This window comes from Viridibacillus sp. NPDC093762 (genome assembly GCF_050279675.1).
In the GTDB taxonomy this organism is placed as follows: Bacteria; Bacillota; Bacilli; order Bacillales_A; family Planococcaceae; genus Viridibacillus.
The window spans coordinates 1-49,754 of sequence record NZ_JBNNUK010000023.1 but is presented as its reverse complement, the minus strand read 5'-3'; the positions used below and the strand labels follow the sequence as shown (position 1 = coordinate 49,754).

Sequence of the window (49,754 nt, the reverse complement as noted above, 5' to 3'; positions counted from 1 at the left end):
ATGTATTAGGCACGCCGCCAGCGTTCGTCCTGAGCCAGGATCAAACTCTCCATAAAAGTAGTTTGAAAGCTCATTAGCTTTGCTAGCGTATCATCTGAAGATGATATCTATTTTTTTGTTTTGTTCCACCAACAGAGTTGATGTTCAAAAACATTTATTGATTAACGTCTTGCATGTTCAGTTTTCAAGGTTCATTTTGTTGTTGTCGTTGTTTGTTGCAGCGACTTTAATATCTTAACATCTTTCATTTTCGATGTCAATAACTTTTTTAAAAAAGTTTTTCGAGTGAAAGTTTTAAGTTTTAACAACACGTCTTAGCGACAATTAATATAATACAATAGCGTCGATACTCATGTCAACACTTTTTCCAAAAAAAATTGAGACGTTTTAAACGCCTCAATTAATATACAACTAATCAACGATTTCTTCAACCTTATAATCTCTATGATATATGTTATTTCCCTTAGTCTCTACACGCTCGACAGAGATGTAACCTTTATCTATTAAGTATTCGATGAAAACTTCAAGGTTAACTGAATAGTTCTTCAGCTCCTCTTGTTCATGCAATTCTTGAATTGTCCAAAAGTCTTTTTGAGACATTACTTCTATTACATGCGTTGCACCCTCTGCAGTACGAGAATGAATAAAGAATTCACTTGCTAAAAATAATAACTCTAAACGTTTATCTAATGATTCTTCGCTTGTAATAAGTTCTTCATATAATTTGTAAATGGCTGGATCAATTTGTTTTACTTGCGACCATACTGTAACCTCGGGGTACAGTCCTTTATCCATTACAGCAAGACGAGCTAAATGATGCAATGATTCAACAACATGATTATAGGCATCTAAGTAATTTCTCTCTTCGAAGCATACTTTACCTTCTAAGTATCTTCGTATTAACTTTGCAAACTCAATACCCATTTTGATTTTCCGACCATAAAAAGGGAACTCTTTCAGTTCCTTCTTTAAATTAGAGAGATACTCATTACGATCGAATAATACTTTTCCAAAGAATAGCCAGTCGACTATCTTCTTATTAGTTCCTACTAATAACCATTTGTTTAACTGCTTCTCCGTAATGATGTGCATAGCAGCTTTTTTATCTTTAAATGTATAATGTTTTGTAAAGACTGGTCGGTCACTTTGTTTTGTTATAATAAGAAGTATCGTATCAAATGTATCTGTGATCGGGCTTACTTCTTCCCTTTTTTCTATTAAGATTACACCTAGTGTATTCGGGTGACTTGCTCGTTCTTGGTATATGGGTCGTAGTAGCTGCTCCATAATGATCCTCCTATAGTCAATAGTCAATTTACTCTGTCTTAAACTTTCGACAAAAATAATAAGATTCCTGCATAAAATTTTCACTTCATATTACGATATCATTTTGTGTTATAGTATGTTGTAGATTAGGAGGCTTACAAATGAAACCATATAAAAACAAGATAAATAAAATCCGTTCATTTGCTTTATCTCTCATATTTATTGGCTTTATCATTATGTACGGTGCCATTTTCTTCAGAGAACATCAATGGTTAGTTATTATCTTCATGACACTAGGTGTCCTCTGTATTCTTGGAAGTACTTTTGTATATGGTTGGATTGGATTCCTTTCAACCCGTGCAGTATTAGTTGAATGTCCGGGTTGCCATAAACACACGAAAGTGCTTGGACGTGTAGACATGTGTATGTATTGCAATGAACCGCTTACTTTAGATCCTTCATTAGAAGGACAAGAGTTTGATCAATCACTAAACAATCGCACAAATCGTAAAAATTAATGCCTTCGCCTCGTTACTAAATTGTAACGAGGTTTTTTTATCAAAAAAGCATTATATAGTTTACCATAAAAAGAAGCTACCTATGTGTCATTCTTGACATTTAAGTAGCTCCCTTACTTATTGAACTTTCGTAGCTTGCTCAGAACACGTTGGACAAGTTCCATAAATCTCCATACGGTGTGAATTGATTTTGAAGCCAGTGACATGAGCGGCGAAATGTTCAACCTCATCAAGTCCTGGGTAATGGAAGTCTACAATCTTCCCACAGCCTTCACAAATAATGTGATAGTGCTTATTTGTAACAAAATCAAAACGACTCGCGCTATCACCATATGTTAATTCTTTCACTAAACCTGATTCTCGGAATACACGAAGATTATTATAAACCGTTGCTACACTCATATTAGGGAATTTCCCTTCAAGTGCTTTGTATATTTCATCAGCTGTTGGATGTGACATTGTTTCGATTAAGTACTCTAAAATAGCATGACGTTGGGGGGTGATCCTTACGCCTGTTGTCTTTAGCGTGTCTAGAGCGCTTTTCAATTGCACTTCAGTCATCGCCATGCACCTCAATTCATAAAAATTATTAGTTTATAATTGTTATAATTAGTTTACTTAAAAACTAGGGCAAATGTCAACATATCCATCTACGAGTCACCTTTTTGTTCGCGTTTTTAATCTATTATTATTTATTAACTATCAAAAATTAGCTCTAATCATCAAAAACATATCATTTTATCCCTTATATCATTCTCAATTGCTCCTGATTAATGATACTTTCTCCTACAACGATAAAAGTTCCCTACTAATAGCCTCTAGTAATATCCATTTTGTTAATAAGTTCTGTATCTCCCTCTATCCACTTTTTTAAGTTAGGTTTAAAAATTTCTAAACTACGCTCCAAATACCGAGAAGAATAACTTGAGACATGAGGCGAAACAGTAACAGTACTCATCTGCCAAAAAGGATGATCTTCTGGTAGTGGTTCTTCTTCATATACATCTAATACTGCATGTGCGATTTCTCCTGCATTCAATGCGTTTATCAATACATCTGTTGACACTAAATCTCCGCGGCCGAAGTTCATAAATAACGCACTGCCTTTCATCGCTTCGAAATGTTCACTCTTTAATAAATGTTGTGTATCTGCAGTACTTGGTAAAACTGAGATAACTATATCAGCGCTTGGTAATGCCTTTTGCAATGCACTAAAAGAAATCATATCATCCATATAATCTGCTTTACTTCCTGAGCGATTACATCCTATTGTATGTACGCCAAAAGCTTGCAACAATCGGCCAATCTCGGAACCAATTGCACCAGGCCCTAAAATAAGCGCGGTAGAACCGTGAAGCTCCGTTGCTTTAGACTTACGTTTCCATTCAGCTTTTTTCTCTTGTTCATAAATCCATGCAAGCCCTCGTTTATATGATAGAACATGAGCTAGTACAGATTCTGCCATTGGAATTTTATGAATGCCACGTACATTAGAAACAACAATACCACGTTCAGCAATTTCCTTTTGAGGCATTTTCTCTATCCCTGCAGAAGCAACCATTATCCATTTTAGCTTCTCCGCTAACCTGATTTGCTTGGCCTCAATATCTTCACCATAAGTAACTACAACTTCTGCCTCTTTTAACACAGTATGGTCTATATTGTTATGAAAGATAAATTCAATAGTAGGAAAATCTTGTATTAGTCCCTCTTTTAAATCTGGTCTTGGATCAAAAGTAAAATACACTATCATAATTATTCCCCCTTCTCTCGTATATACGTTAGCACCTCTTCAATATGTCCTTTCACCCGTACTTTCCGCCATTCTTTAATAACTACCCCATTTTCATCTATTATAAAAGTAGTGCGTTCGATACCCATATATTCACGGCCGTACATTTTCTTCAATTTCCAAACGCCATATTTTTCCGCAACCGCATGTTCCTCATCTACTAATAGCGAGAATGGTAAACCATGCTTTTCTATAAATTTCACATGTCTTTTTCCATCATCAGGACTTACTCCTAAAATAACGGTATTTAGATCAGAGAAATCATTATAGAAGTCTCTAAAATCACATGCCTCTGTAGTGCAACCAGGTGTCATATCTTTTGGGTAAAAATATAGCACTACCGATTTCTTTCCATTGTAATCTGCAAGTGATACCAGTTCACCCTGTTCATTTTTTAAAGAAAAATTTGGTGCTTGTTGTCCTTCTAGTACTGTCATTTTTAATCCCCCTATTCACTTTTACAATAATTGTATCAATTTTTTGAAAAAACGTCGTTTTTTTGTCTACACTATAGGTTACCGACATAAGTTAATTAAGTTCATGAATAATCCGTTGTTGACCATCTTGAGGTAATCGGTTAAAGTAGCGGAATACTAGTATACAGAAAGAGAGGTTACCCATTTCAAATGAAATTAGGTGCCCGTATTTTAAAAACAGGTTTAGCTATTGTATTTGCACTATATATTGCAAATTTGCTTAACTTACCATCACCGGTCTTTGCCGGCATTGCTGCTATTTTCGCAATCCAACCATCTATTTATCGCTCTTATTTAACAATTTTAGAACAAGTACAATCGAATTTAATCGGCGCTGCAATAGCTGTTTCATTTGGTTTACTATTCGGCCATCAATATGTAGCCGTCGGATTAGCTGCTATCATAACTATTTCTATCGTTATTCGACTTGGTTTGGAAAATTGTATTTCCTTATCTCTTGTAACCGTCATCGCGATTTTAGAAGTCCAAGGTGATGATTTTCTTACTTTCGGTTTGATTCGATTTGTTACAGTGCTCATCGGGGTACTTGCCGCGTTCGTCGTCAACCTTGTCTTTTTACCGCCTCGTTATGAAACAAAATTATTTCAATCCATCAATCTGTTGCAGGATGAAATTATTCGCTGGACGCGACTTGCAGTTCGTCAAGCATCTGAACATACATCAACAAAACAATCTTTGCGAAAATTAAAAGAGCATCATTTAAAGCTCAATCAGTTATATTTATTTTATAAGGAAGAACGTAGATATATAAAAAATGAAAAGCATGTAAAAGCAAGAAAGCTTGTTGTTTATAGACAGATGATTACCACATCGAAAAAAAGTTTAGAAGTTTTACAAAGACTACATTTGCATGAAAACGAGTTATCAAAACTTCCTGAGCAGTTTCATATTATGATTCAAGAACGTTTAGATTTCCTCCTTACTTATCACGAACAACTCTTTTTGAAGTATTCTGGGAAACTAAAGCCTGATCATAAGGCTTGGATTGGTCAAGAGGAATATTTACAAAGAAACGAAGTTATGGATATTTTCGCAGAACAAATTGCCATTTCACGCGAAAATGATGAGGACGAAGAATTTTCAAGCTATCATTTACTGCATATACTCTCTCGTATTTTAGATTATGAAGAAAACTTAGAGCATTTAGATACGCTTATTATGTCGTATCAAAATCACCATGGTGATGAAATTAAACTTGAAATTGAAGACAGCATATTCTAAAAAAGCATCCAATGTATCGATTTACTCGACACATTGGATGCTTTTATCGTTTAGTTTTTCATTTTAGGATCAAGTGCATCTCTTAAACCATCACCCATTAAGTTAAACCCTAGAACAGTTAACATAATCGCTAAACCTGGGAAAATCATAGTCCAAGGAGCATTGATTAAATAGATACGTGCATCAGCTAACATTTTACCCCACTCTGGTGTAGGTGCTTCTGCTCCAAGTCCAAGAAAGCCAAGTGCAGCCGCTTCAATAATTGCAGATGCGATGGCAAGTGTTCCTTGCACAATAACCGGCGTCATCGAATTCGGTAAAATATGTGAAAAAAGAATCCGTGCATCCTTCATACCAATCGCTTTTGCAGAAGTAATATACTCTTCCTGCTTAATGCTCAATACCTTTGAACGAATGAGTCTTCCAAAGTTCGGAACATTAATAATTGCAATAGCAATTAAAGCGTTTTGCAAAGATGGACCAAGTATTGATACAACTGCTATGGCAAGTAATATACTTGGGAACGCTAACATGATATCGAAAATTCGTGAGATGATGGTATCCATCCATCGGCCGTAATAGCCAGCAATAATCCCCAACATACTTCCTACTACAACTGAACCAATAACCGAGAAAAAACCAACCCAAAGTGATATTCTAGCGCCGTGCACGACTCGTGAAAAAATGTCTCGGCCAAAATCATCTGTACCAAACCAATGCTCAGCAGATGGTGGTTGTAAACGATCCTTTAACACTTGTTCATTAATTCCTTCTGGAACAAACAATGGACCAACTATAGCTAGTAGGATGAAGAACACAACAATTACTGCCCCTACAAGCGCAGCTTTACTTTTCTTAAAGCTACGCCACGCTTCTTTCCATGGACCAACCGATTGATCTTGTTTAATCACTACATCTATAGTTGCATTCGGTGCCATTTCAGACATATCGGACTCCCCCCTCCTTAGTCATATTTAATCCTCGGATCTATAAAACTATACAAAATATCTACGATTAAATTGATCATTACAAAAACAAAAGCTATCACTAAAATACCAGATTGTATAACCGGATAATCGCGGTATCCAATAGCATCGTAAATGTAGCGACCAATACCTGGCCAACTAAAGATAGTCTCTGTTAAGATAGCCCCACCTAATAGTAATCCCATTTGCAAACCAATTACTGTTAATACAGGAATGATGGCATTTTTGAGAGCATGTTTATAGACAACCCAAAACATATTTTGCCCTTTAGCTCGTGCTGTTCGAACATAATCAGAACGCATCACTTCAAGCATACTTGAACGAGTCATTCTCGCAATAATTGCCATTGGGATAGTCGCTAATGCAACTGCAGGTAATATTAAATGTTTTAATACATCCCAAAGCTGATCAAATCGACCATGAATTATTGTATCTACAACATACAAGTATGTAATAGAATCGACAGGATTCCTGGCATCCTCTCTACCTGATGTAGGAAGTATATCTAGTTGAATACCAAATACCCACTGCCCCATTAAACCTAACCAGAAGATAGGCATAGATACACCGATAAGTGCTAAAATCATTGCAAAATAATCAAACCAAGAATTTTGGAACCATGCAGAAACAATTCCTGCATTCACTCCAATGATTACTGCTAAAATCATTGCAAAAAGAGCCAATTCAAATGTAGCGGCTAAATAAGGCCACAACTCGCTTGATACTGTTGCTTTCGTACGCATCGACTCGCCCAAATCACCTGTCAATAGATCACCTAAATAATTAAAGTACTGAATATACCAAGGGTTATCTAATCCTAGGCTTGCTCGCAACGCCGCTCTCGCTTCTTTTGTAGCATGCTGTCCTAAAATTACTTGAGCAGGATCCCCTGGAATTGCACGTATTATTAAAAATACAATAAAGGTCATTCCGAGCAAAACCGGGATTAACTGTAATAGTCTTTTTCCAATATAGTGAAGCATTCTCTTCACCTCTCCATCTCATCATGTTGAATAACTCTTATTTGAAAAAACTCGCCTTCCGCCAAATAAGCGAAAGGCGTAGTTTAGTTGTCTAGCTTATTTAAAATCTACTTTTTCTAATCTGTCAGAACCAGTTGGGTGTGGTAATAAGTTAATGACATCTGATTTACTAGCTAATAGTGGTGTAGAGTGAGCTAGTGGAACCCAAGGTGCTTCTTCTTTAAAGATTTCTTGAACTTCTTTGTATAGCGCATTACGCTTCTCTTCATCTACTTCTGTTTGAGCTTCAATTAATAATTTGTGAGTTTTAGAATTTTTGTAGTAAGTGTAGTTGTTACTACCTATGCTATCCTCATCAAGAAGAGCATATAAGAAGTTATCCGCATCTCCGTTATCGCCAGTCCAGCCAAGTAAGAATGCATCTGCTTCCCCTTTTTCAGCTTTATCTAAATATACGCCCCATTCATATGAAACAATTTTACTCTTCATACCAACGTCAGCTAGGTTCTTTTGAATTGCTTCAGCAATTTTTTTACCATCTGGCATATACGGGCGTGGTACAGGCATCGCCCATAACTCGATTTGTTTACCATCATAGCCTGCTTCTTTTAATAAAGCCTTAGCTTTTTCTGGATCATACTCATAACCTTTAACATCGTCATTGTAGCCACTAATTACTGGTGGCATTTGGTTTTTCGCAACTTCAGCTTGACCTTCGAAGAAAGCATCAACAATCGCTTGCTTATCGATTGCATAGTTCATCGCTTGACGAACTTTTACATTATCAAAAGGTGGTCGCGTTACAGTTAAACCAAGATAACCAATGTTCATAGATGGACGTTTAAGTAATTGTAAATCAGCATTACTTTCAATCGATGCTGCATCCGACGGACTAATACCATCTGCTAAATCAATTGCACCAGAAATTAAATCGTTTAATCGGGTTGAGTTATCTGGAATAGAGCGGAATACTACTTTATCTAGTTTCGGTAAGCCTTCTCGCCAATAATTTGGATTCTTTTCGATTGTAATTGAGTCATTACGTTTCCAAGAGACAAATTTGAATGGTCCAGTACCTACTGGATTATCACCAAACTTATCACCAAACTTTTCAAATGCCGTCGGGCTCGCAATAGCGAATGGACTCATTGCAAGGTTTTTCAAGAATGGAGCTTGAGGTTGTTTTAAAGTGATAACTACTTTTAAATCACCGTCAGCTTTCACAGATTTGATGACTAGACCCTTTTCATCTTTGAATCCACCAAATACTGATTTAAAGTAAGGGAATTTTTCTGCATCGCCGTTCATCCAACGCTCAAAGTTTTTCACTACTGCATCAGCGTTAAAATCAGTGCCATCATGGAATTTCACGCCTTCTTGTAAGTCAAATGTGTAGCTTAAACCATCTTCAGCAGCTTCCCAAGACTTAGCTAACCCTGGGTTTAAGGTTGTATCTTGTTCACCAAAATTGATTAGTTTTTCATATAAGTTCTCTGTTACTTTGTAAGTTTCTCCCTCTGTTGTAGCAATAGGATCAAGTGATACAGAATCTCCCCCACGACCAAAGACTAACGTTTTTTCTTTTTTCACTCCGTCGCCTTTATCATCACCCTTAACATCATCCTTTTCATCGGATGAACATGCTGCTAATGCTGTAGACAATACTAGCAATAACATCAAGCCTAAAGCTAACCATCTCTTTTTCCTCATATACATAACCCCTCCACACTTTGCTCTATTATCATTGTTGACCTTGCTCATTATATAAATGGCAAGCAACAGAATGACCTTTCTCAACTTCCTTTAATACAGGCACTGTTTTTGAACATATATCCATTTTAAATGGACATCTTGTATGGAATGTACATCCCGTAGGAGGATTTGAAGGACTTGGAATATCCCCTGTTATTAATACTTGCTCCCGTGTAAAGTTCGGATCCGGTACAGGAACAGCTGATAATAAAGCCTTTGAATAAGGATGTAATGGTTTGCTATATAAAGACTCACTATCCGCTAACTCAACCATCTTCCCTAAATACATGACCCCTACACGGTCACTAATGTGACGAACAACCCCTAAATCATGCGCTATAAATATATAAGTAAGCTTTAAATCTTTTTGCAAATCTTGCATTAAATTTAAAACTTGAGCTTGAATCGAAACGTCTAGAGCTGAAACAGGTTCATCTGCAATAATCAATTTCGGATTTGTCATTAACGCTCTTGCTATACCAATACGTTGTCTTTGTCCCCCACTAAATTGATGTGGGTATCGTCTGGCATGGTAGCTACTGAGACCAACAATTTCTAGGAACTCATTGACCTTTTTCTTACGTTCTTTGGCATCTCCAATACCATGAACAACTAGAGGCTCCTCAAGAATTTTGCCTATTGAATGCCGAGGATTTAGTGAGGCATAGGGATCTTGGAAAACCATTTGAATCTCACGGCGAGCTTTGCGCATTTCCTCATTAGATAAATCGGATAGCAGTTTACCATCAAATTCAATGCTTCCTTCTGTTGGCTCTAGCAATCTCATAAGCATACGTCCCGTAGTAGATTTACCACAGCCGGATTCGCCTACAATTCCAAGCGTTTCGCCTTCATTCACATAAAAGGAAACATCATCAACCGCTTTGACCTGACCGGATACTTTTCCAAGCATCCCTTGGCGAATCGGAAAGTATTTCTTTAACCCTTTAACTTTCAACAACGGCTCTGTCAACTGCAGACATCTCCTTTCTTTCATGCAAGAAGCATCTCGTCTTATGCTCTGGGCTTGTTTGATATAAATTTGGATTTTCTACACGGCATTGCTCAAATGCAAATTCACACCGAGCAGCAAAACGGCAACCAGTATTAACGGATCCCGGTTTTGGCACGTTTCCAGGTATAGAATATAACCGTTGTTTTTTAAAGCGCATATCCGGCACAGATTGAATAAGTCCTTTTGTATATGGATGTTGTGGATCGTTGAATATTAATTTGACAGGACCCTCTTCTACTACTTGCCCTCCATACATAACGACAACTCGTTCACACGTTTCTGCAACAACACCTAAATCATGCGTAATCATAATAACGGCCGTATTCAATCTCTCATTTAGGTCCTTCATTAATTGTAAAATTTGTGCTTGAATCGTAACGTCCAATGCTGTCGTTGGTTCATCTGCAATAAGTACTTTTGGATCACAGACGAGTGCCATCGCTATCATCACACGTTGTCGCATACCACCAGATAATTGATGTGGGTATTCCTTTATTAACCCCTCAGCTCTTGGCAAACCTACTAACTTCATCATTTCAATTGCCCGATTTCTAGCCTGTTTTTTTGACCAATCTTTATGATGGATTAATATAGCTTCCATCAATTGATTCCCTATTGTAAATAGTGGATTCAGTGACGTCATTGGTTCTTGGAAAATCATTGCTATATCTTTCCCTCGTACTTTACGCATTTCTTTTTGAGAAAGCTTAGTTAAATCCTTGCCATCAAATTCTATTTGTCCACCTGTAATTTTACCCGGCGGAGATGGTACAAGCCCCATAATCGATAATGCGCTTACACTCTTGCCGCAGCCAGACTCTCCTACAATGCCAAGTATTTCACCTTCTCTTACCGAAAAATTAATATTATCTACTGCAGGGATTTCACCATCATCTGTGAAAAATGTCGTCTGAAGTCCTCTCACTCGTAGTAATTCTTTACGATCACTCATATAGTCCCTCCTTTTAAATTCGATAATTCGATATTTTCAAAATATTCAATTCTTTTTATCTATTTTATACTGTTAATTTGAAAAATTGCAATACTTTTCAAATTAACAGTATTTTTATAACAAAAAATAAAGACTCCCCATAAATGAGAAGTCTTTATTTCATGCTATATGTGCTATTTTACATACTTATTATGCATCGAGTCTTTGCATATGGAACAGGTTATGATAAATACCTTGTTGTTCTATCAATTGCTCATGTGTACCTTGTTCTTTTAGTTCACCGTGATCTATAACTAGAATCTGATCGGCATGTGTGATTGTTGATAAACGGTGTGCTACAACGATTGTTGTTCTATCATGAGCTAACTTGTCTAATGATTCTTGAATTAGTGATTCACTTTCTAAATCTAAAGCTGAAGTTGCTTCATCCAGAATAAGGATTGGCGGATTTTTCAAAAAGACTCTGGCAATAGCAACCCGTTGTTTTTGTCCACCAGATAATTTAACACCACGTTCTCCAACTTTTGTATTGTAACCTTCTGGTAGTGACATGATGAAATCATGAGCATTAGCAGCCTTAGCTGCTGCAATTACTTCTTCATCAGAAGCATCTGGTCGTCCCATTAAAATATTTGATTTAACAGAATCGCTAAATAGAATATTATCCTGGAGTACGATTCCAATTTGTGAGCGTAGCGAATGGATTGTTGCTTCTTTAATATCAACTCCATCAACTTTTATAGCACCTTCCACCACGTCGTAAAATCGAGGTATTAGTCCGACTATCGTAGATTTACCTCCACCACTCATTCCAACAAGCGCAATTGTTTGACCTGCTTGAATGTTAAAGCTTACATTGTTCAATACTTTCTGTTCATCTTCAGTATATCGGAATGATACTTTTTCAAATTGTACATCCCCTTTTAGTGGAGGTAGTGCAGCGGCATTTGGTTGGTTTTCTACATCGTATTTCTCATCTATCAACTCAAATACACGATCCATCGAGGCGATTGATTGAGTTAATGTCGTTGAAGAAGTTACAAGTCTACGTAATGGTCCATATAGGCGATCGATATATGCAACAAACGCTACCATCGCACCAACAGAAAGCGGTCCTTGAATAACCATATAACCTGCAAATCCAATGACGAGTAACGGGGCTACTTCAGTAATCGTATTAATCACAGCAAAAGCTTTAGCATTCCATTTGGTTTGATCAAGTGCCTTGTCTAAAAACTCCCCGTTTGTCTCATCGAAAATTTTCTGTTCATGCTTCTCTAATGTGAAACTTTTTATAATGCTCATTCCTTGAACACGTTCATGTAGATAGCTTTGTACTCCTGCTAATGCTTGTGAGCGTTTGCGTGTTAAATCACGTAATCTACCGAAAAAATATTTTACACAAAACGCATAGAATGGAAAGACGATTAATGTTACTAACGTCAATTTCACATCTAATGTTAGCATAATCCCAATAGCGATTAGAATTGTTGCTAAGTCCAGCCAAACATTCATCAGACCGGTCATGATAAAATTCTTCGTTTGCTCCACATCATTAATAACACGTGAAATGATTTCACCAGCACGTGCATTTGCATAATAGTTCATGCTTAACTTTTGAAGATGTCCATACAATTCTTTGCGAATATCATATAATATCTTATTACTCACATGCTGAGCAAAGTATTGGCGATAATATTCTATTGGTGGTCTTAAAACAAAAAATACAACAGCTGTTCCGCCAAGCCAATAGAATAGCTGTAATGTTTTTTCATCACTTGTTAAATTTTCTGCCATCACAATATCATCAATCACAATTTTGATTAATATCGGAATAAATAATGGGATTGCAAATTTTACAATTCCTATAACTAGTGTTAATAGAATCTCCCAATTATAAGGCTTTACGAATCGCATATAGCGTTTAATACTGTCCAAAAAGTCACTCCCTTTTCAAGCGAAAAGCCTGCTGGTTTTCACCAACAGGCAATTATTAGTCATTATCATGAAGCCTTCTTTGAAATTGATAACGGCTCGTCCAAGCCTCTATAAAGTCAGGCGCAAATGGTCCACGTCTTTGGTGAATCCAACTAAGTAACTTATCAACATTTGATTTCAATATTTGATCAATTACAGATGGATAACTCATTTCCTCCTTATGTTGTTCATACTCATCTTCATCAAGTAAAGTATAAGACATATCGGGAAACACTTTTACATCTAAGTCATAGTCAATATACTTAATAGCGTTATTATCAAAAACAAATGGAGAGCTCATATTACAGTAGTAATATACTCCATCTTCTCTCAACATACAAATAATATTAAACCAGTGCTCTGCATGAAAGTAACAAATGGACGGTTCACGTGTTAGCCATGTTCTACCATCCGCTTCCGTTACGAGTGTACGTTCATTCGCTCCGATGACTATATTTTTTGTGCCTTTCAATACCATCGTTTCTTGCCAGACACGGTGGATACGGCCATTGTGTTTATAACTATGTATTTGTATTGTTTCACCTTCTAATGGAATCGCCATGCTAATGCCCACCTTTTCGATAAACACTTATTGGAAAAGCGCTCTTTGCTTAACATTATAACAATCATGATTAAAAACTTGTAGCAAAAAATAAGCGAAGGCAAAAAGCCTTCGCTTATTAGGGTGTGTCCCATGATTAGTTCGAGTTATTTTGATTTTTATTAAATTTACCCGAAGCTGTTTGCTTGTTTTGCTCAGCTTTATTATTTTGCTTTGCTACTTCGCTGAAATCAGTTTCAGCTCCAAACTCCTCAAACATGTTTTGCGCATTGTTTTGCGCATTGTTTTGTGATTTGTTTGCACTGTTTTGATTCTTTTTCATGGAAATCACCTCCGTGCTATCTAATTTGCGTAGCTTGGAGATATTTATTCTTGGTAATATTTTCTTTATAAATTTGATGATTCGATTTGATATCTTTGCCATACTTTCTGCATTGGTACTGGCATTGGTAAAGCAGACATCTCTTCAACCGTAAACCATTGGCAATTATCGGGGATGATTTGTTGCTCCTCACAACTAACAAAGTAACTTTCTATATGCCAAGTTAAATGTGAAAAAATATGTTTGAATGAAGTTAATTTTTCGCGTGATAATAAGTTTAAACTATATTGTTCTGATAAAATCGTTTCGTTTGTAATATCAGTATCTGTTTTTCGCTCAATTATTGGAAATTGCCACATATTCGCTAGTAGACCTTTTTCAGGACGCTTTTCGATTAAAAATTGGCCTTTAGTATTTCTCACAACATACACATCATAAGGAATGTGCTTCATTTTTATTTTTTTCGTTTTAATAGGTAAATTCTCCGGATTCCCCTCATTGAAAGCTGTACAAAATTCTCTTACTGGGCATAATAAGCACTTGGGAGAAGTCGGAGTACAGATCATCGCACCTAATTCCATCAATCCTTGATTAAATTCGGATGGATGTATTGGGTCAATGAGTTCCATAACAGCATTTTCAAACGTTTTTTTCGTCTTAGGAAGTGCAATATCTTCTTCAATTAGTAAAACTCTGCTTAGTACACGCATAACATTGCCATCAACAGCATGCTCTGCTTTATTATAGGCAATACTAAGAATCGCTCCTGCAGTGTACGGCCCAACGCCTTTTAGTTTCGAAATTTCTGGTCGATTATCGGGCACTTTGCTGTTGTAATTTTCGACCACTTCTCGAACACCTGCTTGTAAATTGCGTGCACGTGAATAGTATCCTAACCCTTCCCATTGCTTCAACAACTTCTCCTCTGGGGCGTCTGCCAAATGTCGAATTGTTGGAAATTCACTTAAAAATCGTTCATAATATGGGATAACCGTGTCGACTCTTGTCTGTTGAAGCATCACTTCTGATACCCAAATTTTATAAGGGTCGTTCGTTTTTCTCCACGGTAAATCCCGTTTTTCTTTATTAAACCACTCGACTAATGCTTGTTGGAATTGATGTTTATATTGATAGTACACTTTTTCCTCCTAGGTATTTTCGATTTATTTTAAAAATGCATCAAGCTATAAAATGTAACCAACCGATAATTTTATCTAAAACAATTGAAACAATTTCTCTCCCAATATTTAAGGAGCTGATTATTTTTGGATTCAGGAACACATTTAGTAATGGGTATTGCACTAGGTGGTTTAGCATTAGCTGACCCAGTAGTAGCAGATAGTTCCATGACAACAGCTGCAGTTATTACAGCAACAATCGTTGGATCACAAGCACCCGATATCGATACAGTTTTAAAATTGCGTAATAATGCTGTTTATATTCGAAACCACCGCGGAATTACGCATTCAATTCCCGCTGTTATATTATGGCCTATTTTAATAACAGGCGTGTTATCTTTGTTATTTCAAGGTGCTAATATATTGCATCTATGGCTTTGGACATTTTCGGCAGTTTTTCTTCACGTTTTTGTTGATATTTTTAATGCATATGGAACACAAGCATTACGGCCACTATCGAAGAAATGGATTGCACTCGGTGTTATTAACACATTCGATCCTATAATTTTCGGATTACATGTAATAGCGCTAATGCTATGGGCGTTTGGTTTTGATCCCGTTTGGACAATAACAAGTTTATATAGCATTATTGTGATTTACTATTTAATCCGCTTTACCTTACAGCAAGCCGTTAAACATGCTGTTAAAAATACCATTCCAGATGCCGAAAAAATAATACTTTCACCAACAATGCGCTTTTTCCAATGGCGTGTTGCAGTCAATTCAAGCTCCACTCACTACGTCGGACGAGCTTATGGGCGCTCTATCACCATATACGATAAATTCCCAATAGAACCACTACCAGACACGCCATTATTTCACGCAGCATTAGAAGATTCCAATTTAGCTGCATTCGTATCATTCTCTCCCTTATACCGTTGGGAAATAAGCGAGCTTGAAAACAATTACCATGAAGTACGCTTAATCGATCTACGTTACCGAAGCGAAAATCATTATCCATTCGTTGCCGTCGCACTACTAAACGACAATCTTGATGTCATCCAATCCTACACAGGCTGGATATTTAGCGAAGACAAATTAAGAAAGAAACTGATTGTGGATTAACTTAAATGCTAAAGCAGCCCGTTCAGCCCCGACAAGCACTGGAAGGCTCGAATCAAAGGCGCTCGTTTAGAAATCCAACTGTTGCACTAACTCAAGTGATTGTTGCATTTTCACTGCTATTTGTTGCGCTAACTTCATACTTTGTTGTACTAATTTGAGTGATTGTTGCGCTAACTCGCCTCTTTGTTATTTAGCAGAATATTCACGTCCTAAGGCCGTTGTATTTCTAGTCCTTCAAACTCGAGTTATCCCCTTTATTTATCAAACCTTTAGAAAAGCTGCCGAAATCGGCAGCTCTTTTTTGTTTCTGATGAAGTTGCTTGATGAGTATTAAAAAAATGCTATCAACTAATAAACATCCTCAATAAACTGACCGCTACACATTGATCGTAGCGGCCAGTTTATTGTAATCAGTTGTCAGTTGCGTCTAGTAGGTGAGCATATTTTGGATTACGTCCTGCAAATTCATGTAGTTGATGACCATAGCCTTGAATCCATTGGCGAATAATTTTTTCAGTCATTTCAGCACCTTGATAATCATAACCAGCTTTTGCGTATGTCGCTTCAAAATCAGACCATAATAATTCAATCCACACGCGCGCACGTTCTTCTGTTAATAATTCATTACTATCTTTTAGTTCCATTACAAGTTGATCTACTATTGCTTCCAATTTACATACCTTCCTTTACAGGTGTTAACATTGAAATTGGTAAAGCTTCTTCATAATGATCGCCACCAAGTCGATATCCCCATCCAAAGCGTCCTTTTAAGTATTCCAATTGAAAGAACACACCTGGATCACCTTCAATACGATACATTTCGCCAGGTTTGAAATCGTCTGGGTTCAATAAAAAAGCTTGCGCCATCAATGCTTTTCGTTCATAAACAGCAAATTCATTGAGAATACCTAGTTGCTCTGCTTTTCTCGCCTTTTCTTTTAATGTTGCGATTTCTGTTCGTAATTCTGATGGTGTCATATCGCTATATTTTTTATCCATTTTCTTGCCCCTTCTCTTCTATGAAAGTTTCTATAATATCAGCTGGAAAGCCTTTTTGATATAGAGTTTGCTTTACACGCATATGCAAATCATATCCGCTATATTTCGTAGCATATTTACGCCATGCTTTGTCCCCTTGCACTTGAATCATTTGTTGCCATTCACCATCTTCTCGTGAAAATTCAATTTGTTCAAGTACTTGCTCTATTATCGCAAAGGAATAGCCTTTTCGCATTAAGTTATCTTGAATTTTCTGTTTTACTTGAGTCGGCGTTTTACGTCGTTCAGAAAAAGCTACCTTCTCTCCTAACTTCAAGGCAATACTAAGTTGCTCTTCCTCAGAAAAGGTTTCTAGCACTTCTTCTTGTAACTTTTTATCAATACCTTTTTTCTGCATATCTTGTCTAATTGCACGAGGGCCTTTTTTAGCAGTCTTCTTCTTCGTTTCAAGAAGTGCTTTTGTATATGTGGCATCATTTAAAAAGCCATGTTTATTTAATTTTTGAATAGCTTCTTGAATAACAGCCTCTCCAAATTCTAAATCAAGAAGCTTCTTTCTTACTTCATATTCACTGCGCATTTGATAACTCAGAAAACCTAGTGCACGATTATACGCTCTTTGAATTTCATCATCAAAGGCAATCTCATCTAGCTCGAGCCCTTCAATCACTTTACCTTTTGTCAGGCCAAACTGAATTAAAATGGTTTCATCAACACTAAAAGCGTATTCTTCATTTAAAAAGATATTATAGCGCTCTTGGTTTTTCTTTTGGCGCGTTATTTTTGTGATTACTCGAGTCATCGAAACACTCCTTCACTTAGATATAGTATACATCTTTTCTAAGTTACCTTCATTTCATCTATACTTACATATAATGAAAGCATACATATGTATGGAAAGCTATTACACTTGATTTGATTAGAGCATTCAAAAAGTTCATGTTTTGACACTAACTATTCTTACATGGAGGGACGGCAAAATTATGAAAATTGCAATTACAGGTGGCACTGGTTTAGTAGGACGTGAGCTTACAAAACTTTTACAGCATCAAGGTCATGACATTTTTATCTTAACGCGAAAAAAAAGCTATGAAGCAAATGGTATTCACTATATACAATGGCTAACAGAAAATGCAATGCCTGAAGCACATTTACAAAGTATAGATGCCTTTATTAATCTAGCTGGTACTTCTTTAAATGATGGGAGATGGACAGAAAAGCGGAAAAAGGACATCTACGACAGTCGTATATCTGCCACTAAAGAAGTCCTACGTATAATTGAAACAATTGATGTGAAACCTAAAGTACTAATCAATGCCAGTGCAATTGGCATCTATCCATCTTCAAAAGCTGCAACCTATACCGAAGGCTCATCTCATGTGGCAAAAGACTTTTTAGGTAAAACCGTCAGACACTGGGAGCAAGAAGCAAAAAAGGCCGAAAACTTTGGAGTTCGTGTAGCAACAGCACGTTTCGGTGTCATCTTAGGTAAAGATGCTGGTGCACTATCTCTAATGGTTTTACCATATAAACTTTTTGTAGGTGGTACAGTTGGATCTGGTTCACAGTGGGTATCTTGGGTACATGTAAAAGATGTTGCATCTGCATTATGTTTTGCATTAGAAAATAATCATATAGTTGGACCCTTTAATGTAACATCTCCTAATCCAATTAGGATGAAGCAAGTAGGCGAAATAATTGCCTCCGTTCTTGGTAGACCACATTGGTTTCCTACTCCTTCATTTTTATTAAAAATTGTATTAGGTGAAAAAAGTAATCTCGTTTTAGAAGGACAGCAGGTTTTACCAAAAGTTTTACTAACAGAAAACTTTCATTTTGAATATCCAACATTAGAAGCTGCATTAGAAAATTTGTACGCATAAATAACGTCCCTTAGCGCAACCTACATTAAAAATAGAAAGGTTGCGTTTTTATGTGGAAAAACCATTTGCTCGGAATTGTCATAGCAAGTGCTATTGTTTTTATTGGTGCCATAGTCAATCCGTTTAGCGCTTTTGCAGATGAGCTTCATTGGGGTTTTAAAAAAGCTCAAAACGAACAACAACCAGAAGCTGGTGCAGCATTTGATCAAACCTTAGAAAAGTACGGAGCTCTTTATAAAGGAAGTCCAGATGAAAAGGTTATCTATCTAACCTTTGATAATGGCTATGAAAATGGCTATACAGCAAGCATACTTGACACTTTAAAAAAGGAAAAAATTCAAGCGACATTTTTCCTGACAGGTCATTATTTAACGAGCGCTACCCCTCTTGTTAAACGCATGATTGAAGAAGGTCATGATATTGGTAACCACTCGTATGGTCACCCGAATATGGCAAGACTAAGTGAAGAAGAAATATTAAAGGAATGGAAGAAGTTCGATGATAAACTAAGAGAGATTACAAAAGTTGAACGAACTATTTTTGCTAGACCACCTGAAGGTTCATTTAACGAAAAACTACTGCAAGTAGGTAATGATGCTGGCTACCGACATATCTTCTGGTCAATTGCCTTTAAAGACTGGCTTGCAGACAAACCTCAAGGCTGGAAATATGCATACGACAACCTTATGTCACAGCTACACCCTGGTGCCATTGTCCTCATGCATACAGTGTCGCCTGATAATGCGGAAGCTTTACCAAAATTCATCGAAGCTGCACGCAAAAAAGGTTATCGCTTTGATTCCATTAATAATCTTGTAAACAAACAAGCCGGATTAGCTGGTTCTTTCAAAACACACGACCGTTCGTTATAATGAAGGAACATAGCGAAAAAGGACGTGTAATTTTTGACGCAACAATCAATTATGGAAATGGGACAGAAACTTAATATAACAATTAAAAGGCTCGGCATTAATGGTGAAGGAATCGGCTACTATAAGCGTAACGTTGTTTTCGTTAAAGGCGCACTTCCTGGTGAAGACGTCTCCGCACAAGTAACGAAAGTAAACCGTAACTTTGCAGAAGCTGAAGTTGTAAAAATTCACAAAAAATCACCGATACGACAAACACCACCATGTCCAGTTTATGAGGAATGTGGAGGTTGCCAATTACAACATATAACATACAAAGGACAGCTAGCAGCAAAACGAGATGTCATCGTTCAAGCTCTAACAAAGTATGTAAAATCACAAGCAAACAAAATCGATGTACGTCCTACAATCGGCATGGACGATCCTTGGCATTACCGAAACAAAAGTCAATTCCAAGTACGTAAGCCTGACAATAAAGTTCTTGCTGGTTTGTATTCTGCCAATAGTCATAAACTGTTGAACATCGAAGAGTGCGTTGTACAACACCCTGCAACAACGAAAATCACAACGGCTACAAAACATATTTTAGATGAGCTTAACATCCCTATTTACGATGGTCGCTCAAAAGGAATTGTACGTACAATTGTTGTTCGTACTGGAATAAAAACAGGTGAAGTACAACTCGTGCTTATTACGACACGTAAAAACTTCCCTAAAAAAGAAGTGCTTGTTGAAAAATTAAAACAAATTGATCCAGCTGTCGTATCCATCGTGCAAAATATCAATGCTGAAAAAACCTCATTAATCTTTGGTGACGAGACATACACACTAGCTGGAAAAGAGACGATTCATGAAGAACTTGGTGAACTTGCTTTTGATTTATCAGCACGTGCCTTCTTCCAACTTAACCCTACTCAAACTGTCCATCTCTATAATGAGATTAAAAAAGCAGCTGCATTAACAGGCAAAGAAACTGTTGTTGATGCTTATTGTGGCGTTGGTACAATCGGTCTTTGGTTAGCAAAGGACGCAAAAGAAGTACGTGGGATGGATATTATTCCAGAAAGTATTCAAGATGCTAAGCTAAACGCCAAAAAGCATGGCTTTAACCATGTTAAATACGTGACAGGCTCCGCTGAAGAATGGTTAGCAAAATGGCGCAAAGAAAAATTCGCGCCAGATGTACTAACAGTAGACCCTCCAAGAACGGGTCTTGCACCAAGCCTTCTTAATACAATTTTACAAGTTAAACCAAAACGCTTTGTTTATACTTCTTGTAATCCATCTACTTTAGCAAAAGACTTACAGGAGCTTACAAAAGTATATGACATTCAATATATTCAACCGATTGACATGTTTCCCCAAACTGCGCATGTTGAATCAGTCACATTATTAACATTAAAATAATCCATTAAAAAGATTGAAGTTATTATGGCTTCAGTCTTTTTTATTATTACTTATTATCCCTTCTGTAGATTTAAAATCCTAAATCTTCTTATAAAAAAAAGCTCATCCCCCTACTTATAGCACAATCCAATTTACTAAAATAACACATTTATAGCTACTTTTCGACAAATTATTACACTTTTCTGCATTTTTTCTCATTGATTATCATAGTTTACGAATCCATAATAGAATTAACAGATTTTTTACAATGAAGGAGGGGGCTCAATGCAAAGGATACGTAACTCTATTCAATGGAAGCTCATGTTAAATTCGTTACTTCTTGTCGCAATACCATGTATTATTATTGGTTTTTTCAGTTATCAAAGTGCAAAATCTAATATGGATAAATTAGGTGAAACGATTGTTAAAAACAGTGTCCAGACGACGATGCAGCTAATCGCTTCTCTAGATGCTGAAGTACAAAAAGGAAACTTGGCCTTAGAAGATGCGCAAGAAGCTGTTAAGGTTCAAATTATCGGTAAAAAGACAGAGGATGGACATCGAGAGATTACATATCCTGGTGACTTAGGAGAAAGTGGTTATATTTTCATTTTGCAAGAAGATGGCTTAATGCTTGCCCATCCCAATATTGAAAATCAACAATCGTGGGAGTTAAAAGATAGTAGTGGACAATATTTTATCCAAAAAATTATTAAAAACGCAAAAGCCGGTGGTGGTTTTGTCCAGTATCCATTCCATCTACCTAATGATGAAAAGAAGCTTGCTGAAAAAATTACATATGCTGAAATCGACCCACACTGGGGTTGGGTTGTAAGTGCTGGAAGCTACAAAAAAGACTTTAACTCATCCGCACAAAATTTACTTATTGTCATGTGTTTAGCCTTTATCGCCTCACTTATCATCGCGACTATTATTATGTACTTATTAGCGAAACATTTTGGTAACCCGATTTTAAAACTAACAAATAATGTGAAGAAAATTTCTACTGGTGACTTAACTGTTCAATTACATGAAGTAAATCGCGGAGATGAGTTAGGGCAATTAAATACTCATTTTGACGTGATGGTAACACAACTAAAAACATTAATAAGCGAAGTAGATACCACAATAAATGATATACAAGACGCCTCTTCAACCTTGACTGCTGTATCCGAAGAGGCTACTGCTTCTACAGTAGAAATTACACGTGCTGTATCTGATGTCTCAGCTGGATCATTACAGCAAGCAAAAGATGCAGAGGAAACAAAACTAGTCATTATTGGTATCTCAGAACAAATAAAAAATCTATATCAAAAAAATGAGTTTATGCAACAGTCTTCAGAACAGATGCAAACCTCCAATGAACAAGGGCTTAATAATTTAAAATTATTAAAAGAGAAATCGACAAAATCAGCTGATCTAGTGGAGCATGTACAAAAAGTATTCCAATCCCTATCTTCGAAAATGAAAGATATTGAAAATATTATTCAAACGATTAATCAAATCTCTGCCCAAACAAATTTACTAGCTCTTAATGCAAGCATTGAAGCTGCAAGAGCTGGTGAACACGGTAAAGGATTTGCTGTTGTAGCAAACGAAGTCAGAAAATTAGCTGAACAGACTGCAGTATCCACGGAAAGTGTTCAAGAAACGTTACGTGGTATTGAACAGGAAACTTTACTTGCAAACCAAGAAATTGACAAAACATCTTTGATTGTAAAAGAACAAAATATAGCTGTTTCAAATACAGAAATGTCATTTGTAGATATTAAAACGAATGTAGGTACCATCATTACCTCCATCGAAAACGTCACAGAGAGCGTTAATATATTAATGGCTTCTACGGAAATGTTCACTTTTGCGATTGAAAGCATTGCCGAAGTAAGTGATCATAATGCCAAAGCTTCAACAGAAGTATTTGCTTCGGTTGATGAACAGCAACATGTCATGGATATTGTTGCTAAATCTGCAACTCAGTTATCTAATGAAATTAATTCATTAAAATCATCAATTACACAATTCAAGCTAAAATAAGCAAACAAAAGCCGTCCTCGATTTAATGAGGATGGCTTTCTTCTTTATAGACTACTAGGACTCCAATACAAAAGAGCAGCTTTAAACTGATGTTTATAAATATATTTACCTTCTTTGTAATCAACATACTTCTGCACCGCTTCCTCAACTTGCGATCGATCTACATTTGGTGTCAATAGCTTCACACTGTTGGCATCAATCATCTCGTCGTATGAATCATACGTATACGTTTTCTCCAAATCTACTATCTGGCAATTTGCATGGATATCCAATTCATAAAGAATATTCATCAAATCTATGTAGTCTCTTCTAGGGTACTTCAACGAATAGCCGAAGTTATTTTGTAAATCTATATAATGTGGTCGCATCGGTGCAAAAGTCACACCAATGATGGCTAACTTCTTGGCACTATTATGTATTTGTTGTAGTGCTCTCTTTATTTCGTATATGCGATAAAAACAATTCATTCCAAAGACAATATCATATTGCTCAGTTTTCTTATTATCCTCCCACTTCTCATGAATAAAGGAAATATTGTTATAATTATCGGTAGCACATTTATTTTGCAAATAATGTATCATACTTGCAGAACTATCTACACAAGTTAGCTTCTCCACGTGGTTTGCAAGTGGAAACGTATAATTCCCCCAACCAGGTCCAATTTCTAGAACCGTATCAGTGTGGTCAATGAACTTTGCAATGTTTTGAAAGATATCCTCTGCATAAGGATCTGTCTCTTTATCCGCATTTTTTTGAATGTATTGAGCCCAAAATTGCTCTTCTAAAGCATCATTGACCATGCGCTCTGGCGTCTTACCAGACCAATCTTTCATCCCTTCTTGCCAGACCTTTTCGAAATATACTTTTTCTCTTTTCTCAATTATCATTACACACTTCCTTTTCCACTATATTCAAATTATTCACTATCTTTATCATATAGTGACAACACCACAGCCGCAACGAAAAAAGGATCGCACTCAAAAGTACAATCCAAATCATTAGAATATTTGATTATAGACCGCCAAAGCATCAGTCATATGAAACTGCTCCGTATCATGATCTCCAGGTGCTCCCGTTGTAATGAATATATACTGCTTACCATCTTTCTCAGCTAAACTTGCTAAACAAAGCCCAGCTTTATCTGTATAGCCTGTTTTGCCACCTAAAATCATTCCACCTTCAATAGTAGTGGAGGGTAGCTTTTCAAACATCGAGCTATAAAAAGTAATGCCATCTGGATGTACATTTGTTGCTGAAGTAGTATAGCGCTTTGCTGTAAACACTTTATAGAATGTTTCATCCTGTAAAGCATAACGTAGTAATTTCGATAAATCTTTAGCAGTTGAAAAGTGCTCATTATCTTGTAAACCTGTAACATTCATAAAATGCGTATCATTCATACCAAGCTTTTTCGCCTTGTCATTCATTAACTTTACAAAAGCTTCCTCTGAGCCTGAAACTGCAATAGCTAAGCTAATCGACGCATCTGCTCCAGAAGGTAACATATTCCCGTATAATAAATCACGAACTGTCACTTGCTCTTGTGCTACAAATCCTGCTACCGAGGCATTTTCAGCACGAATCTTATCAAACATCACACTTGGGATTGTGATTCGTTGTTCTAAATCATATAAGTTCTCAATTGCTACAATGGCTGTCATCATTTTCGTTAAAGATGCAGGATATATTTCCATTTCACTTTGTTTATCAAGCAAAACCTTTCCGCTATTTAAATCAACTAATATGGCGTTTTCACTAAATAGCCTCGGTTCTGCCTGTGTTACTTGTTGCCTTTCATCTATAAATAAATTAGCAATCCATAGTAAACCTAATACTAATAGAACCATCACTAATTTTATTCTTAATTTCAACTTTCTTTTCTTCACTTGAAACATCTCCTTTCACTTCTATTAAACCAAATAGAAATGAAGGAAGATTAAAGGAAATCTGATTTTTTTCTTAATTTTTCAAATTAAAAAGTCTTTGTTACATAAAAAGTAACAAAGACCCTTAACTATATAACTCGCTTTACAGTTTTTCCACCAATTAGAGAAATGAAAAACACACTAAGTAACATGATTGATACAAGTAAAAGGAAGCTATATTGGGTAACAAATTGTAAATAAAGGCCGCCTAAAAATGGTCCACTCAAGCTACCTAAGCTAAAAAATATACCGCATAGTAAATTACCAGTTGGCAACAATTCTTTTGGAGTTAAATCTGTCATATATGTAATTCCTAATGAGAATAATGAACCTGCAAATAACCCTGCACCTAAAAAGACAACAGCTACCAAAATTTCAGATCCCTCAAGAAAGCTGCCGATACCGAAAGTCGTTCCCCCACCAGCTAAGCCAATTAATAGGATTCTACGACGTCCAATCTTATCTCCAAGCATACCTAATGGCACTTGAGAAATAATCCCTCCCACTGAGAAAGCTGCTAAAATAAAAGATAACATTGCTACATCAAATGATAGTCGTAGCGCATAAACCGGGAACAATGCATTTAATGAAGATTCTAAAAAGCCATAACAAAATGGTGGTAAAAATGCTACCCAAGCATATCTCAGGGTCGCTGCATAACGTCCCCATGCTTTTTCATCTACACTTGTCATTTGAATCGCCTCTGGACGCTCATTTTTCAAACAGAAAATAAGTGACCATGCTACTAAACAAAGAACCGATGACACGATAAATGGTAGTGCTTCGAAAACATTCATCAATGGTACAAATAATGGTCCGACTGCAAAACCGAGGCCAAATGATAAGCCATAAATTGCGATGCTTTTACCAAGTCGATTTGCTGGTGCCGTACTTGTAATCCACGTTTGTGTTGCATAATGCAATGCGTGATCCCCAATACCAATCAGCAATCGTAATATAAACCAGAATGTTATACTTTTCCATAACGGAAACATGAGTAAAGATAAAAAGACGAGTGCTCCACCTATCACAATAATTGGTTTATATCCAAATTTACGTAACGGTTGTTCGATAAAAGGAGCTATTAATAATGTTCCAATATATAAACCTGTTGCATTCAAACCATTCAAAGCAGAAGAAACACCATCCTGCTCAAAAATTACCGACACAAGCGGCAATAACATACCTTGAGAGAATCCCGAAATGGAGACCATAATTACCAAAATCCAAAATCTTCTCTTTTCAAAATTAATACTATGCTCCATTTCTTCCTCCTTGCGAATATATATCAATTTAAAGGCTACTTAATTCTTGTACAATATTATCATAACTCGGTTGGAAGCTGATAAGCTTTTTCTCATAAAAAATGAAGGCCCAGTTCACATTGATAACATGTGTACTGAGCCCTCTAACAATGACTAATATTCATTTTAATTTGCAGTTGCCTTTAAATCCTTAGCGGTAGTTCGCCGTTAACTGCTATCTCCCTCCTTCTACTACAGGATTTTCAATTTTCTTTTCCAATTATTCTCCTTTCCTATTCTTATATTCACTTTACCACAATACTTAAATAATGTAAATTTTCTAAATACAAATAAAATTAAAACATTTAAAAAGTCCTAGTATTTCCTTAATTCAATTGAAAAAACTATACAAATCAGCTACTATTGGGTAGAAGAAATGAGGTGTAATGATGGGTAAATCAATTACAGATAAAGATCAACAAGTGACCTACCTAAAAGAACGTCTTCAAATCTTTTTAGAAGTGCTAGACGCAATTGACCCTGAAACTACTGAATTAGAAGATATCGATCGCCTTATTCAGATGATGGACGATTTAGAAGAAAAAATGGATCAATTCAATGACAGACCTGAAAACTAATTAATGAAAATGAATAATTTTTATCAGTTTAAAAAAGAGCGTGAATTCATGCTCTTTTTTTCATATTTTGAAAAGGGTATAATAAGTATGGAATTAAAACATTTCCTTATTTGAGGGGGCAATTTACATGAATTTAGAAAAGCTTGAACAAAGCATATATGATTTAGTAACTGAAACATCTACAAACTTACCAAAAGATGTACGCCGCGCAATAAAAAAAGCCAAAGATGCTGAAAATGCTGGTACTCGCGCTGCTATGAGTTTAGATACAATCGCTACGAACATTCATATGGCTGACGATAATATTTCACCTATCTGTCAAGATACTGGACTTCCAACATTCAAAATAAAAACTCCTGTTAGTGTAAACCAAATTGAAATCAAAAAGGTAATCAAAAAAGCAATCGCTCGTGCTACTGCTGATGCTAAGCTTCGTCCAAACTCAGTAGACTCATTAACTGGTGCAAACAGTGGTGATAACTTAGGTGAAGGCCTTCCTGTTATGAAATTTGAACAATGGGAAAATGACTTCATCGAAATTAAGTTAATCTTAAAAGGTGGCGGCTGTGAAAACAAAAATATTCAATATAGTTTACCTACTGAATTAGAAGGACTTGGCCGTGCTGGTCGTGACTTAGATGGTATCCGTAAATGTGTTCTTCACTCTGTATACCAAGCACAAGGACAAGGCTGCTCTGCTGGATTCATCGGTGTTGGGATTGGTGGAGACCGCTCATCTGGATATGATTTAGCAAAAGAACAATTATTCCGTCATGTTGATGATACAAATCCAAATCCTGATTTAGCTAAATTAGAAGATTACATACTTGAAAAAGCTAATACATTAGGTATCGGTACAATGGGCTTCGGTGGTGAAGCAACATTACTTGGCTGTAAAGTTGGCGTTATGAACCGTATCCCAGCATCATTCTATGTATCTGTAGCTTATAACTGCTGGGCTTACCGTCGCATGGCAATCGATGTTGATGCTACTACTGGTGAAATCAAAAACTGGCATTACCAAGACGGCGAGAAAATCTCGTTCAAAGACGAACCACAAACAGAAGAACCAAAATCGGAGAAAAAAGTTGTTGAATTAACAGCACCAATCTCTGAAGAACAAATTCGTTCATTAAATGTTGGTGATGTAGTTAAAATCACTGGTCGTATGTATACTGGCCGTGACGCTATCCACCACCACTTAATGAGTCATGACGCTCCGGTCGATTTAAACGGACAAATCGTATATCACTGTGGTCCAGTAATGGCAAAAGACGAAAATGAGAATTGGACAGTAAAAGCTGCTGGTCCAACAACTTCTATCCGTGAAGAACCTTACCAAGGTGATATTATGAAAAAATTTGGTATCCGCGCAGTTATGGGTAAAGGCGGTATGGGACCAAAAACACTTGCTGCTTTAGCTGAACACGGTGGCGTTTACTTAAATGCAATCGGTGGCGCTGCACAATATTATGCGGACTGTATTAAATCAGTCGATGGTGTAGACTTAATGGAGTTTGGTATTCCTGAAGCAATGTGGCACTTATCAGTTGAAGGTTTCACAGCTGTCGTAACAATGGACTCTCACGGTAACTCATTACACGCAGACGTTCAAAAATCATCTCTAGATAAATTAGCAATTCATGCTGAACGCGTATTCTAATAGAATCTTTACAGAACTCTTGGAGACTATTTATAGTTTTCGAGAGTTTTTTTATTTTCTACATGCACATTTTCTCTTAAACTAACATTTATTAAACAATGCACTTCCCCAACCACTCACTCTATGTTATAATGATTCTAAATTAAAAATGATTGTAAAAATTACTGGCAACCCCTTGTGGTAAGCCAGTTTTATTCGTTAATAAAGATTTTGATATTGATATTCATTATCAGGAGGTATAACAATGGAAACTATAAAACAACAAAACCACTCACTAATTGAGAATATGAAAGAACACGCTGAACTCATTGCAGCTCTCTCTTCAGGTGTTTTCATTTTAATTGCTTGGTTACTTGGAAAAAATGATATGAACACTTTATCTATACTTGTTTATATCCTTGCATTTATTATTGGTGGCTTCGCAAAAGCAAAAGAAGGTGTTGAAGAAACAATTGCTAATAAGGAACTAAATGTGGAATTCCTTATGATTTTAGCAGCAGTCGGTTCAGCAATTATTGGTTATTGGACTGAGGGCGCAATTTTAATCTTTATCTTTGCTGTAAGTGGCGCCCTTGAAACATACGCAATGAATAAAAGTCACAAAGAAATTTCAGCACTTATGAATTTACAACCTGAAGAAGCGTGGCTAGTAAATGAACAAGGTGAACTAACTCGCGTCTCTGTTTCTACTTTAAAAAAAGGTGATCGCCTTTTTATTAAACCAGGTGAACGAGTTCCAGCGGATGGAGTGATTTTTGAAGGTACTACCGCAATTGATGAGGCTGCGATTAGCGGCGAAGCAATACCTGTTACTAAGCTTGAAGGTGACGAAGTATTTGCAGGTACTGTCAATATGAGTGGTGCCGTGACTATGGAAATGACGAAACCAAACTCCGAATCTCTATTCCAGAAAATCATTGACCTTGTACAATCTGCTCAAGATGAGAAGTCACCTTCTCAGCAATTTATTGAACGATTTGAAGGTACTTATGTAAAATTTGTATTAATCGCCGTTTTGCTAATGATGTTCATCCCCCACTTCTTACTTGGTTGGGATTGGACAACTACATTTTATCGCGCAATGGTATTACTAGTTGTTGCGTCACCTTGCGCTCTTGTGGCATCTATAATGCCAGCTACACTATCGGCCATTTCTAATGGGGCAAAAAGCGGTATTCTATTTAAAGGTGGCGTTCACTTAGAAAATTTAAGTGTATTAAATGCCATCGCATTTGATAAAACAGGGACACTTACACGAGGGAAACCAATCGTCACTGAGTTTATAGTTCGTGAAGGTATTGATCAGCAACAAATGCTCTCTATAGTCGCTGGTATTGAATCACAATCAAATCACCCTCTTGCTCAATCGATTACGGCTTATGCGAAACGACAAGGACTAAAATCCTTCGATAAAGCTCAAATTGAAGACGTTCCTGGTTGGGGTATGAAAGCAGTTGTAGATAACATTGCTTATAAAGTAGGGAAAGCTGATTTCGTAGGTCGTGAAGACGCAATGCTTTTTGCTAATGGGATTGCTCTTACATTAGCTGATGAAGGTAAAACGGTTATTTTCGTTCGTGATGAAAAAGGAATTGTTGCCATCGCTGCAATGAAAGATACGGTTCGTGAAGAAGCAAAACACGCAATTGCTCTTCTAAAAGAGCTAGGTATTCACACAATTATGTTGACTGGGGATAATGAGAATACCGCTAAAGTAATCGCAAAAGAAGCAGGTGTTGATGCTTATATTGCAGAGTGCTTGCCAGAAACAAAAGTACAACATATGAAAGATTTAATGGCTAAGTACAAACATGTCGGAATGGTTGGTGACGGTATTAACGATGCCCCTGCACTTGCAACAGCTACTACAGGTATTGCTATGGGAGAAGGAACAGACGTTGCATTAGAGACAGCAGATGTTGTATTAATGAAAAATGACCTTTCTAAAATTGCTTATGCAATTAAACTGTCGCGTAAAATGCAAAAAACCGTTAAGCAAAATATTGCATTTTCTATTTCTGTCATTGCTTTGCTTATTATCTCAAACTTCCTACAAGCAGTAGATTTACCTTTAGGTGTTATCGGACATGAAGGTAGTACAATTCTAGTGATTTTAAACGGTTTGAGACTGTTAAATAAAAACATATAAAAAAAGAGAGTGACTATATAAGGTCACTCTTTTTTCGTACTTCCAATATTTCTAGTCTTTTCTGCATAATGGCATTAATTTGTCCACTGGCCATTAAAATCATGCCTGTGAAATATAACCATAACATTAATATGATAATTCCACCGATACTACCATACGTTGCAGAGTAATTTGCAAAATTACTAACATAGTAAGAAAACCCATAAGATAACACTATCCATGCAACCGTCGCAGCAGCAGAACCGAGTAAGACACTGCGTAAATACAATTTTTTATTAGGTACAATCCAATACATTGTAGTTAATACTGTGAAAATCAATAGCGGTGGTATGATTGAACGAATACTATTCCAAACCATCAAGAAATCTACCTCTAACCCAAAGTAAGAGAATAGTATAACACCAATTTGCCTACCAAAGACTGATAGTAGCAATGCCACAATAATCAATCCTACTAATAAAAAAGTGAAAATAACAGACACAAATCTCGCTATGATATACGGCCTTGTTTCGTTTTTATCATATGAACGGTTTAACGATTTGATCAACGCATCTACACCTTTAGAAGCTGACCAAATCGTACCGATAATACCTATCGACAATAATCCACCGTTCCTATTTTCTAAAATTTCACTAATTGTCCCAATTATTAATGAGTACACTTGATCAGGTAAAATAGCATTCAAAAATAAATAAATTTGATCTGGATCAATATTTAAAAACGGCAGTAATGTCACTAAGAAAATGAGTAATGGAAAAAAAGATAATAGGAAGAAATATGCCAACTGCGCACTAAAGCCCGAAATATCATCATTTTTTATCCGCTGTATAAACTCCATCAAAAAGCCTTTTGATGTCGTTATATCATTAACCTTTTCATCCTTATCCTTTTTCTCTATTTGCATCATCTTCACCTTATCAAATACAGATGAAGACTTTGAATCATGACGATTGTTTCTACTCAATGATCTCTCCCCCTTTGTTCAGATCAAAGATGAATTATGTTAGGATCTTCCTCTTTTTCTTTTGGAGATACAAACGCATTTTTAGTATCCTGTATTAGATTTTTCACTTGTGGTGTATATGTTCGAATCTCATCAACTTTTTCCATTAAATAATCCTTTTCTGTTGAAAATGAATCATATAAAGTTTGATACTTTTCCACTTTGTTTTGTACTTTCCCAACAAATTCTTCACGATTTTTTGCATAGTACTTAACATCATTTGAAATGCTTTTAGCTTTCTTACATGTGCTCTCACGAGTACTACGATCCAACATACTGATTGCTGCTCCAGCAATTGCACCAATTGTAATCCCTACAAATAACTTATTCGACATTATAATTTCCTCCTTGCATGTAATCCCTTTAAAATAGTATGCCCTTCTACTTTAACAATAAAACTAAAGTGATGGCTATACAATGTAATCTCTTTTAAAAATATTTCTTGACTTATAGACAGAATATTAAGAATAATAGTATATAATGGGGAATTCAATAGAAATAGGAGGAATATTTTACAAAAAAAAAAAAAAACGGTGGGTAAGGGGGAATTATTAAATGGATAAGCTAAATGAGATTTTAGGTTCGATATCAGGCGTATTATGGGGTATTCCATTAATTGTCTTAATCGTCGGTTCAGGGATTTACCTCACTATTCGAGTGGGTGTATTACAACTTAGACTATTACCAACAGCTCTTAGACTTGTATTCTCTAAAAAACACGCTACAGATGTAGAAGGTGATATTTCACAATTCCAGGCTTTGACAACGGCACTTGCTGCTACTGTTGGTACCGGAAATATCGTTGGGGTTGCAACAGCAGTTATTCTCGGTGGACCTGGTGCTATATTTTGGATGTGGTTCTCTGCATTCTTTGGTATGGCAACTAAGTATAGCGAGGCTATTTTAGCAGTTCGCTTCCGCGTAAAAGATTCGAAGGGACAAATGGCTGGTGGACCGATGTACTATCTTGAGCATGGTCTTAAACAAAAATGGTTAGCTGTATTGTTCGCATTATTCGGTGTGTTAGCTTCATTTGGTATCGGTAACGGTACACAATCCAACTCAGTTGCTGGAGTTGTAAATTCTACTTTTAAAATTGATCCATGGATTACTGGTATTATTTTAACTATTTTTGTAGGCCTTGTTATTTTAGGTGGAATTCAATCTATCGGGAAAGTAACAGCTGTTTTTGTTCCTGTTATGGCTATTTTCTATTTAGCTTCCGGTTTAATTATTATTATTATGAATATTACTGCTGTACCTGAAGCATTTATGACAATTATTAAAATGGCATTCTCTGGAGAAGCTGCTGCAGGTGGGGCAATTGGTGCCGCAATTCGCTACGGTGTTGCTCGTGGAGTATTCTCCAATGAGGCGGGTCTAGGTTCTGCTCCAATCGCTGCTGCTGCTGCGAAAACAGATTTACCTGGACGACAAGCACTTATTTCAATGACACAAGTTTTCTTTGATACATTCTTAATCTGCTCAATTACTGGCTTAACAATCGTTATGTCCGGTGTTTATACAAATCCAAAATTAGAAGCAAATGCACTAACAACTCAAGCATTTGGTCACTTCTTAGGTAGTTGGGGACCAATTGTTGTGGCAATCGGGTTAATTTTCTTTGCTTCTTCAACTATTTTAGGATGGGCATATTATGGTGAGAAATGCTTCCAGTACTTATTTAAAAATCCGTTTGCTCTTTTAGTTTATCGTATTATTTTCGTAGCTTTCGTATTTATCGGTGCAACTATTCCACTTAATATCGTTTGGACATTCTCTGATGTTGCAAATGGCTTAATGGCCATTCCAAACTTAATCGGTCTTATTGGCCTATCAGGGATAGTTGTTTTTGAAACAAAACGTATTAAAGAAAAGCTAAAAGAAGAGAAAAAAGAAAAATTAAATAACAAAGCTGAGCAATCTGCAAAAGCTTAATCAATTTGTAATTGACATTCCATACATTGCATGAAATGATACTATGTATGTAACGAAAGGTAGGGAATCCTATGAATTTAACTGAACCCTCTACTGAGAATGTCATCTATATGATTGATATGATCAAAGATAAACTTCGTATGGTTAATGCCGACGCAATGAAACCAGAGCATTTTGATACCGAGCAATACGAGGACCTTGTCTATCTTTATGAAATGGTTATGAAACGTGATGCATTTAGCCCAAGTGAAATGCAAGCAATCGTAAGTGAGTTAGGCTCACTTCGAAAATCATAAAAAAGCTAGGAACAGCCATAATGTAATGGCTATGTTCCTAGCTTTTTTCATCTAATTATTTATTTAAAGCTACAGCAATCTTAGAACCTACTACAGCATTATGTTTTACTAATGCGATATTAGCTACTAAGCTCTTACCTTCTGTTAATTCTTTTACTTTACCTAATAAGAATGGCGTTACTTTTTTACCACTAATACCATTTTCTTTAGCTTCTTGCAATGCTGTTTCAATGATGTTAGTGATGAATTCATGGTCCATTGCATCTGCTTCTGGAATTGGATTAGCAATTACTGCTCCACCCTTAAGTCCAAGATCCCATTTTGCACGTAAAGTTTCTGCTACTGTTCCAGGATTATCTGCACGGAAGTTTACAGCGAAATCACTTTCACGTGTGTAGAATGCCGGTACTAAGTCTGTTTCATAACCGATTACTGGAACACCTTTTGTTTCAAGGTACTCTAAAGTCAATCCGATATCTAGAATAGATTTTGCACCCGCACATACTACCGCTACATTTGTTTGTGAAAGTTCTTCTAAGTCAGCTGAAATATCCATTGTTGTTTCAGCACCACGGTGAACACCACCGATACCACCTGTTACGAACATTTCAATGCCAGCTAATTCTGCACAAATCATTGTTGCAGCTACTGTTGTAGCACCTTTTTGTTTTGTTGCTAATAAATAAGCAAGGTCACGACGAGATGTTTTTGCAACGTCTGATGAATTACCTAGTACTTCTAATTCTTCATCAGAAAGACCGATTTTGATTTTACCGTCTAAAATTGCAATTGTTGCTGGTACTGCACCGTTATCGCGGATGATTTGTTCTACTTCACGTGCTGTAACAACGTTTTGTGGGTATGGCATACCATGTGAAATGATGGTAGATTCTAATGCTACGATTGGTAGTCCTTTCTCTTGTGCAGCTTTTACTTCTTCTGAGAATGATAAGTATTGTTTCATGAATTATTCCTCCAGCTCATTTTTTAGTTTATTTGCAGATAACTCTGGTCTTACTGTAAATGCACTTTGTAAAGTTTTTGCTGCATTCATCAAACCATTCTGAATATTTTCAGCGAAGGGTTCTTGTAGAATCCAGCTATGTAGCAATGCTCCAACAAAAGCATCTCCTGCACCAGTTACATCTTCAACATGATCAATTTGAATTGCAGCATAGTTCTTCACATCGAGATCTTTAGACGCTGCATAGACACCTCTACTACCTGCTGTTATAACAACATTTTCTGCGCCTTTTTCCAATAAATCTTGTACTGCTTTCTTCCAGTCTTCCTCTGAAGTGATCGTACTGTCCAAATACGTTTCCGCTTCATCGCGATTACAGATAAACCATGTTACGCCATTTAAATCTTTTGGCATACGATCCATCTTAGGTGACGATACTGGAATTAATACAAAAGGTATTTGTCTCACCAATGCAAGTTCTTTGATACTCTCAATTGTTTCTTTAGGGCAATTCAAATCCATAACAATACATGCTGCATTTGACATCGTTGCCTCGTGCTTCATCAGCAACTCTGGCACTAATAGATCATATACATCCATATTCGCTACAGCTAAAAGCATTTCTCCTTGCTCATCTAAAACTGCCGTATAAGAACCCGTTGAAGCGTTTTGGAATTGTTCTACGTTAGAAACATTCATATAGCTTGCTGAAGCTTCCTTAATAGCATTCCAATCTGAATCCTTACCTGCACCTGTTAAAAGTGATACATGGTGTCCCAGGCGTCCTAAATTTTCGGCGATATTTCGAGTTACGCCACCGATACTTTGAGTAACGGCAGCAGGATTAGAAGTTCCTAATTGAGCTTTACCTTTAATATGAAACTTACGGTCCATATTAGCTCCACCGATACAAATCACTTCATTTTCTTCCGGCAATATATACGCCCTCCCGACAATCTTACCTTGACGTGTTAATCCTGAGATTATATTCGCTAAAGCGGGTCTAGACATCTTTAACTCTTCAGCCATTTCTTGTTGGGACAAAAATGGGTTTTGGCGAATAAGCTTTAGGATCATCAACTCTTTTTCATTCATGTCATCACCCTCATTACATTTGTTTAAATTATAAACTTTTGTTTTAAGAATGTCAAAAAAAAAAAAAAAAAACGATATGTAAAATACATATCGTTTTTTCTTATTCTGATTTTGCTGATGTTTCTTTTTCGTTTGTATTTGTACCATCCTTTTTCACTAAAGGTTGAATAAGTACTTCTACGCGTCTATTCTTCGCACGATCTTCATCCGTCTTATTAGATGCAACAGGTTCATTTTCTCCATATCCTTTTGCGCTAAAGAATGCTGGATCAAGTTTTGCATTTGCATCTACAATTGATTTCAAAAAATTCACTGCTCGCATAACACTTAGCTCCCAGTTCGAAGCAAATTCTGCATTATTCATAGGTACATCATCTGTATATCCTGTAATGATGACATGACGTGCTGGATCGAATACAAGTAACTTGGATAGTTCTTTCGCAATGTTCTGATACTCATCTTTTACAATAGCTTTACCTGGATCAAAGAGAATACTATCACGAATTGTAACCAGTAATCCTTCATCTGTTAGCTTTGTTGCGAATTGCTTTTCAAGCTCATTCACAGCAATAAATTCATCAACATTCCCTTTTATCTGAGATAAGGCTTCTTGATCTTCTAAATATGCTGAGTCGCTATCTTTTTCGGAGCTTTCTGGTTTTTGTGGTTCAACTGGTGATGGTTGTTCAAACACGCCCTCACCTGAATCGAAGATAGAACTAAAAACTGAAGAAAGCTGTTGCATTTTTTGTACATCGACGGTACTAGAAGCAAATAACACGATAAAGAGAGCTAATAATAATGTTAGGATATCGGCATATGGAATTAGCCAAGATTCATCGGTATGTTCTTCATGCTTTTTTCTTCTTTTAGATCTCTTTGCCAAGGCCACTCGCCCCGCTTTCGTCCATTATTTGAGAGCGATCTTCTTTCGTTAAATAAGATGCCAATTTCTGTTCGATTACGCGAGGAGCTTCACCTTCTAGAACCGATAAGATACCTTCAATCATCATTGTTTTTTGACGAACTTCTTGGCTAGATTTACGTTTTAACTTATTTGCAAATGGATGCCATAATACATAACCTGTGAAGATACCTAGAAGTGTCGCTACGAACGCTGCTGAAATAGCATGTCCCAATTTATCAATATCGTTTAAATCACTTAGTGCCGCGATAAGTCCAATTACTGCACCAAGTACCCCTAAAGTTGGGGCATATGTACCTGCTTGTGAGAAAATCAAAGCTCCACTTGCGTGGCGATCTTCCATCGCTTCCACTTCTTCGTTTAAGACGTCGCGGATATAATCTGCATTTTGACCATCAATAGCCAAAGTCAATCCATTTTTCAAAAACGGATCATCAATTTCGGATACTTTGCTTTCAAGTGCAAGTAGCCCTTCACGACGAGCTAAATCTGCCCATTGTGAAAACATTTTAATAATCTCTACATCACTTACTAACTTTTGCTCCTTGAAGATATGGCCAAACAGCTTAGGTATACGTTTTAGTTCATTCTTAGGAAATGCAATCGTAATTGCTGCGATCGTACCGAAGATGATAATAAGTATCGCTGCTGGGTTCAGTAATGCATCAGGAGTAACACCTTTAAAATACATTCCTGCTAATAGCGAAATAACAGCTATTATTAAACCAATAATCGATGATAAATCCATTTTAGTACCCCCAAAATCGTCATTCTTTTTTTTATTTCGGTTTATATTTCATTATTTTAATAATCTATTGCAAACAATAGAAGATATTTGCCGAAATTTCGTGAAAAGGACAAAATATGGTCCCCGACTTTTTCTTTTATAATCTTTCAAAAATTGTTACAATTAACTCAAATTAAGGAGGAATGTCGTCATGATTTCATTCAATGAGAAATTAGATCGTTATGCTGAACTTGCTGTTAAAATAGGTGTCAATATCCAACCAAATCAATTTCTTTATATCAGCACTTCTACTGATAATGTAGAGTTAGTCCGTTTAATTACTAAAAAGGCTTATGAGGCTGGTGCTAAACAAGTATTTGTTGATTTCGCGGATGATCAAATTAATCGTTTACGTTATGAGTTAGCTCCAGCAGACTCTTTTGACTTTTACCCACATTGGAAAACTGAAGAACGCAATTGGTTAGCAGAACAAGGCGCTGCTTTCATAAGCATTGTTTCCCAAAGTCCAGATTTACTAGCAGGGATTGAATCTAGCCGTATCTCTGCATTCCAAAAGGCTACAGGTAAAGCCTTGAGTAAATATAGAGAATATGCACAATCTGATAAAATCAGTTGGAATGTTATTGCAGCATCTTCTAAAGATTGGGCTGCCAAAGTTTTCCCTGAACTACCTCAAGATCAACAAGTTGAGCAACTCTGGGACGCTATTTTCAAAGCTGTAAGAGTTGATGTAGCAGATCCAATCCAAGCCTGGAAAACACTTGATGAATCACTGCACGACAAAGTATCCTATTTAAACGAAAAAAAATACCATAAATTACATTACCGTGCGCCTGGAACAGACCTTACAATAGAGCTTCCTAAAAATCATTTATGGTGTGGTGGCGGAAGTATCAATGTGAACGGTAAAGAGTTTATGGCTAATATGCCTACAGAAGAAGTATTCACTGCACCTTTTAAAACTGGTGTTAACGGTTATGTTTCTAGTACTAAACCATTAAGCTATGGTGGCAATATTATAGATCAATTTAAAATTACCTTTGAAAACGGTCGAATAGTGGACGTATTTGCTGAGCAAGGTGAGGAAGTACTAAAACAACTTGTAGCTACTGACGAAGGATCGCATTATTTAGGTGAAGTTGCTTTAGTTCCGCACAACTCCCCTATTTCACAATCGGGTCTATTATTCTATAACACTCTTTTCGATGAAAATGCTTCCAACCATCTAGCTATTGGTAGTGCTTACGCTTTCAACATAGAAGGTGGTAAAACCATGTCTCGTGAAGAGATTGCCGAGAACGGCTTAAACCAAAGTCTAACACATGTAGATTTTATGATTGGTTCTGACAAAATGGATATAGACGGTATTACGGAAGATAACAATGTAGATCCAATATTCCGCCAAGGAAGCTGGGCATTTTAATATTCCAGCAAGTATTCTATGAATAATAATGTAACTATTATTTTGCACTCTAAATCCTAATGAAGTGTACATCTTACGTACATATAAGGCATTGGTAAAATGGTAATCCATAAATTACACTTATCTTGTAACATAAAATCATGTATACTGATAGATAATGAATTTTTAATAATGGTAGAGAGGAGTTTTATCATGGGTACATTTATAGTAACAGTATTAGGATTTTCAGCACTTATCCTAATCACTTGTGGGATCCTTATTCACTATTTACTAGTAGGATTAGATACTTCAACTGCAACTCTTGTTGATCCAAAACCAAAAAACTAACTTTTAATCCAAAACAGTTACTTATAAGTAACTGTTTTTTTATATTTTCCTCACAATTTTGTAACAAACTTGTGACATAATAAACCTAACTCCCCCTATTTTTCCCAGAAATTGATTATTATAAAATACTAATTTCTTATTTTCTCTCACTACGATTTACAACTTCCAAAATGTAACATAGGGGTTTTATCGTTTTTCCTCTATACTTATGAGGCAATGTTATAAGGGAGGAACTATACAATGTTTTCGACAACTGCAATTGGAATCGATCTTGGCACAGCCAATACGTTAGTATATACAAAAAACAAAGGAATTTTATTAAATGAACCATCAGTTATTTCAGTAAATACAACTACAAATGAAGTCATCGCAATTGGAACTGAAGCGAAGAATATGATTGGTAAAACGCCCGCGAATATTCAAGCAATCCGTCCCCTTCGTGATGGTGTCATTGCCGACTTTGATATGACTACCGAGATGATTAAAGTCATTATGCAAAAGGTCGGAAAAATTATAGGTGGCTCAATCCGTAAACCGAGTGTAATTGTTTGCACTCCCTCTGGAGCTACTTCAGTTGAGCGCTTAGCTATAAAAGATGCTGTGAAACAATGTGGTGCTAAAGAGGTCTTTTTAATCGAGGAACCGGTTGCTGCTGCAATTGGTGCTGATCTTCCTGTGAGTGAACCTATCGCAAGTGTTATCGTTGATATCGGTGGTGGAACAACAGAGGTTGGAATAATTTCATTTGGTGGCGTTGTTACTTCAAACACTATGAAACTAGGTGGCGACCGAATGAATGAAGAAATCATTCATTTTGCACGTAAGGAATACAGCGTGCTAATCGGTGAACATACTGCTGAGAATATAAAGAAAGAAATTGGTTATGCTTTAATCCAACATGACAAAGAGTTCATGGAAGTGCGAGGTAGAGATATCGTTACTGGTTTACCAAAAACGATCACATTAAATTCAGAGGAAATTCAAAATTGTCTTAAAGAATCTCTTCTTTCAATCTTAGAAGTTATCCGTAGAACATTAGAAAGCTGTCCACCAGAGTTATCTGGAGATATTGTAGACCGTGGTGTTGTATTAACAGGTGGCGGTTCACTTTTAAAAGGTATGCCTGAATGGCTTTCAGGTGAACTACTTGTTCCTGTTATTCTAGCTCCATCACCATTAGAATCTGTTGCAATTGGTACTGGACGCTCTTTAGATACAATGAACCTTTTACAAAAATTGAATTCATAAATTGCTGAAAACTTATTTTCTTTTCTGAATAGTTATTCTAAAATAAGTATGTAAGGAAAGGGGAACGATTTAATGTCCATTATAAATGAGATTCTTACATTCAATGAAACCTTTGTAGAAGAAAAGCAATATGAGCCTTTTATTACCAGTAAATTCCCAGATAAGCGTTTTGTTATTTTAACATGTATGGATACTCGCCTAGTGGAACTATTACCAAAAGCGATGAATTTACGTAATGGCGATGTCAAAATCGTTAAAAGTGCGGGTGCAACATTAAATCATCCATTTGGTGGTATTATGCGTAGTCTACTTGTTGCAATTTATGAGTTACAAGCAGATGAGATTTTTGTCATCGGGCACTACGATTGTGGTATGAGTGCAGTTAACCCTGATAACATGTTAGCTAAAATGGTTGATCGTGGTATTTCTCAAAATACGATTGATCTTCTAAATTACTCTGGTGCAAACTTACATGAATGGTTAAGAGGCTTTAATGATGTAACCGAAAACGTTCGAAATAGTGTTGAAATGATTCGAAGTCATCCACTAGTTCTCGATTCTATTCCAGTTCATGGTTTAGTAATTGACCCAAACACAGGTCGTCTTGATGTCGTTGAAGTTGGTTCAAAATAATTAAAATGACAAAAAGCGAGTGTCACTTTTCAAGTGACACTCGCTTCTTCTTTTTCAAACAGAAATCGACGCATTTCCCAGGAAATGATTCGCTAATTATTTCATTCCGTAAAGCATTCCTCTAACAGTACTTTTCCATCTCCGCCAGATGGCCTTGCCCTTTCAAAAATCATCATCTATATATGAATACATATAATGATCTTCCCAGTTTCCATTAATGTACAATAACTTTCTTAATAATCCTTCACGTTGGAATCCTGTTTTCTCTAAAACGCGAACAGAGCCAATGTTTTTAGGAGATACATAAGCTTCTACTCGATGTAATGACAATTCTTCAAAACCGAATTTAACTACTAGCTCTAGTGCCTCAGATGCAATTCCTTGGCCAACATAACGCTTATCTACTGAATAACCGACAAAAGCACTTGCAAATGGTAATCTCTTGATAGAATAAATCGATATATGTCCTACAAGATCCGACGTTCCCATTGCAAATATTGCGAAACTATACTCACGGTTGAGTCTCATACGCTGAATAGACTCAATAATTTTCTTTCTTTGAGTGTGTTCTGTATAAAACTCATCCTCATGTAATGGCTCATAAATCGACCAATAGCGCTTATTACGCTTTACTAGATTTGTGAATGCCGAAACATCGGCTTCATCTAATGTTCGTAAATAGCAGCGATTTCCTTCAAGAAACACCATGTCAGATCACCCTTTTTGAGTGGTTAATTCTAAAAACTGTTCAACATCCTGTTCACATATACGGATTCCCTTTTCCCAGAATGCCTTTTCTGTAATATCCTCACCTAAATGTTTCATCGCTAAATCTTCTACAGACATAACAGCTGTATCTTGTAATAAAGCGATATATTTTTCTTCAAAGCTACTACCTTCTTCTTTTGCTTTAGCATAAATACTTAATGAGAACAAATAGCCAAATGTATATGGGAAATTATAAAACGGCACTCTTGTCATATAAAAGTGTAATTTTGAAGCCCAGAAATGAGGATGAGCAACATTCAGCGCACCTGCATAAGCTTCCTTCTGTGCCTCCTCCATTAATTCATTCAAGCGATGAGCTGGTACTATCCCTGACTCACGTTCTTCATAAAAACGTGTTTCAAATAAGAATCGAGCATGAATATTCATGAAGAATGCTACACTGCGCTGAATTTTATCCTCAAGTAATGCTATTTTTTCATCTTCAGATTTTGCTTCTTGAACAGCTGCATCTGCAACAATCATTTCAGCAAATGTAGACGCTGTTTCTGCCACACCCATTGCATAGCCAGTATTCAAAGTATGAATTGGGCGTAATGCATACGAATGGAATGCATGACCTAGTTCATGAGCTAATGTTGCAACATTAGACATAGTACCGCTATAAGTCATAAAAATACGTGATTCCTTCGTTAATGGTAATCCGGTACAAAATCCACCCGGACGTTTATTTGGGCGGTTTTCAGCTTCAACCCATCCGTTTTCAATTGCATTTGCAGCAAACGCTTCTAGCTTCTTGCCAAATCTTCCAAAATTGTTGATAACAAATTCTGCACCTTCTTGATATGAAATCGTCTCAGTTGATGCCGTGATTGGAGCATCTAAGTTGAACCAATCCATTGTGCTTGTATTTAATAGCTCTGCTTTACGCTTTAAATATTGTGAGAAAGGTGCTTTATGGTCTGTAATTGCACTCCACATTGCATCGATCGTTTCAGGCTGCATTCGGTTAGTTTGAAGTGGCTCTTGTAGTACCGAATCCCAACCTCTTTTTTTATATGTAGCTAACCTGAACCCTGCTATATGATTCAACGTTTTTGCAAAGAATTCCTCTTTTTCAGCCCATGTTTTTTCAAGCGCTTCATAAGCCTCTTGACGCACTGTAGCATCTGGATGTGAACTTAAGTTATTCGCTTGACCTACAGACAGTACTTTTTCCTCACCATCAATTGTAAAAGGAATTTTAATATCGCTAATCAATAGATCATACATTTCTCCCCAAGCATTATAACCATCTACCTTTAATGCGGAAATAATATTCTCTTCCTGCTCAGAAAGTTTTAATTTAGTTTCATCTCGCCATTCATTTAAAGTGAAATTAAATTGTGATAACTCTTCAGTAGCAAGTAGATCTGTCCATTTTTCTTCTTCAATGCCACTTAGTACTTGTTGAAATTGCAATTTAATTGGAGCAAAATTCGCAGCTAATGATGAAATTTCACTACGTAGTAAGGATGCTTTTTTATCAATCATATCTTGTGCTTGTAAACACGATACAAACGAATTGGATTGCCCCATATTAATATATACTTCTGTCATTAATTCTAGAACATTTAAAATGGATTTTGCATCTTCTGCTACAATACTTGAAACTGCATTTTGTAGTTCTTCTAATTCAACTTGGATTCTGTCTAATTGGATTCTTAATTCTTCTGAATTGCTACCTCCTGCAAATACGCTCTCTAAATCCCATACTTCTGGAAATTTTTCATTTGTCATATTCAAGCCTCCATTACCAAATTATCTTACATATTCAGTATAATACTTCTGGACTCGAAATAGTTAGACTTCTTCGCTAATAGTTTCAGAAGGATCAGTAATTTGTAATCCTCTCAGTTCACATTCTCTTGTAACATGTGCAATGACTTCTTTTAGCACTTGAATTCGTTCGTACTTTTTATCTTCACCCGATATTAAAATCCATGGTGCATGAGGTTTATCTGTCTTCTTGAACATATCATTTGCTGCTTCAACATAAAGTGGCCACTTGTCACGATTTCGCCAATCTTCATCTGTTAATTTCCATTTTTTATAAGGATCTTCTTGTCGTTCTTTAAATCGATTTAATTGTTCTTCTTTTGACACTTGAATCCAGAATTTTGCTACGATATAGTTATCATCTGTAAGTAGTTTTTCAAATTGGTTAATTTCTTCGTAGGCACGTTGCCAATCTTCTTGTTTAGCAAAGCCTTCAATACGTTCTACTAGTACTCGTCCATACCATGAACGATCGAAAATGCCGATTTGCCCTTTGTAAGGTAAGCGCGTCCAAAAGCGATGTAGATAGTTGTATTTCAGTTCGAAGGGTTGCGGTGCAGCAATTGGGTGTACAATATACCCACGAGGATCCAGTCGTTGTGTTAAGCGTTTAATGGCTCCACCTTTACCAGCTGCGTCCATTCCTTCAAATGCTAACACAAGCCCAATATTATGATTGAACAAGAACTGTTGAATATTTAATAGTTCAAATTGTAATTTTTTTAGTTCCTTTTTGTAGGAAAGTTTATCGTTTAGATGTTTATCTAATTTCATATCTTCAATGCGTTTACTCACTTTAAACACTCCTTTTACTTTTATACTATTATTTTACAGCAAATTCTTCCGAAATGATATTTGTTGTTCTAACTAATCGAATGTATACTTTATACATATGATTTAAAATTGGTATAGATTTTTTGTATATTAACGCAATGGATAACGAGATACTTTTCTACTTCAGAGTGCAACAAAGTTCAGATTTTCATACTATTTTCAACATGAAGGAGGAGATTTTATTGGGGAGATTAATTATTATTACCATCGCTTATATTGCAATGGTATCCGTGAACTTAGCTGCTAATATTCTTCCACTAAATGGTCAAACTACTGGCGAAATCTCCGACAGTTATACGGTTCTTTTCACTCCAGCACGATATGTTTTTAGTATTTGGGGCTTTATATACATAATTTTAGCTTACTGGATTTATAAACATTGGTTCAATTATCAGAATAAGAACTCAATTTCTATTCAACAAACACTGTTATTTACAACCAGTTCCCTGCTTAATATTTTGTGGATTTTCCTGTGGCATTATCTTTACTTCCAACTTACTGTTGTCGTAATGATACTATTGTTAGCTTGTTTAGCACTTCTATATTTCTCATTTAGTAATGATGAACAAACATGGTCAAAGCGCATACCCATTTCCATTTACTTTGCTTGGATTTGCGTAGCAACAATAACAAATATCGCTTTCGTTTTAACGCATAATCATTGGAATGGCTTAGGTTTAAGTAATCCTTTGTGGGCTGTTATTATGCTTACCCTAGGTACCGCTATTGCACTTCATATCCGTTTCCACCATTATGATATTTATTTTCCTATCGTCTTCATTTGGGCTTATATAGGGGTTGCGGTAAAAAATGGCTTTGAGGAATTACTAGTAACGACCGCAGCACTTTTTTTAAGTGGTGTCTTATTGGCAGGAATCTTATTTATAAAAAAACAAAAGCCATCTAAATAATTGTAGAAAACAAAAAGACCTCCCTTGACGAAAATTCAAGGGAGGCTTTTTCATTATTTTAATCTAATTTAGTTGTAATAATAGGTTCACCATCTGTTACGATGATTGTATGTTCATATTGTGCAACTAGTGATTTGTCAGGCGTTATAAATGTCCAACCATCACCTGATTCAACGATATGTTCTGCTTTTTGAGAGATGAACGGTTCAACCGCTAAAACCATACCTTCTTTTAAAATTGTGCGATCCCATGCATCAAAATAATTTAATACATGTTGTGGTTCTTCATGAAGTGAACGGCCAATACCATGACCTGTTAAGTTCATAATAACCGCTAGACCGTTTGCTTTTGCTTCACGTTCAACTGCTTTACCAATTTGGTTTAAACGAGCACCTGATTTTACTTTTGTCATCGCACGATCAAATGCACTTTCTGCAACTTGACAAAGTTTATCGATTTCTGGGTAAGATCCACCACCTACAACAAATGACACGCCAGTATCTGCAAAATAGCCTTCAACATGACCTGAAACGTCGATATTAATAAGGTCTCCCTCTTTTAACATAAGGTTCCCTGGAATGCCGTGTGCAACCTGTTCGTTCACACTTATACATGTGTAACCAGGAAAATCATATTCACTTTTAGGTCCTGAAACGGCTCCATTTTCTTCAAATAAACGGCCACCAATTTCATCTAATTCTTTAGTTGTAATACCTGGTTTTGTTGCTGCCTTCATTGCTTCACGGATTTGGGCCATCACACGTCCGGCTTTTTTCAATCCCGCAATTTCTTCTTGAGTTATAGCTATCATTTTATACGGTCCCTTCTTCTCATATGTCTACTCTCTACTATAACACTTTTTTTGCAAAATGAAGAACATGAAAATCGAGTATCTTGCTATTTCAAATGTCTATATATTTAGAATATTTTTGTTTGATTCTAATATTAGATATATGACATTGCGTCCCTGAAAGTACTAAAAGAGGATTCCAACTATAAGGAATCCTCTTTTTTGAATCAATTTTTTTGTTGTAATAAACGAGGTGCTGATGTAAATAAAAGTACAGCTACAACAGCTGTTAGTATAGTAGCTGGCAACATATAAGTACCATTATAAATTATAGAATACAAATATACATTTTGATCACCTGCATATTCGCTAAAGAAGACAATTCCTGCTGTAGTATGAGCAATGTATCTCAATAAACCACCAAGTGTTGTACCTAGCACAATATACAAAGTCATTGCTTTTTTGTTTAATTGCTTACTCGCTGCATACACTAGATGTCTCACCACACCAGCAAATCCGACCACAGTAAATGCTAAAAAGTAATCGATAAAACCTTGGACAGGTGTAAAAATTGAAGCTCCCATCGCTACTTGCAATAAACCAATTAATAATCCGGTAATTAACCCACCTGAGACACCCCATCGGAATGCCATTAATACAATAGGTACCATAACGAGGCTAATAGAACCACCTTGAGCCCATAGCTTAAATGACAGCTGATCCAAAATTAAGCCGATTGCAGCAAAAATCGCAATCTCGATTAAAAACAACAATTTCTTTTTGTTCAAAATAAATATCCTCCCGTAGTTCTGATGTAGAACACACAAGACCTCAACGTACCCCATTGTAAATGGGCTCTAGATAGTAAAACTTTAGGCAACAAAAAAACGACATCAGGACAGGTCCTGACATCGGTTATATGTCGGTTTCTATCCACATTCCTACGCAAGTATTAACTTACAGGTTCAAAGGGTTAGAACTTTGGGTTCACTCTCAGCCGACCATTTCGGCTCCCCTTGTGGTAAATACATCATTTAATTGTAATTATAGAACACCCCTATTGTACTTAAACAATTCTTTTATTTCAATAGATTCTTCTTAAATGTTTGAGAGATTTTTTTCAAACATGTATATAATTAACAAAATGGCATTTAATGAGAGGGGTTACAACTAAGTGATTGATTTACTTAAAAAGTTAATTACATATAAAAGTGATACACCTACTGGCGCAAATGAAGCTTTACAATTTTGTGCTAATTGGCTCGGGCAACAGGGTGTAGATGTTAACCTACATCAAAATAATGGACTTGATATTTTAACAGCTGAAATTGGGCAAGGCGCAGATTGTCTTATCTGGAACGGCCATGTCGATGTCGTCCCAGCAGCAATTGAACAATTTACACCCTTTGTAGATGGTGACCTTTTATACGGGCGTGGAGCTGCTGATATGAAAGCCGGAGTCGCGGCGATGATGTTCAGCTTTGTAGAGCTATCCAAATCAGCTGACAAGCTGCCTAGACGCCTTCAACTACATCTGGTGACAGACGAAGAAACTGGTGGTGAAAATACATCAGGATGGCTTACCCGTAATGGATATAATGGTCAATTTGTTATTTGTGGTGAACCTACACAATTGCAAATTGGTTTACAAGCAAAAGGCATTCTTCAATTCGAAATTCAATTCAAGGGTAAAGCATCACATGGTAGTCGTCCTTGGGAGGGGCTAAATGCTGTTTTACAAGCCATGCATTTCCACTCAAAACTGTTAGAATCACCAATAACAAATGCTCGTAATGCATTTTATGATTCTCCATCGATTAATTTGGCTACAATACAAGCAGGTGAACGTTTTAATGTCGTCCCAGATCAGTGCAATGTACGTTATGATATCCGATACGTTCCAGGACAATCAGCAGAAGTTATTCTACATGACATTCAGAAAATCCTCGATGACGAAAAGATCCAAGCTGAAATCATTATTCACAGTAAAGCTCCTGCTGTTACAACAAATGCTGATGATCCATTTGTTTTATCATTATCAAAAACAATTGTTGCAGTTTGCAACAAGCAGGCCATGCTATTTGGACAACATGGATCTGCTGATACTCGATTTTATGCTGCCGATGGCGTAGGAGCCATTGAATTCGGCCCAACTGGAGCAGATTGGCATGGTCCCGCTGAATATGTCAGCATTTCATCTGTATACCATTTTGCAAATATAATAAAAGAACATGCATTGAGTTGAATCTTTTTGGGCGTTCTAGCGTAAATAATAATATGAATGGAGGTGCTTGGGCTGGATAACAATCGAGTATTGTCGGCATTGTGTTACTTCAGTATATTTTTTGCAGGATTTATTTTGCCTGTGATTGTTTATTTTGTCAGTACTGATTCGAATGTAAAAAACCATGCAAAACGAGCATTCATATCACACCTTTTACTCATTATCCCATCCATTATCGGTTTCATTATTTTCTTTATCGTATTTGGATTTTATGGCAGTGGTTCTGATAATTTTATAAGTACAGGACCTATTTTAATTATCTCGTTCATCATTTTAGAAATTCTACTATCTGTAGCAGTGATCATTTGGAATATCATCCAAGGGGTTCGTGTAATACGCGTTTAAGATGAAGCATCAATGGGAATTAATTATTATTAGCTTATAAGAAATGGAGTGCTCCTAAATGAAGGTAAGAAACGTAGTAAAAACTGCTATTAAATTAGCACCAATTATTTATCCAATCGTTATTAAAGTTATTGATTCACGTAAAGCAAAATCAAAACAAGCGCCCACAACAAGATATAAACCATAATATTAATTGCTCTTATGCGGATAATTCCATGCATAGGGGTTTTTTTATGGAATTGTGATTGGTGCTTTAACTCTAGGCTTTGTTGCGTTAAACTGGCTGATTGTTGTACTTACTGAGTTGTTTGTTGCACTAACCCCTTCGTTTGTTGCACTAACTCCTTCGTTTGTTGCGCTAACTCAACTGTTTGTTATTTAGCAGAATATTCACGTCCTTTCCATTCCAAATTCAAGATAAACATCACCCACTTTATATTCTTCTTTAACAATAAAAAAACTGGTACGCCCATCAATGAACTGACCCAAGAAAGTTAGACATATTTATTTAAGCAGCTTCTAAGACCTGAGTTCGGTATTCCACCGGGCTTAGGTCTTTTAATTTTTCCT

51 protein-coding genes and 1 riboswitch are annotated in these 49,754 nt (G+C 36.4%); of the genes, 21 read left to right on the top strand and 30 right to left on the bottom strand.

All coding sequences use genetic code 11. The features are described from left to right. Positions 1–411 precede the first annotated feature (411 nt). A complete protein-coding gene (locus ACQKM9_RS19335) occupies positions 412–1,287 on the bottom strand; it encodes a nucleotidyltransferase-like protein (protein WP_427736002.1) in 876 nt (291 codons plus the stop codon). A gap of 140 nt (positions 1,288–1,427) precedes the next feature. Here ACQKM9_RS19335 and ACQKM9_RS19330 point away from each other — a divergent pair, with 140 nt between their 5' ends. Next, positions 1,428–1,784, top strand: a complete 357-nt coding sequence (locus ACQKM9_RS19330; protein ID WP_427736001.1) for a YgzB family protein — start codon at positions 1,428–1,430, stop codon at positions 1,782–1,784. A 117-nt stretch (positions 1,785–1,901) separates the two neighbouring features. Here ACQKM9_RS19330 and perR read toward each other — a convergent pair whose 3' ends face one another. The 3 genes from perR to bcp form a co-directional block, all read right to left on the bottom strand. Then, positions 1,902–2,345 carry a peroxide-responsive transcriptional repressor PerR gene (gene perR, locus ACQKM9_RS19325; RefSeq protein ID WP_179078290.1) on the bottom strand — a complete coding sequence of 148 codons (444 nt, stop codon included), beginning with the start codon at positions 2,343–2,345 and terminating at the stop codon, positions 1,902–1,904. A 247-nt stretch (positions 2,346–2,592) separates the two neighbouring features. Further along, positions 2,593–3,537, bottom strand: a complete 945-nt coding sequence (locus ACQKM9_RS19320) for a D-2-hydroxyacid dehydrogenase (RefSeq protein ID WP_427736000.1) — start codon at positions 3,535–3,537, stop codon at positions 2,593–2,595. A gap of 2 nt (positions 3,538–3,539) precedes the next feature. Further along, on the bottom strand, positions 3,540–4,013 hold the full coding sequence (bcp, locus tag ACQKM9_RS19315) for a thioredoxin-dependent thiol peroxidase (RefSeq protein WP_427735999.1): 474 nt from the start codon (positions 4,011–4,013) through the stop codon (positions 3,540–3,542). Between the two features lie 189 nt (positions 4,014–4,202). Between bcp and ACQKM9_RS19310 the strand changes: the two genes are divergently transcribed. Continuing rightward, complete coding sequence (locus ACQKM9_RS19310) at positions 4,203–5,294, top strand: FUSC family protein (protein ID WP_427735998.1); 1,092 nt, start codon at positions 4,203–4,205, stop codon at positions 5,292–5,294. Between the two features lie 50 nt (positions 5,295–5,344). On the opposite strand, the gene ACQKM9_RS19305 is transcribed toward ACQKM9_RS19310, so the two are convergent. The 9 genes from ACQKM9_RS19305 to mutY all read right to left on the bottom strand — a co-directional run bounded on the left by ACQKM9_RS19305 (position 5,345) and on the right by mutY (position 14,982). After that, positions 5,345–6,241: an ABC transporter permease gene (locus tag ACQKM9_RS19305; RefSeq protein WP_427735997.1), complete on the bottom strand. Its 897-nt coding sequence runs from the start codon at positions 6,239–6,241 to the stop codon at positions 5,345–5,347. Between the two features lie 17 nt (positions 6,242–6,258). After that, positions 6,259–7,263, bottom strand: coding sequence for an ABC transporter permease (locus tag ACQKM9_RS19300; RefSeq protein WP_427735996.1), 1,005 nt, complete (start codon positions 7,261–7,263; stop codon positions 6,259–6,261). A gap of 96 nt (positions 7,264–7,359) precedes the next feature. Beyond that, positions 7,360–8,973 (bottom strand): ABC transporter substrate-binding protein, encoded by a 1,614-nt coding sequence (locus tag ACQKM9_RS19295; protein WP_427735995.1) that lies wholly within the window; start codon positions 8,971–8,973, stop codon positions 7,360–7,362. Positions 8,974–9,004: 31 nt separating this feature from the next. Beyond that, positions 9,005–9,988, bottom strand: a complete 984-nt coding sequence (locus tag ACQKM9_RS19290; RefSeq protein ID WP_427735994.1) for an ABC transporter ATP-binding protein — start codon at positions 9,986–9,988, stop codon at positions 9,005–9,007. After that, a complete protein-coding gene (locus ACQKM9_RS19285) occupies positions 9,963–10,982 on the bottom strand; it encodes an ABC transporter ATP-binding protein (RefSeq protein ID WP_427735993.1) in 1,020 nt (339 codons plus the stop codon). The genes ACQKM9_RS19290 and ACQKM9_RS19285 overlap by 26 nt, the downstream gene beginning before the upstream one ends. A 189-nt stretch (positions 10,983–11,171) precedes the next feature. After that, entirely contained in the window at positions 11,172–12,920 is a 1,749-nt protein-coding gene (locus ACQKM9_RS19280; RefSeq protein ID WP_427735992.1) for an ABC transporter ATP-binding protein, read from the bottom strand. Positions 12,921–12,975: 55 nt separating this feature from the next. Further along, entirely contained in the window at positions 12,976–13,521 is a 546-nt protein-coding gene (ntdP, locus tag ACQKM9_RS19275) for a nucleoside tri-diphosphate phosphatase (RefSeq protein ID WP_427735991.1), read from the bottom strand. A gap of 136 nt (positions 13,522–13,657) precedes the next feature. Further along, positions 13,658–13,843 carry a hypothetical protein gene (locus ACQKM9_RS19270; protein WP_427735990.1) on the bottom strand — a complete coding sequence of 62 codons (186 nt, stop codon included), beginning with the start codon at positions 13,841–13,843 and terminating at the stop codon, positions 13,658–13,660. Between the two features lie 65 nt (positions 13,844–13,908). Next, entirely contained in the window at positions 13,909–14,982 is a 1,074-nt protein-coding gene (gene mutY / locus ACQKM9_RS19265) for an A/G-specific adenine glycosylase (RefSeq protein ID WP_427735989.1), read from the bottom strand. Positions 14,983–15,108: 126 nt separating this feature from the next. Between mutY and ACQKM9_RS19260 the strand changes: the two genes are divergently transcribed. Then, positions 15,109–16,086 carry a metal-dependent hydrolase gene (locus ACQKM9_RS19260; protein WP_427735988.1) on the top strand — a complete coding sequence of 326 codons (978 nt, stop codon included), beginning with the start codon at positions 15,109–15,111 and terminating at the stop codon, positions 16,084–16,086. Between the two features lie 5 nt (positions 16,087–16,091). Beyond that, positions 16,092–16,244 carry a hypothetical protein gene (locus ACQKM9_RS19255; protein ID WP_427735987.1) on the top strand — a complete coding sequence of 51 codons (153 nt, stop codon included), beginning with the start codon at positions 16,092–16,094 and terminating at the stop codon, positions 16,242–16,244. A 252-nt stretch (positions 16,245–16,496) separates the two neighbouring features. On the opposite strand, the gene ACQKM9_RS19250 is transcribed toward ACQKM9_RS19255, so the two are convergent. Genes ACQKM9_RS19250 through recX form a run of 3 tightly spaced genes read right to left on the bottom strand, consistent with a single transcriptional unit; the run spans position 16,497 to position 17,887 of the window. Next, the gene (locus ACQKM9_RS19250) at positions 16,497–16,757 is read right to left on the bottom strand and encodes a YfhJ family protein (protein ID WP_427735986.1); all 261 of its coding nucleotides are present in this window, start codon (positions 16,755–16,757) and stop codon (positions 16,497–16,499) included. 1 nt (position 16,758) lies between these two features. After that, entirely contained in the window at positions 16,759–17,085 is a 327-nt protein-coding gene (locus ACQKM9_RS19245; protein ID WP_038178552.1) for a YfhH family protein, read from the bottom strand. Continuing rightward, positions 17,078–17,887, bottom strand: a complete 810-nt coding sequence (recX, locus tag ACQKM9_RS19240) for a recombination regulator RecX (protein WP_427735985.1) — start codon at positions 17,885–17,887, stop codon at positions 17,078–17,080. Before recX ends, ACQKM9_RS19245 begins: the two co-directional genes overlap by 8 nt. 181 nt (positions 17,888–18,068) lie before the next feature. Here recX and ACQKM9_RS19235 point away from each other — a divergent pair, with 181 nt between their 5' ends. From ACQKM9_RS19235 to ACQKM9_RS19220, 4 genes are all read left to right on the top strand, one after another. Then, complete coding sequence (locus tag ACQKM9_RS19235; protein ID WP_427735984.1) at positions 18,069–18,968, top strand: TIGR01777 family oxidoreductase; 900 nt, start codon at positions 18,069–18,071, stop codon at positions 18,966–18,968. Between the two features lie 50 nt (positions 18,969–19,018). Continuing rightward, entirely contained in the window at positions 19,019–19,840 is an 822-nt protein-coding gene (locus ACQKM9_RS19230; protein WP_427735983.1) for a polysaccharide deacetylase family protein, read from the top strand. A gap of 33 nt (positions 19,841–19,873) precedes the next feature. Continuing rightward, a complete protein-coding gene (gene rlmD / locus ACQKM9_RS19225; protein ID WP_427735982.1) occupies positions 19,874–21,244 on the top strand; it encodes a 23S rRNA (uracil(1939)-C(5))-methyltransferase RlmD in 1,371 nt (456 codons plus the stop codon). Between the two features lie 264 nt (positions 21,245–21,508). After that, a complete protein-coding gene (locus ACQKM9_RS19220) occupies positions 21,509–23,257 on the top strand; it encodes a methyl-accepting chemotaxis protein (RefSeq protein ID WP_427735981.1) in 1,749 nt (582 codons plus the stop codon). Between the two features lie 44 nt (positions 23,258–23,301). Here ACQKM9_RS19220 and ACQKM9_RS19215 read toward each other — a convergent pair whose 3' ends face one another. The 3 genes from ACQKM9_RS19215 to ACQKM9_RS19205 all read right to left on the bottom strand — a co-directional run bounded on the left by ACQKM9_RS19215 (position 23,302) and on the right by ACQKM9_RS19205 (position 26,447). Beyond that, a complete protein-coding gene (locus ACQKM9_RS19215) occupies positions 23,302–24,144 on the bottom strand; it encodes a class I SAM-dependent methyltransferase (protein WP_427735980.1) in 843 nt (280 codons plus the stop codon). Between the two features lie 111 nt (positions 24,145–24,255). Further along, positions 24,256–25,143 carry a D-alanyl-D-alanine carboxypeptidase family protein gene (locus ACQKM9_RS19210; RefSeq protein WP_427735979.1) on the bottom strand — a complete coding sequence of 296 codons (888 nt, stop codon included), beginning with the start codon at positions 25,141–25,143 and terminating at the stop codon, positions 24,256–24,258. A 128-nt stretch (positions 25,144–25,271) separates the two neighbouring features. Continuing rightward, on the bottom strand, positions 25,272–26,447 hold the full coding sequence (locus tag ACQKM9_RS19205; protein WP_427735978.1) for an MFS transporter: 1,176 nt from the start codon (positions 26,445–26,447) through the stop codon (positions 25,272–25,274). A gap of 428 nt (positions 26,448–26,875) precedes the next feature. On the opposite strand from ACQKM9_RS19205, the gene ACQKM9_RS19200 reads away from it, so the two are divergent. The 3 genes from ACQKM9_RS19200 (at position 26,876) to ACQKM9_RS19190 (ending at position 30,876) form a co-directional block, all read left to right on the top strand. Continuing rightward, positions 26,876–27,064: an SE1561 family protein gene (locus tag ACQKM9_RS19200; RefSeq protein ID WP_038178566.1), complete on the top strand. Its 189-nt coding sequence runs from the start codon at positions 26,876–26,878 to the stop codon at positions 27,062–27,064. A 127-nt stretch (positions 27,065–27,191) separates the two neighbouring features. Further along, positions 27,192–28,727 (top strand): fumarate hydratase, encoded by a 1,536-nt coding sequence (locus ACQKM9_RS19195; RefSeq protein WP_427735977.1) that lies wholly within the window; start codon positions 27,192–27,194, stop codon positions 28,725–28,727. 244 nt (positions 28,728–28,971) lie between these two features. Further along, positions 28,972–30,876: a heavy metal translocating P-type ATPase gene (locus tag ACQKM9_RS19190; protein ID WP_427735976.1), complete on the top strand. Its 1,905-nt coding sequence runs from the start codon at positions 28,972–28,974 to the stop codon at positions 30,874–30,876. A gap of 13 nt (positions 30,877–30,889) precedes the next feature. Here ACQKM9_RS19190 and ACQKM9_RS19185 read toward each other — a convergent pair whose 3' ends face one another. Together ACQKM9_RS19185 and ACQKM9_RS19180 are read right to left on the bottom strand one after the other, a co-directional pair. Next, entirely contained in the window at positions 30,890–31,783 is an 894-nt protein-coding gene (locus ACQKM9_RS19185; RefSeq protein ID WP_427736004.1) for a YihY/virulence factor BrkB family protein, read from the bottom strand. 80 nt (positions 31,784–31,863) lie between these two features. After that, positions 31,864–32,214, bottom strand: coding sequence for a YtxH domain-containing protein (locus tag ACQKM9_RS19180; RefSeq protein WP_427735975.1), 351 nt, complete (start codon positions 32,212–32,214; stop codon positions 31,864–31,866). A gap of 220 nt (positions 32,215–32,434) precedes the next feature. Here ACQKM9_RS19180 and ACQKM9_RS19175 point away from each other — a divergent pair, with 220 nt between their 5' ends. Continuing rightward, positions 32,435–33,817: an alanine/glycine:cation symporter family protein gene (locus ACQKM9_RS19175; protein WP_427735974.1), complete on the top strand. Its 1,383-nt coding sequence runs from the start codon at positions 32,435–32,437 to the stop codon at positions 33,815–33,817. A 71-nt stretch (positions 33,818–33,888) separates the two neighbouring features. Next, positions 33,889–34,113 (top strand): DUF1128 domain-containing protein, encoded by a 225-nt coding sequence (locus tag ACQKM9_RS19170; protein WP_038178574.1) that lies wholly within the window; start codon positions 33,889–33,891, stop codon positions 34,111–34,113. A gap of 55 nt (positions 34,114–34,168) precedes the next feature. On the opposite strand, the gene ACQKM9_RS19165 is transcribed toward ACQKM9_RS19170, so the two are convergent. The 4 genes from ACQKM9_RS19165 to motA all read right to left on the bottom strand — a co-directional run bounded on the left by ACQKM9_RS19165 (position 34,169) and on the right by motA (position 37,845). Further along, positions 34,169–35,077 carry a pseudouridine-5'-phosphate glycosidase gene (locus ACQKM9_RS19165; protein WP_427735973.1) on the bottom strand — a complete coding sequence of 303 codons (909 nt, stop codon included), beginning with the start codon at positions 35,075–35,077 and terminating at the stop codon, positions 34,169–34,171. A 3-nt stretch (positions 35,078–35,080) separates the two neighbouring features. Then, a complete protein-coding gene (locus tag ACQKM9_RS19160; protein WP_427735972.1) occupies positions 35,081–36,172 on the bottom strand; it encodes a carbohydrate kinase in 1,092 nt (363 codons plus the stop codon). 100 nt (positions 36,173–36,272) lie between these two features. Continuing rightward, on the bottom strand, positions 36,273–37,058 hold the full coding sequence (gene motB / locus ACQKM9_RS19155) for a flagellar motor protein MotB (protein ID WP_427735971.1): 786 nt from the start codon (positions 37,056–37,058) through the stop codon (positions 36,273–36,275). Next, on the bottom strand, positions 37,042–37,845 hold the full coding sequence (gene motA / locus ACQKM9_RS19150; RefSeq protein WP_427735970.1) for a flagellar motor stator protein MotA: 804 nt from the start codon (positions 37,843–37,845) through the stop codon (positions 37,042–37,044). The genes motB and motA overlap by 17 nt, the downstream gene beginning before the upstream one ends. A gap of 190 nt (positions 37,846–38,035) precedes the next feature. Between motA and ACQKM9_RS19145 the strand changes: the two genes are divergently transcribed. From ACQKM9_RS19145 to ACQKM9_RS19130, 4 genes are all read left to right on the top strand, one after another. Beyond that, positions 38,036–39,268: an aminopeptidase gene (locus ACQKM9_RS19145; protein ID WP_427735969.1), complete on the top strand. Its 1,233-nt coding sequence runs from the start codon at positions 38,036–38,038 to the stop codon at positions 39,266–39,268. A gap of 192 nt (positions 39,269–39,460) precedes the next feature. Then, on the top strand, positions 39,461–39,595 hold the full coding sequence (locus tag ACQKM9_RS19140) for a hypothetical protein (protein WP_427735968.1): 135 nt from the start codon (positions 39,461–39,463) through the stop codon (positions 39,593–39,595). Between the two features lie 240 nt (positions 39,596–39,835). Beyond that, on the top strand, positions 39,836–40,843 hold the full coding sequence (gene mreBH, locus ACQKM9_RS19135; RefSeq protein ID WP_427735967.1) for a rod-share determining protein MreBH: 1,008 nt from the start codon (positions 39,836–39,838) through the stop codon (positions 40,841–40,843). Positions 40,844–40,915: 72 nt separating this feature from the next. Continuing rightward, positions 40,916–41,476: a beta-class carbonic anhydrase gene (locus ACQKM9_RS19130; protein ID WP_427735966.1), complete on the top strand. Its 561-nt coding sequence runs from the start codon at positions 40,916–40,918 to the stop codon at positions 41,474–41,476. Positions 41,477–41,638: 162 nt separating this feature from the next. Here the strand turns inward: ACQKM9_RS19130 and ACQKM9_RS19125 are convergent, their stop codons facing one another. From ACQKM9_RS19125 to ACQKM9_RS19115, 3 genes are all read right to left on the bottom strand, one after another. Further along, the gene (locus tag ACQKM9_RS19125; RefSeq protein WP_427735965.1) at positions 41,639–42,184 is read right to left on the bottom strand and encodes a GNAT family N-acetyltransferase; all 546 of its coding nucleotides are present in this window, start codon (positions 42,182–42,184) and stop codon (positions 41,639–41,641) included. Between the two features lie 6 nt (positions 42,185–42,190). Continuing rightward, complete coding sequence (locus tag ACQKM9_RS19120) at positions 42,191–43,981, bottom strand: M3 family oligoendopeptidase (protein ID WP_427735964.1); 1,791 nt, start codon at positions 43,979–43,981, stop codon at positions 42,191–42,193. A gap of 63 nt (positions 43,982–44,044) precedes the next feature. After that, positions 44,045–44,794, bottom strand: a complete 750-nt coding sequence (locus ACQKM9_RS19115; protein WP_427736003.1) for a polyphosphate kinase 2 family protein — start codon at positions 44,792–44,794, stop codon at positions 44,045–44,047. Positions 44,795–45,036: 242 nt separating this feature from the next. Here ACQKM9_RS19115 and ACQKM9_RS19110 point away from each other — a divergent pair, with 242 nt between their 5' ends. Beyond that, complete coding sequence (locus ACQKM9_RS19110) at positions 45,037–45,765, top strand: tryptophan-rich sensory protein (protein ID WP_427735963.1); 729 nt, start codon at positions 45,037–45,039, stop codon at positions 45,763–45,765. A 58-nt stretch (positions 45,766–45,823) separates the two neighbouring features. Here the strand turns inward: ACQKM9_RS19110 and map are convergent, their stop codons facing one another. Together map and thiT are read right to left on the bottom strand one after the other, a co-directional pair. Next, positions 45,824–46,576: a type I methionyl aminopeptidase gene (gene map / locus ACQKM9_RS19105; protein WP_427735962.1), complete on the bottom strand. Its 753-nt coding sequence runs from the start codon at positions 46,574–46,576 to the stop codon at positions 45,824–45,826. Between the two features lie 206 nt (positions 46,577–46,782). Beyond that, complete coding sequence (thiT, locus tag ACQKM9_RS19100) at positions 46,783–47,343, bottom strand: energy-coupled thiamine transporter ThiT (RefSeq protein WP_427735961.1); 561 nt, start codon at positions 47,341–47,343, stop codon at positions 46,783–46,785. A 133-nt stretch (positions 47,344–47,476) separates the two neighbouring features. Next, a riboswitch (TPP riboswitch) is annotated at positions 47,477–47,582 on the bottom strand. 147 nt (positions 47,583–47,729) lie between these two features. Here thiT and ACQKM9_RS19095 point away from each other — a divergent pair. The 3 genes from ACQKM9_RS19095 (at position 47,730) to ACQKM9_RS19085 (ending at position 49,371) form a co-directional block, all read left to right on the top strand. Continuing rightward, positions 47,730–48,800 (top strand): M20 family metallopeptidase, encoded by a 1,071-nt coding sequence (locus ACQKM9_RS19095; RefSeq protein WP_427735960.1) that lies wholly within the window; start codon positions 47,730–47,732, stop codon positions 48,798–48,800. Positions 48,801–48,869: 69 nt separating this feature from the next. Then, complete coding sequence (locus ACQKM9_RS19090) at positions 48,870–49,184, top strand: DUF4870 domain-containing protein (protein ID WP_427735959.1); 315 nt, start codon at positions 48,870–48,872, stop codon at positions 49,182–49,184. Positions 49,185–49,242: 58 nt separating this feature from the next. After that, entirely contained in the window at positions 49,243–49,371 is a 129-nt protein-coding gene (locus tag ACQKM9_RS19085; RefSeq protein ID WP_427735958.1) for a hypothetical protein, read from the top strand. Positions 49,372–49,754: the final 383 nt, after the last annotated feature.

Excerpts from the sequence above, each read along its gene's own strand:
- bcp (WP_427735999.1), bottom strand. The coding sequence starts at position 4,013 with ATGACAGTACTAGAAGGACAACAAGCACCAAATTTTTCTTTAAAAAAT.
- ACQKM9_RS19285 (WP_427735993.1), bottom strand. The coding sequence starts at position 10,982 with ATGAGTGATCGTAAAGAATTACTACGAGTGAGAGGACTTCAGACGACA.
- ACQKM9_RS19140 (WP_427735968.1), top strand. The coding sequence starts at position 39,461 with ATGGGTACATTTATAGTAACAGTATTAGGATTTTCAGCACTTATCCTA.
- ACQKM9_RS19170 (WP_038178574.1), top strand. The coding sequence starts at position 33,889 with ATGAATTTAACTGAACCCTCTACTGAGAATGTCATCTATATGATTGAT.
- motA (WP_427735970.1), bottom strand. The coding sequence starts at position 37,845 with ATGGATTTATCATCGATTATTGGTTTAATAATAGCTGTTATTTCGCTA.
- mreBH (WP_427735967.1), top strand. The coding sequence starts at position 39,836 with ATGTTTTCGACAACTGCAATTGGAATCGATCTTGGCACAGCCAATACG.
- ACQKM9_RS19215 (WP_427735980.1), bottom strand. The coding sequence starts at position 24,144 with ATGATAATTGAGAAAAGAGAAAAAGTATATTTCGAAAAGGTCTGGCAA.
- ACQKM9_RS19335 (WP_427736002.1), bottom strand. The coding sequence starts at position 1,287 with ATGGAGCAGCTACTACGACCCATATACCAAGAACGAGCAAGTCACCCG.
- ACQKM9_RS19185 (WP_427736004.1), bottom strand. The coding sequence starts at position 31,783 with ATGATGCAAATAGAGAAAAAGGATAAGGATGAAAAGGTTAATGATATA.
- recX (WP_427735985.1), bottom strand. The coding sequence starts at position 17,887 with ATGACTCGAGTAATCACAAAAATAACGCGCCAAAAGAAAAACCAAGAG.
- ACQKM9_RS19230 (WP_427735983.1), top strand. The coding sequence starts at position 19,019 with ATGTGGAAAAACCATTTGCTCGGAATTGTCATAGCAAGTGCTATTGTT.
- ACQKM9_RS19085 (WP_427735958.1), top strand. The coding sequence starts at position 49,243 with ATGAAGGTAAGAAACGTAGTAAAAACTGCTATTAAATTAGCACCAATT.
- ACQKM9_RS19165 (WP_427735973.1), bottom strand. The coding sequence starts at position 35,077 with ATGAAACAATACTTATCATTCTCAGAAGAAGTAAAAGCTGCACAAGAG.
- ACQKM9_RS19145 (WP_427735969.1), top strand. The coding sequence starts at position 38,036 with ATGATTTCATTCAATGAGAAATTAGATCGTTATGCTGAACTTGCTGTT.
- ACQKM9_RS19305 (WP_427735997.1), bottom strand. The coding sequence starts at position 6,241 with ATGTCTGAAATGGCACCGAATGCAACTATAGATGTAGTGATTAAACAA.
- ACQKM9_RS19300 (WP_427735996.1), bottom strand. The coding sequence starts at position 7,263 with ATGCTTCACTATATTGGAAAAAGACTATTACAGTTAATCCCGGTTTTG.
- ACQKM9_RS19160 (WP_427735972.1), bottom strand. The coding sequence starts at position 36,172 with ATGAATGAAAAAGAGTTGATGATCCTAAAGCTTATTCGCCAAAACCCA.
- ACQKM9_RS19320 (WP_427736000.1), bottom strand. The coding sequence starts at position 3,537 with ATGATAGTGTATTTTACTTTTGATCCAAGACCAGATTTAAAAGAGGGA.
- ACQKM9_RS19220 (WP_427735981.1), top strand. The coding sequence starts at position 21,509 with ATGCAAAGGATACGTAACTCTATTCAATGGAAGCTCATGTTAAATTCG.
- ACQKM9_RS19180 (WP_427735975.1), bottom strand. The coding sequence starts at position 32,214 with ATGTCGAATAAGTTATTTGTAGGGATTACAATTGGTGCAATTGCTGGA.
- ACQKM9_RS19200 (WP_038178566.1), top strand. The coding sequence starts at position 26,876 with ATGGGTAAATCAATTACAGATAAAGATCAACAAGTGACCTACCTAAAA.
- map (WP_427735962.1), bottom strand. The coding sequence starts at position 46,576 with ATGATAGCTATAACTCAAGAAGAAATTGCGGGATTGAAAAAAGCCGGA.
- ACQKM9_RS19245 (WP_038178552.1), bottom strand. The coding sequence starts at position 17,085 with ATGGATAAAAAATATAGCGATATGACACCATCAGAATTACGAACAGAA.
- ACQKM9_RS19125 (WP_427735965.1), bottom strand. The coding sequence starts at position 42,184 with ATGGTGTTTCTTGAAGGAAATCGCTGCTATTTACGAACATTAGATGAA.
- ACQKM9_RS19330 (WP_427736001.1), top strand. The coding sequence starts at position 1,428 with ATGAAACCATATAAAAACAAGATAAATAAAATCCGTTCATTTGCTTTA.
- ACQKM9_RS19295 (WP_427735995.1), bottom strand. The coding sequence starts at position 8,973 with ATGAGGAAAAAGAGATGGTTAGCTTTAGGCTTGATGTTATTGCTAGTA.
- ACQKM9_RS19195 (WP_427735977.1), top strand. The coding sequence starts at position 27,192 with ATGAATTTAGAAAAGCTTGAACAAAGCATATATGATTTAGTAACTGAA.
- ACQKM9_RS19255 (WP_427735987.1), top strand. The coding sequence starts at position 16,092 with ATGCTAAAGCAGCCCGTTCAGCCCCGACAAGCACTGGAAGGCTCGAAT.
- perR (WP_179078290.1), bottom strand. The coding sequence starts at position 2,345 with ATGACTGAAGTGCAATTGAAAAGCGCTCTAGACACGCTAAAGACAACA.
- ACQKM9_RS19205 (WP_427735978.1), bottom strand. The coding sequence starts at position 26,447 with ATGGAGCATAGTATTAATTTTGAAAAGAGAAGATTTTGGATTTTGGTA.
- ACQKM9_RS19120 (WP_427735964.1), bottom strand. The coding sequence starts at position 43,981 with ATGACAAATGAAAAATTTCCAGAAGTATGGGATTTAGAGAGCGTATTT.
- ACQKM9_RS19310 (WP_427735998.1), top strand. The coding sequence starts at position 4,203 with ATGAAATTAGGTGCCCGTATTTTAAAAACAGGTTTAGCTATTGTATTT.
- ACQKM9_RS19115 (WP_427736003.1), bottom strand. The coding sequence starts at position 44,794 with ATGAAATTAGATAAACATCTAAACGATAAACTTTCCTACAAAAAGGAA.
- ACQKM9_RS19190 (WP_427735976.1), top strand. The coding sequence starts at position 28,972 with ATGGAAACTATAAAACAACAAAACCACTCACTAATTGAGAATATGAAA.
- ACQKM9_RS19175 (WP_427735974.1), top strand. The coding sequence starts at position 32,435 with ATGGATAAGCTAAATGAGATTTTAGGTTCGATATCAGGCGTATTATGG.
- ACQKM9_RS19235 (WP_427735984.1), top strand. The coding sequence starts at position 18,069 with ATGAAAATTGCAATTACAGGTGGCACTGGTTTAGTAGGACGTGAGCTT.
- ACQKM9_RS19130 (WP_427735966.1), top strand. The coding sequence starts at position 40,916 with ATGTCCATTATAAATGAGATTCTTACATTCAATGAAACCTTTGTAGAA.
- ACQKM9_RS19270 (WP_427735990.1), bottom strand. The coding sequence starts at position 13,843 with ATGAAAAAGAATCAAAACAGTGCAAACAAATCACAAAACAATGCGCAA.
- ntdP (WP_427735991.1), bottom strand. The coding sequence starts at position 13,521 with ATGGCGATTCCATTAGAAGGTGAAACAATACAAATACATAGTTATAAA.